This is a genomic window from Sphingopyxis sp. GW821-FHT02C12 (assembly GCF_059421785.1).
This window is the reverse complement of the sequence record NZ_JBWKVQ010000002.1, coordinates 1,272,478-1,330,148: the sequence shown is the minus strand read 5'-3', so window position 1 is coordinate 1,330,148 and position 57,671 is coordinate 1,272,478. Positions and strand designations below refer to the sequence as shown.

Annotated in this window: 52 protein-coding genes (1 of these 52 running past the window's edge); 13 read left to right on the top strand and 39 right to left on the bottom strand. The window is 65.7% G+C overall.

Annotated features, from left to right (window positions below; all coding sequences use genetic code 11):
* The 8 genes from ftsH to wecB all read right to left on the bottom strand — a co-directional run.
* On the bottom strand, window positions 1-1,087 hold the 5' portion of the coding sequence (ftsH, locus tag AC07U1_RS21675; protein WP_056351640.1) for an ATP-dependent zinc metalloprotease FtsH. 857 nt of this gene lie to the left of the window's left edge; 1,087 of the gene's 1,944 nt are visible here — the first part of the coding sequence; the start codon lies at window positions 1,085-1,087; its stop codon lies beyond the left edge, outside the window.
* Between the two features lie 86 nt (window positions 1,088-1,173).
* A complete protein-coding gene (gene tilS / locus AC07U1_RS21670) occupies window positions 1,174-2,172 on the bottom strand; it encodes a tRNA lysidine(34) synthetase TilS (RefSeq protein WP_495177550.1) in 999 nt (332 codons plus the stop codon).
* Window positions 2,126-3,088, bottom strand: a complete 963-nt coding sequence (locus AC07U1_RS21665) for a tetratricopeptide repeat protein (protein ID WP_495177551.1) — start codon at window positions 3,086-3,088, stop codon at window positions 2,126-2,128. The genes tilS and AC07U1_RS21665 overlap by 47 nt, the downstream gene beginning before the upstream one ends.
* Window positions 3,089-3,211: 123 nt before the next feature.
* Complete coding sequence (locus tag AC07U1_RS21660; RefSeq protein ID WP_056351634.1) at window positions 3,212-4,066, bottom strand: helix-turn-helix domain-containing protein; 855 nt, start codon at window positions 4,064-4,066, stop codon at window positions 3,212-3,214.
* Between the two features lie 142 nt (window positions 4,067-4,208).
* A complete protein-coding gene (hslU, locus tag AC07U1_RS21655; protein ID WP_495177552.1) occupies window positions 4,209-5,510 on the bottom strand; it encodes an ATP-dependent protease ATPase subunit HslU in 1,302 nt (433 codons plus the stop codon).
* 6 nt (window positions 5,511-5,516) lie between these two features.
* Window positions 5,517-6,083, bottom strand: coding sequence for an ATP-dependent protease subunit HslV (hslV, locus tag AC07U1_RS21650; protein ID WP_495177553.1), 567 nt, complete (start codon window positions 6,081-6,083; stop codon window positions 5,517-5,519).
* A gap of 191 nt (window positions 6,084-6,274) precedes the next feature.
* Window positions 6,275-7,570: a UDP-N-acetyl-D-mannosamine dehydrogenase gene (gene wecC, locus AC07U1_RS21645; protein WP_495177554.1), complete on the bottom strand. Its 1,296-nt coding sequence runs from the start codon at window positions 7,568-7,570 to the stop codon at window positions 6,275-6,277.
* Window positions 7,560-8,675 (bottom strand): non-hydrolyzing UDP-N-acetylglucosamine 2-epimerase, encoded by a 1,116-nt coding sequence (gene wecB / locus AC07U1_RS21640; protein WP_495177555.1) that lies wholly within the window; start codon window positions 8,673-8,675, stop codon window positions 7,560-7,562. Before wecB ends, wecC begins: the two co-directional genes overlap by 11 nt.
* A gap of 223 nt (window positions 8,676-8,898) precedes the next feature.
* Here wecB and AC07U1_RS21635 point away from each other — a divergent pair, with 223 nt between their 5' ends.
* The 3 genes from AC07U1_RS21635 to AC07U1_RS21625 all read left to right on the top strand — a co-directional run bounded on the left by AC07U1_RS21635 (window position 8,899) and on the right by AC07U1_RS21625 (window position 12,503).
* Window positions 8,899-9,681: a metallophosphoesterase gene (locus AC07U1_RS21635; protein ID WP_495177556.1), complete on the top strand. Its 783-nt coding sequence runs from the start codon at window positions 8,899-8,901 to the stop codon at window positions 9,679-9,681.
* On the top strand, window positions 9,678-11,642 hold the full coding sequence (locus tag AC07U1_RS21630) for a polysaccharide biosynthesis protein (RefSeq protein ID WP_495177557.1): 1,965 nt from the start codon (window positions 9,678-9,680) through the stop codon (window positions 11,640-11,642). Before AC07U1_RS21635 ends, AC07U1_RS21630 begins: the two co-directional genes overlap by 4 nt.
* A 75-nt stretch (window positions 11,643-11,717) precedes the next feature.
* Complete coding sequence (locus AC07U1_RS21625; RefSeq protein WP_495177558.1) at window positions 11,718-12,503, top strand: class I SAM-dependent methyltransferase; 786 nt, start codon at window positions 11,718-11,720, stop codon at window positions 12,501-12,503.
* Between the two features lie 7 nt (window positions 12,504-12,510).
* On the opposite strand, the gene AC07U1_RS21620 is transcribed toward AC07U1_RS21625, so the two are convergent.
* The 31 genes from AC07U1_RS21620 to AC07U1_RS21470 all read right to left on the bottom strand — a co-directional run bounded on the left by AC07U1_RS21620 (window position 12,511) and on the right by AC07U1_RS21470 (window position 45,612).
* Window positions 12,511-13,377, bottom strand: coding sequence for an FkbM family methyltransferase (locus AC07U1_RS21620; protein WP_495177559.1), 867 nt, complete (start codon window positions 13,375-13,377; stop codon window positions 12,511-12,513).
* A gap of 13 nt (window positions 13,378-13,390) precedes the next feature.
* Window positions 13,391-14,518 carry a glycosyltransferase family protein gene (locus tag AC07U1_RS21615; protein WP_187140116.1) on the bottom strand — a complete coding sequence of 376 codons (1,128 nt, stop codon included), beginning with the start codon at window positions 14,516-14,518 and terminating at the stop codon, window positions 13,391-13,393.
* Window positions 14,518-15,675 (bottom strand): N-acetyl sugar amidotransferase, encoded by a 1,158-nt coding sequence (locus AC07U1_RS21610; protein WP_495177560.1) that lies wholly within the window; start codon window positions 15,673-15,675, stop codon window positions 14,518-14,520. The genes AC07U1_RS21615 and AC07U1_RS21610 overlap by 1 nt, the downstream gene beginning before the upstream one ends.
* Entirely contained in the window at window positions 15,672-16,451 is a 780-nt protein-coding gene (locus AC07U1_RS21605; protein WP_495177561.1) for a HisA/HisF-related TIM barrel protein, read from the bottom strand. The genes AC07U1_RS21610 and AC07U1_RS21605 overlap by 4 nt, the downstream gene beginning before the upstream one ends.
* Before the next feature lie 10 nt (window positions 16,452-16,461).
* Window positions 16,462-17,283, bottom strand: coding sequence for a sulfotransferase family protein (locus AC07U1_RS21600; protein WP_492739654.1), 822 nt, complete (start codon window positions 17,281-17,283; stop codon window positions 16,462-16,464).
* 4 nt (window positions 17,284-17,287) lie between these two features.
* On the bottom strand, window positions 17,288-18,415 hold the full coding sequence (locus AC07U1_RS21595; RefSeq protein WP_495177562.1) for a glycosyltransferase family protein: 1,128 nt from the start codon (window positions 18,413-18,415) through the stop codon (window positions 17,288-17,290).
* Window positions 18,416-18,419: 4 nt separating this feature from the next.
* Entirely contained in the window at window positions 18,420-19,130 is a 711-nt protein-coding gene (locus AC07U1_RS21590; protein ID WP_495177563.1) for an acyltransferase, read from the bottom strand.
* Between the two features lie 82 nt (window positions 19,131-19,212).
* A complete protein-coding gene (locus AC07U1_RS21585) occupies window positions 19,213-20,523 on the bottom strand; it encodes a lipopolysaccharide biosynthesis protein (protein ID WP_495177564.1) in 1,311 nt (436 codons plus the stop codon).
* 118 nt (window positions 20,524-20,641) lie between these two features.
* Window positions 20,642-21,253: an imidazole glycerol phosphate synthase subunit HisH gene (hisH, locus tag AC07U1_RS21580; protein WP_495177565.1), complete on the bottom strand. Its 612-nt coding sequence runs from the start codon at window positions 21,251-21,253 to the stop codon at window positions 20,642-20,644.
* Window positions 21,250-23,079 (bottom strand): asparagine synthase (glutamine-hydrolyzing), encoded by a 1,830-nt coding sequence (gene asnB / locus AC07U1_RS21575; protein WP_495177566.1) that lies wholly within the window; start codon window positions 23,077-23,079, stop codon window positions 21,250-21,252. The genes hisH and asnB overlap by 4 nt, the downstream gene beginning before the upstream one ends.
* Before the next feature lie 5 nt (window positions 23,080-23,084).
* Window positions 23,085-23,669, bottom strand: coding sequence for an acyltransferase (locus AC07U1_RS21570; protein ID WP_495177567.1), 585 nt, complete (start codon window positions 23,667-23,669; stop codon window positions 23,085-23,087).
* Window positions 23,666-24,358 carry an acyltransferase gene (locus AC07U1_RS21565; protein ID WP_495177568.1) on the bottom strand — a complete coding sequence of 231 codons (693 nt, stop codon included), beginning with the start codon at window positions 24,356-24,358 and terminating at the stop codon, window positions 23,666-23,668. Before AC07U1_RS21565 ends, AC07U1_RS21570 begins: the two co-directional genes overlap by 4 nt.
* 8 nt (window positions 24,359-24,366) lie before the next feature.
* Window positions 24,367-25,482, bottom strand: coding sequence for a DegT/DnrJ/EryC1/StrS family aminotransferase (locus tag AC07U1_RS21560; protein WP_495177569.1), 1,116 nt, complete (start codon window positions 25,480-25,482; stop codon window positions 24,367-24,369).
* The gene (locus AC07U1_RS21555; protein ID WP_495177570.1) at window positions 25,479-26,042 is read right to left on the bottom strand and encodes an acyltransferase; all 564 of its coding nucleotides are present in this window, start codon (window positions 26,040-26,042) and stop codon (window positions 25,479-25,481) included. Before AC07U1_RS21555 ends, AC07U1_RS21560 begins: the two co-directional genes overlap by 4 nt.
* Window positions 26,042-27,103, bottom strand: a complete 1,062-nt coding sequence (locus AC07U1_RS21550; protein ID WP_056351570.1) for a Gfo/Idh/MocA family protein — start codon at window positions 27,101-27,103, stop codon at window positions 26,042-26,044. The genes AC07U1_RS21555 and AC07U1_RS21550 overlap by 1 nt, the downstream gene beginning before the upstream one ends.
* A gap of 81 nt (window positions 27,104-27,184) precedes the next feature.
* Window positions 27,185-28,168 carry an MraY family glycosyltransferase gene (locus AC07U1_RS21545; RefSeq protein WP_492739645.1) on the bottom strand — a complete coding sequence of 328 codons (984 nt, stop codon included), beginning with the start codon at window positions 28,166-28,168 and terminating at the stop codon, window positions 27,185-27,187.
* Complete coding sequence (locus AC07U1_RS21540; RefSeq protein WP_495177571.1) at window positions 28,165-29,109, bottom strand: NAD-dependent epimerase/dehydratase family protein; 945 nt, start codon at window positions 29,107-29,109, stop codon at window positions 28,165-28,167. Before AC07U1_RS21540 ends, AC07U1_RS21545 begins: the two co-directional genes overlap by 4 nt.
* Complete coding sequence (locus AC07U1_RS21535) at window positions 29,109-29,882, bottom strand: glycosyltransferase family 2 protein (RefSeq protein ID WP_495177572.1); 774 nt, start codon at window positions 29,880-29,882, stop codon at window positions 29,109-29,111. The genes AC07U1_RS21540 and AC07U1_RS21535 overlap by 1 nt, the downstream gene beginning before the upstream one ends.
* A 14-nt stretch (window positions 29,883-29,896) precedes the next feature.
* Complete coding sequence (locus AC07U1_RS21530) at window positions 29,897-30,991, bottom strand: glycosyltransferase (protein WP_495177573.1); 1,095 nt, start codon at window positions 30,989-30,991, stop codon at window positions 29,897-29,899.
* Entirely contained in the window at window positions 30,988-32,391 is a 1,404-nt protein-coding gene (locus AC07U1_RS21525; protein ID WP_495177574.1) for a hypothetical protein, read from the bottom strand. Before AC07U1_RS21525 ends, AC07U1_RS21530 begins: the two co-directional genes overlap by 4 nt.
* Window positions 32,392-32,458: 67 nt before the next feature.
* The gene (locus AC07U1_RS21520; RefSeq protein ID WP_495177575.1) at window positions 32,459-33,397 is read right to left on the bottom strand and encodes an acyltransferase family protein; all 939 of its coding nucleotides are present in this window, start codon (window positions 33,395-33,397) and stop codon (window positions 32,459-32,461) included.
* On the bottom strand, window positions 33,398-34,450 hold the full coding sequence (locus tag AC07U1_RS21515; RefSeq protein WP_495177576.1) for a glycosyltransferase family 4 protein: 1,053 nt from the start codon (window positions 34,448-34,450) through the stop codon (window positions 33,398-33,400).
* Entirely contained in the window at window positions 34,447-35,463 is a 1,017-nt protein-coding gene (locus AC07U1_RS21510) for a CgeB family protein (RefSeq protein WP_495177577.1), read from the bottom strand. The genes AC07U1_RS21515 and AC07U1_RS21510 overlap by 4 nt, the downstream gene beginning before the upstream one ends.
* Window positions 35,460-36,593 (bottom strand): glycosyltransferase family protein, encoded by a 1,134-nt coding sequence (locus AC07U1_RS21505; RefSeq protein WP_495177578.1) that lies wholly within the window; start codon window positions 36,591-36,593, stop codon window positions 35,460-35,462. The genes AC07U1_RS21510 and AC07U1_RS21505 overlap by 4 nt, the downstream gene beginning before the upstream one ends.
* A 20-nt stretch (window positions 36,594-36,613) precedes the next feature.
* Complete coding sequence (locus AC07U1_RS21500) at window positions 36,614-37,474, bottom strand: FkbM family methyltransferase (protein ID WP_495177579.1); 861 nt, start codon at window positions 37,472-37,474, stop codon at window positions 36,614-36,616.
* A gap of 31 nt (window positions 37,475-37,505) precedes the next feature.
* A complete protein-coding gene (locus AC07U1_RS21495) occupies window positions 37,506-38,765 on the bottom strand; it encodes a tetratricopeptide repeat protein (protein ID WP_495177580.1) in 1,260 nt (419 codons plus the stop codon).
* Complete coding sequence (locus AC07U1_RS21490) at window positions 38,758-40,980, bottom strand: GumC family protein (protein ID WP_056351533.1); 2,223 nt, start codon at window positions 40,978-40,980, stop codon at window positions 38,758-38,760. The genes AC07U1_RS21495 and AC07U1_RS21490 overlap by 8 nt, the downstream gene beginning before the upstream one ends.
* 26 nt (window positions 40,981-41,006) lie before the next feature.
* Window positions 41,007-41,717, bottom strand: coding sequence for a polysaccharide biosynthesis/export family protein (locus AC07U1_RS21485; RefSeq protein ID WP_056351531.1), 711 nt, complete (start codon window positions 41,715-41,717; stop codon window positions 41,007-41,009).
* Window positions 41,718-41,814: 97 nt separating this feature from the next.
* Entirely contained in the window at window positions 41,815-43,221 is a 1,407-nt protein-coding gene (locus AC07U1_RS21480; RefSeq protein WP_495177581.1) for an O-antigen ligase family protein, read from the bottom strand.
* 71 nt (window positions 43,222-43,292) lie between these two features.
* On the bottom strand, window positions 43,293-44,561 hold the full coding sequence (locus AC07U1_RS21475) for a nucleotide sugar dehydrogenase (protein WP_495177582.1): 1,269 nt from the start codon (window positions 44,559-44,561) through the stop codon (window positions 43,293-43,295).
* Window positions 44,562-44,616: 55 nt separating this feature from the next.
* The gene (locus AC07U1_RS21470; protein WP_187140136.1) at window positions 44,617-45,612 is read right to left on the bottom strand and encodes an SDR family NAD(P)-dependent oxidoreductase; all 996 of its coding nucleotides are present in this window, start codon (window positions 45,610-45,612) and stop codon (window positions 44,617-44,619) included.
* Between the two features lie 226 nt (window positions 45,613-45,838).
* Here AC07U1_RS21470 and gmd point away from each other — a divergent pair, with 226 nt between their 5' ends.
* The 10 genes from gmd to AC07U1_RS21420 form a co-directional block, all read left to right on the top strand.
* Complete coding sequence (gmd, locus tag AC07U1_RS21465) at window positions 45,839-46,882, top strand: GDP-mannose 4,6-dehydratase (protein ID WP_443028063.1); 1,044 nt, start codon at window positions 45,839-45,841, stop codon at window positions 46,880-46,882.
* Entirely contained in the window at window positions 46,875-47,816 is a 942-nt protein-coding gene (gene fcl / locus AC07U1_RS21460) for a GDP-L-fucose synthase (RefSeq protein ID WP_495177583.1), read from the top strand. Before gmd ends, fcl begins: the two co-directional genes overlap by 8 nt.
* Window positions 47,817-47,875: 59 nt before the next feature.
* Complete coding sequence (locus tag AC07U1_RS21455) at window positions 47,876-49,339, top strand: protein adenylyltransferase SelO (RefSeq protein WP_495177584.1); 1,464 nt, start codon at window positions 47,876-47,878, stop codon at window positions 49,337-49,339.
* 121 nt (window positions 49,340-49,460) lie between these two features.
* Window positions 49,461-50,246, top strand: coding sequence for a glucose-1-phosphate cytidylyltransferase (gene rfbF, locus AC07U1_RS21450; RefSeq protein ID WP_495177585.1), 786 nt, complete (start codon window positions 49,461-49,463; stop codon window positions 50,244-50,246).
* Complete coding sequence (rfbG, locus tag AC07U1_RS21445) at window positions 50,210-51,367, top strand: CDP-glucose 4,6-dehydratase (protein WP_495197800.1); 1,158 nt, start codon at window positions 50,210-50,212, stop codon at window positions 51,365-51,367. Before rfbF ends, rfbG begins: the two co-directional genes overlap by 37 nt.
* Window positions 51,368-51,387: 20 nt before the next feature.
* The gene (locus AC07U1_RS21440) at window positions 51,388-51,837 is read left to right on the top strand and encodes a dTDP-4-dehydrorhamnose 3,5-epimerase family protein (RefSeq protein ID WP_187140141.1); all 450 of its coding nucleotides are present in this window, start codon (window positions 51,388-51,390) and stop codon (window positions 51,835-51,837) included.
* Window positions 51,830-52,747, top strand: coding sequence for an NAD-dependent epimerase/dehydratase family protein (locus tag AC07U1_RS21435; protein ID WP_495177587.1), 918 nt, complete (start codon window positions 51,830-51,832; stop codon window positions 52,745-52,747). The genes AC07U1_RS21440 and AC07U1_RS21435 overlap by 8 nt, the downstream gene beginning before the upstream one ends.
* Window positions 52,744-53,907: a glycosyltransferase gene (locus AC07U1_RS21430; protein WP_495177588.1), complete on the top strand. Its 1,164-nt coding sequence runs from the start codon at window positions 52,744-52,746 to the stop codon at window positions 53,905-53,907. Before AC07U1_RS21435 ends, AC07U1_RS21430 begins: the two co-directional genes overlap by 4 nt.
* Window positions 53,908-54,110: 203 nt before the next feature.
* Window positions 54,111-56,486, top strand: a complete 2,376-nt coding sequence (locus AC07U1_RS21425) for an autotransporter assembly complex protein TamA (RefSeq protein ID WP_495177589.1) — start codon at window positions 54,111-54,113, stop codon at window positions 56,484-56,486.
* A partial coding sequence (locus AC07U1_RS21420) for an AsmA family protein (protein WP_495197799.1) occupies window positions 56,486-57,671 on the top strand: 1,186 nt, incomplete at its 3' end. The genes AC07U1_RS21425 and AC07U1_RS21420, both read left to right, overlap by 1 nt.

The following is a 57,671-nucleotide window of genomic DNA, read 5'->3' as shown; positions in this document are numbered from 1 at the left end:
CGCGCGCGACGCGGCGCAGATCGACGTCAGGCGCGAGCGGTTTCTTGCGCGTGTGCACCTCAAGAATCTTCTGGCGACCCTCGATGTCGGGGCGCGGCACGACGACTTGGCGGTCGAAGCGGCCCGGACGCAGCAGCGCGGGGTCGAGCACGTCGGGGCGGTTGGTCGCGGCGACGATGATGATGCCCTCATTCGCCTCGAAGCCGTCCATTTCGACGAGCAGCTGGTTGAGCGTCTGTTCGCGCTCGTCATTGCCGTTGCCGAGCCCGGCGCCGCGATGGCGGCCGACGGCGTCGATTTCGTCGATGAAGACGATGCACGGCGCGTTGCGCTTGGCCTGTTCGAACATGTCGCGGACACGGCTGGCGCCGACGCCGACAAACATTTCGACGAAGTCCGAACCCGAAATGGTGAAGAAGGGCACACCCGCTTCCCCCGCGATCGCGCGGGCGAGCAGGGTCTTGCCGGTGCCGGGCGAGCCAACGAGCAGCGCGCCCTTAGGAATCTGGCCGCCAAGCTTCGAGAATTTGGTCGGGTCTTTCAGGAACTCGACGATTTCCTCAAGCTCCTCGCGCGCCTCGTCGATGCCGGCGACGTCGTCGAAGGTCACCTTGCCCTGCTTTTCGGTAAGCATCTTGGCGCGCGACTTGCCGAATCCCATCGCGCCCGAACCGTTGTTCTTCTGCACCTGACGGAACACGAAGAAGGCGATGCCGAGAATCAGCAGGAAGGGCAGCGACTGGATCAGCAGATAGACCCAGATATTGCCGGTTTCGGTCGGCTTGCCGTCATATTTGACATTGTTGTCGTTGAGCAGCTTGAGCAGGCTGGGATCGGGTACCAGGTTGGCGCTGAACCGTTCGTTGTTCGTCAATGTGCCCGTGGCGCGCTCCTCCGTCAGCACGACGTCCTTGACCGTGCCCTCCTGAACCTTCTGGCGGAATTCGGAGTAGGTCAGCGGGGTCCCCGCGGGCTGCGACGCGCCGCCGAACATCGAGGCGACGAGGAGCATGGCGAGCAAGATGCCGCTCCAGATCATCACGCTCTTCATCCAGGGGTTGCCCTGCGGTTCCTTGTCGTCCTGCATCGGAAACTTTCCAAATATCGCGCACGTCGCGCATCAACCCTGCCAAGATAGGATAATCGCGTTAAATGACAATGAGCCAAAGGCGGTTATTTGCGGGCTTTCCGGCGCGGCGCGGCGGAAATACGCCAGATCGTGCCGGCGAGGCCCGGAACCGCATCGATCAGCAGCGCCCCCACCATTGCGCGCCGCCCATTCTTCATCGCCGTGACGACCCCGTCGAGCGAGGCGCCGCGTAGCGCAAGGCCCCCGTCATTGGCGCGCAGCCGCTGGGTGACGACCCGGCGGAAAATCTCCGGCGGATAACCTTCGTCGCGGATCACCGCGATGTCGGAGGCATCGGGCCAGGAGGCGATCAGCCGTTCGACCGCCCAGTCGATTGCGTCGTCGGCCTCGGCCAGCCAGTCGGCCGAGCGCGATGCCGCCTCGACGTCGAGCAGCTTCTGTGACGCGAGCGCATGACGCAGCCGGGCACGGTCGAAACGGCTGTCGCTGTTCGACGGGTCGTCGACGAAGGGAAGATCCTCGTCGAGCGCGATGCGGACCAGTTCGTCGTGCCGCCAATGAAGCAGCGGACGCAGAATCGCGCCGTTCCTGGCGCGGATCGACGCCAGCCCGCCGACGCCGCTGCTGCGGTTGAGCCGCATCACGATCGTTTCGAGCTGGTCGTCGGCATGATGCGCGGTGAGGATGTGGCCGAGCCCCTCGTCCTTGCGCCACTGTTCGAGCAAGCGATAGCGTTCGGTGCGCGCCGCCGCCTGCTGCGACCCCTTGATCGGGGTCGGCGGGGTCAGCGTGGCATGCGGGATGAGTTCACGCGCGCAAAAGCCCGCGACCATGCGGGCTTCCTCGTCGGAACCCTGTCGCAACCCATGATCGACGGTCGCCGCGCGCACCTGCCCGGGCAGCAGGCTGGTCATCAGCCAGAGCAGCGCCATCGAATCCGGCCCGCCCGATACTGCGACGCCATAGCTGCGCTGCTGCCAGTCCGGACCGACGAGCGACGCCAGCTGGCGCCCCAGCCGGTGGACGGCGTCGGCCTCAACAGCCGGCTTTTGTTTTTGCGGCGGCAGCATCGGTACGCACATCCTGCGGAGCCTTGTCGCCATAGACTTCCTCGAGCTCGCGGAAAGCCTTGCAGGCGTCGGCCTTGCGGCCCAGCTTGTCGAGTGCGACCCCCATGTACATCAGGCTGTGCGGGGCGCGGGCGCCGCTCGGCCGATCTTTGTAATTGTTATAGAAGGCGACCGCAGCGAGGCTCGGCTTGCCTTCGTCGAGATAGGTGCGGCCGAGCAGATTCTGCGCGAAGCTGGCGAGGCGGTGCTGCGGCCATTTGGCGACGACGTCCTTCAGCTGGGTCTGCGCCTCGGGGTAGAGCTTCGCCTCCCAGAGGCGATAGCCATAGTTATAGGCGTCGTCGGTTTCGTTTCCCGTCGCCGGAATCTCGACCTTCTTTACCAGCGCGAGGCGCGCGGCGCTCGCGGCGGGGGCTGCCGGGGTCGCCGCGGGCTTTTTCACCGGTGCGGCGGCGGTGGTCGTGGCGGGCTTCGTCGTCGAGGCGGGCGTCGTCGCGGGCGGCCTGGCCGCCGTCGTGACGGGCAGGCTCGCGGGCGTCGTTTCGACCGTCGGCGGCGGCGCGGCGAAGCGCTTGTCCACCTCGGCCTTGTAGGCGGTGAACTGTTTTTCGAGTTCACGCAGCTGGAACGCGTTCTGCTCGGTCTGCCCGGTCAGCGTCTGCAGCTGGTTTTCGAGCGCGTCGACACGCGCGGTGAGGTCGATCACCGGCGCGCTGCTCTTCACCCGGTCGCCGGCGACATTGTCGGGTGCGATCTCGCCTTCGAAAAAGGCGGGGCTGCCGCCCGGAAACACCGAGCGCTGTACCGCGCGCATTTCCTTTTCGAGCCGGTCGACGCGCTTGCCGATCGTGTCGTCCTGCGCGTGCGCGGCACCGGGAAGCGAAACCAGCAGCGCGGCGGCCGCGGTTCCCAGAAAATAGTTACGCATCGTCATCTGCCTTTTCGGCTCCCACACCCGATTAACCATTACCTGGCTCATAACGCGCCAAGGGCCGCTTGCGCAAACCCAATTCGGCGCGGCGACCTTTCAGCCCGGCGGGCCGGGCGTCGCTCAGCGCTTCGTCGCCACCGGCGGAATGGTTTGCGCCGCCCCCGCGCCGTCGGCCCGCGCGACCAGATCGGCGGGCTTGAGCGAGATATTCTTGACCAGCGTATCGGCGGGTCCCACCGCACCGATGTCGCGGCCGCCGACGGTGACCTTCAGCGCCTGCGGAATGCTGGTGCGCAGCGTGAACTGCTGAACATAGGCCGCCGGCACCTCATAGGTTTCGCCCGCGTCGAGGGTGCGCCAATTCTCGGTCTTGCCGGTCGCATCGTCGAAGCCGATCCACACTTCGGACAGGCCGGTCAGCACGACCGGCGCATCGGCGGGGACGGCCTGGCCCGGCGCGGCGGCTTTCGGCGCCGGCGCGGTGCCGGGCGCGGTCGCCGGGGCCTCGGAGTTGTCGGCGGCCTGATTCTGCGCCGCGATCAGCGCCTCGTCGGGTTCGACCGACAGGAAACGCCAGATCCCATAAGCGGACCCGAGCAGCAGCGCGACGATGACCAGGGTCCAGGCGAGCCGGGCGGTCGGCAGGCGCGCCGGGTCGGTCGGTTCATAGGCCTCGTAAAGCGGGCGCGAACCATAAGCGTCTTCTTCGAGTTCGCGGCGGATGGCCGCGCCGATCTCGGCCTCGGGCAGGTCGACGGCGCGGGCATAGGCGCGCGCGAATCCGGTCACATAGGTGCGGCCCGGCAGTCCCGAAAACTCGGACTTCTCGATCGCTTCGAGATGGCGCTGGGTGATGCGCGTCCGCGTCGCGACATCGGCGAGCGACAGGCCCACGGCTTCGCGGGCCAACCGCAGCCGGTCACCCGTCCGCGTGATCGCCAGTTCGCCCTGCTCCGGGGCTTCCTCGTCTGCCATCAAAATCTCCGTGCCGGTCGTTTGCAACCCATGTCGACCTTGCGCGCCGTTCATCGCACTGACGGCGCGGCAAAGTCAAATGAAGTTCGGCAAAGGAACGGCTGAAAAGGACGGGAATTACGCCCGTCCGCGCGGCAGGCCGTCAGAGCACATATTTGCTGAGGTCGGTGTCGCCGACGATGTCGGAAAGCTGGCTGTCGACATAGGCGGCATCGATGTCGATGACCGTTCCGCCGCGGTCCTCGGCGGTGAAGCTGATTTCCTCGACCAGCCGTTCCATGATCGTCTGCAATCGCCGCGCGCCGATATTCTCGACCTTCTCGTTGACGTCGGCGGCGAGCTTCGCGACGCGCGCGATGGCATCGGGCGTGAAGTTCAGCGTCACGCCCTCGGTCGCGATCAGGGCGCTATACTGTTCGGGCAAACCTGCCTTGGTTTCGGTGAGGATACGGACGAAATCCCCCTCGGTCAGGGCGCCGAGTTCGACGCGGATCGGCAGGCGACCCTGGAGCTCGGGGAGCAGGTCGCTCGGCTTGGCGACATGGAAGGCGCCCGAGGCGATGAACAGGATATGGTCGGTCTTCATCGGCCCATATTTGGTCGCGACGGTCGTGCCTTCGATCAGCGGCAGCAGGTCGCGTTGGACGCCCTCGCGGCTTACCGATCCGCCGCGCACATCGCTGACCGCGATCTTGTCGATCTCGTCGAGGAAGACGATACCGTTCGCCTCGGCATCGGCGAGCGCGATGCGCGCGACATCGTCCTGGTCGAGGCGCTTGTCCTGCTCCTCCTCGATCAACCGCGTCGCGGCCTCGATGACCTTCAGCTTGCGCTTTTTCTTCGGCGGGCCGCCCATCGCCTTGCCGAGCATGTCGGACAGGTTGATCATGCTCATCTGCCCCGGCTGGCCCGGCAGTTCGAACGGCATCGACGGCGCGTCGGAAACCTCGATCTCGACCTCGCTGTCGTCGAGATGGCCTTCGCGGATGCGCTGGCGAAAACTCTGGCGCGTCGCTTCGCTGGCGCCCTTGCCGGTGAGCGCGTCGAGCAGCCGTTCCATTGCGGCTTCCTCGGCGGCGGCGCGCACCGCCTCGCGGCGGCGGTCCTTCTCCAGCCGCACCGCTTCCTCGACGAGGTCACGGGCGATCTGTTCGACGTCGCGGCCGACATAGCCGACCTCGGTGAATTTCGTCGCCTCGACCTTGATGAAGGGCGCGTCGGCGAGCTTGGCCAGGCGGCGCGAAATCTCGGTCTTGCCGCAGCCGGTGGGGCCGATCATCAGGATATTCTTGGGGCTGACTTCGTCGCGGAGGTCGGGGCCGAGCTGCTGGCGGCGCCAGCGGTTGCGCATCGCGACGGCGACGGCGCGCTTGGCGGCATTCTGGCCGATGATGTGCGTGTCGAGCGCGGCGACGATCGCCTTCGGGGTAAGGGCTTCGTTCATGTGGTCTTATGCCTGGATTTCGATGGTTTCTTGGGTGAACTGGTCGTTGGTATAGACGCAGATGTCGGCCGCGACTTCCATCGCCTTGCGCACCAGCACTTCGGGGTCCTTTTCATAATCGACCAGTGCGCGAGCGGCCGACAGCGCGAAATTGCCGCCAGAGCCGATCGCGGCGACGCCGCCCTTGGGTTCGAGCACGTCGCCGTTGCCGGTGATGACGAGCGTCACCTCCTTGTCGGCGACGATCATCATCGCTTCGAGGTTGCGGAGATATTTGTCGGTACGCCAGTCCTTGGCGAGTTCGACCGCGGCGCGCAGCAATTGGCCATTGTGGCGTTCGAGCTTGCTCTCGAGCCGTTCGAACAGGGTGAAGGCGTCGGCGGTCGCGCCGGCGAAACCGCCGATGACGCTGCCGTCGTGCAGGCGGCGCACCTTGCGCGCGTTGGGCTTCATCACGGTCTGGCCCATCGACACCTGGCCGTCGCCGATGATGACGACCTTGTCGGCGCTGCGGGCGGAAAGAATGGTGGTTCCGTGCCAGGGCGCGGCACTATGCGCATGGGGATCGTTCATGCGGCGGATATGGGAGAGTGGGGCGAGGGGTGCAAGGGGAGGGCCGCGATCCTCCCTGTGGCCGGAGGCCATGGGGAGGGGGACCGCGCCCGAAGGGCGTGGTGGAGGGGCCGCGACGTCGCGCCATTGCCCCTCCGTCAGCGCTATGCGCTGCCACCTCCCCATCGCTTCGCGACAGGGAGGATTTGACGTTAAGCCACCGCCCGCGGTGCGGGCGCCGTCGTCGGCCACCCCTGATCGGGCCACAGTCCGCGCGTGTCATAAACGATCTTGCCGCTGCGTTCCTCGAGCGGGACCGATTTGAACACATCATGGTCGACGAGCACGATCATGACATCACAGTCCGCCAGCGCATCGTCGAGTTCGACGAGTTCGGCGCCGGTGCCGGCGAATTCCATCGGCAGACCCTTGGCAAAGGGTTCGACGATCTGGATGCGCTTGCCGAACTGGCGCGCGAGCGCTGCGGCGACCTCGACCGCCGGGCTTTCGCGGAAATCGTCGATATTGGGTTTGAAGGCGAGGCCGAGCACGCCGATTTTTGCCTGCGGATGGCTCGCGACGAGTGCGGCGGTCGCGGCGATAACATGCGACGTCTTGGCCAGGTTGACCTCGCGCGCGGTGCGGATGAGGCGGCTTTCGTCGGGGGCGCCATGCACCAGGAACCAGGGGTCGACCGCGATGCAATGGCCGCCGACGCCGGGCCCCGGCTGGAGGATGTTGACGCGCGGATGGCGGTTGGCGAGGCGGATCACGTCCCACACATCGACCCCCATCTTGTCAGCGATCATCGACAATTCATTGGCGAAGGCGATGTTGACGTCGCGGTAGCTGTTCTCGACCAGCTTGACCATTTCGGCGGCGCGCGCAGTGGTGGTGACGCAGGCGCCGCGCACGAACTGGCGGTAAAAGGTCATCGCGCGGCGGGCGCAGCGCGGGGTGATGCCGCCGATGCAGCGGTCGTTGTCGACCAGCTCGATCAGGATGCGGCCGGGCAACACGCGTTCGGGGCAATAAGCGACGAAGATATCGGGGGTGCCGGTACAGCGCCCCGGAACCTTGAGGTCGGGACGCTCGGCGGCGAGCAGTTCGGCGACCTTCTCGGTCGTACCGACCGGCGAGGTCGATTCGAGGATCACCAGATTGCCCGGTTGCAGCACCTTGGCGATGCCGCGTGCGGCATCGAGGACATGGGAAATGTCGGGGCGATGCTCGTCGTCGTGCGGGGTCGGTACCGCGATGACGAAGGTGTCGGCGGCGACCATCGTCGTCGACGCGACGAGCGCGCCGCGCGACACGACCCCCTGGACCAGACCGTCGAGGTCGACTTCCTCGATATGGACCTTGCCGTTGTTGACGGTCTCGACGACATGCGCGCTGACGTCGATGCCGGTGACCTTGCAGCCCGAGCGCGCGATCAGTGCGGCGGTCGGCAGGCCGATATAGCCGAGGCCGACGACGGTGACTTTCTGTTCGATATCAACGGGCACGCGCGACAATCTCCGCAATCTGGGTGCCAGCCGTGCCGTCGCCGAAAGGATTGTGGGCGCGCGCCATGGCGGCATAGGCTTCTTCATCGTCCAAAAGGCTGAAAATTTCGGAAACGATGCGGTCCTTGTTCGTACCTACGAGCCGCGCGGTGCCGGCTTCGATACCTTCGGGCCGCTCGGTCGTCTCGCGCATCACCAGTACCGGCTTGCCGAGCGAGGGCGCTTCTTCCTGCACCCCGCCGCTATCGGTCAGCACCAGTTCGCTTGACGCGAGCAGGCGGACGAAATGCGGATAATCGAGCGGATCGATCAGTGCGACATTGCCGAGGGCACCAAGGATCGGCTCCATCGCCGCACGCACATGCGGGTTGGGATGGACCGGAAAGATCACCGCGACGTCGGGGCGTGCCGCGATCGCGGCGATGGCATCGGCGATCGCCTTCATGCCGTCGCCGAAATTCTCGCGCCGGTGCGAGGTGACCGCGACGATGCGCTTGCCGGCGAACCGCGCGAGCAAGGGATCGAGCCCCGCCGCCAGCGATGGCTCCTCGTCGATCCGCGTCTTCGTCGCCAGCAAGGCGTCGATCACGGTATTGCCGGTGATATGGATACTCGCCGCCGGCACATTCTCCGCCCGCAGCGCCGCTGCGGCGGTTTCGGTGGGTGCAAAATGGAGGTCGGCGACCGCGCCGGTGACCTTGCGGTTCACCTCCTCGGGCCAGGGGTGATAGATGTTGCCGCTGCGCAGCCCCGCCTCGACATGGCCGACGGGAATCTTGCGGAAATAGGCCGACAGCGTCGCCGCCATCGTCGTCAGCGTGTCGCCATGGACGAGGATGCGGTCGGGCTTCTCGGCGTCGAACGTCTCGCCCAAACCGACGACCAGCCGCGCCAGCAGCCCGTCGAGCGTCTGGTTCGCCTGCATGACGTCAAGGTCGATGTCGGGCGTGATCCGGGCGATTTCGAGCACCTGGTCGAGCATCTCGCGATGCTGCGCGGTGACGCAGACACGGACGTCGAGCCCCGACTGGCGTCGCAAGGCGTGCACCACAGGGAACATCTTGATCGCTTCGGGACGCGTCCCGAACACCGTCATCACCTTCATTTTTCGCTCTTGCCTCGGCTGTTCATGGCGCTGTCCCTAATTGATTTTGGTTGTTATCCGCTTAACTTCGTGTCGAAACTCGTCAGGGTGTGATCCTTGTCATTGCAATGATCGCCGGTAAATGCCTGAAGCCATGCATCCCGATCAGGGTTCGTGCGTTGCTACGGCGCTGCGGCATAGACCGACGATTTGGGGTAGGGCGTCAGTTTCAATCGGTAAGACCATGTTAAAAAGACTTTTCAGCCGCAAAGCGGCCCCCGAACCCGTATCCGAAGACTGGCCGCAGGTGCCGACCGGCACGCGCGTCTATGCCATCGGCGACGTCCATGGCCGGCTCGACCTGCTCGACGCGCTGCTCGCGCGGATCGCCGACGAAAGTGCGCGCGATCCGGCGGATACCGTCCATCTCGTGATGCTGGGCGACCTCATCGATCGCGGCCCGCAATCGGCACAGGTCGTCGAACGGCTGTTGACCAGGCCTTCCGGCATCGACGAACTGCATCTGCTGATGGGCAATCACGAAGAAGCGCTGCTCGAAATCCTCGATGGCGCGCATTCGCAGCTCCCCGGCTGGATCCGCTATGGCGGCGAGCAGGCGCTGCAGAGCTACGGACTTGAAGACTCGACAATTTTCGGCGATAGAGAGGCATTGGTCGCCAAAATCCATGCCGGCATACCGGCTTCGCATGTTCGTTTGTTCCGCTCGATGGTGGATTATGTGCAGATTGGCGACTATCTCTTTGTTCATGCAGGGATTTTTCCCGGGCGCCCGCTCGACCAGCAACAGGTCCACGACCTGCGCTGGATCCGCGAGCAATTTCTCGATGACGACCGGGACCATGGCGTGATGGTCGTTCACGGCCACACGATCACCGCCGACGTCGATTGCCGCGCGAACCGCATCGGCATCGATACCGGCGCCTATCGCAGCGGCATGCTCACCGCGCTCGTCCTCGAAGGGCGGACGCAGCGCTTCCTCAAGACCGGGGAGAGCGTCGCGGCATGATATTGGGGCGAATTTGGGGGGTGGTCGAGGAGCATATCCTCGCAATGCTCGAAACGCTGGTCGCGCTCGGCCGCAGCGAGAAGCGCGCGATCCTGATCGTCGCCGACGCATTGCTTTGCGTCGCCGCGGTTCTGGTCGCTTTCTCGCTTCGTCTCGGCCGCTGGGAAATCTTTGATCGCGAGGTCGGGCTGGCGGCGGTCATCGCGCTGTCGAGCTGGCTGCCGATCTTCCTGATGCGTGGCACCTATAGTTCGATCCTGCGCTTCTCGGGCGGGCGCACTATGGTCGGGCTCGGCTACTCGGTCCTCCTCTATTCGATCCCGCTCATCGTCATTTTCGGGATCATCGGGATGACCGGCATCCCGCGGACCCTGGCGTTCATCCAGCCTTTGCTGTTCCTGCTGTTCCTCGCCACCGCGCGTATCATCGCGCGCTACGCCGTCGTCGACCTGCTCAAGCGCCGCGATATCCAGCAGCAGTCGGTCGTGCTCATCTATGGCGCGGGCGAGGCGGGGCAACAGCTTGCGATGGCGCTGCGCGGCGATCCGGGGATGCGGCTCGTCGGCTTCATCGACGACGACCGCAAGATCGAGGGCGAGATCATCGACGGCGTGCCCATCTATTCGCGCCCGAAACTGCCTTATCTGGTCGATAGCTTCGGCGTCACCGACGTGCTGCTCGCGCTGCCCCACGTCACCCGCTCGAAGCGGCGCCGGGTGATGAAATCGCTCGAAGACTGGCCGATCCGCGTCCGCATGCTGCCCAATATGCGGCAGATCATCGACGAACAGGTGTCGGTCAGCGACCTGCGCGACGTCCAGATCGAGGATTTGCTCGGCCGCGATCCGGTGCCGCCGAACCAGTTGCTGCTCGGCCGCACGATCGTCGGCAAAACCGTGATGGTGAGCGGTGCCGGCGGCTCGATCGGCAGCGAACTCTGCCGCCAGATCGTGACGATGCGCCCCGACCGGCTGATCCTCGTCGAATCGTCCGAATATGGCCTCTATGCGATCGGTCAGGAACTGCAGGCGGTGATCGCCGAATTGCCCGAAGGGCAGCAGCCCGAACTGGTCGAGGAACTGGGCAATGTCACCGACCAGCCCACCGTGCGGCGTCTGCTCGCGCGGTGGCGGCCCGACACGATATTCCACGCCGCCGCCTATAAGCATGTGCCGCTGGTCGAGGCGAACCCGATCGCCGGCATCGGCAACAATGTGTGCGGCACCCTGTTCATGGCGAGCGAGGCCGACCGCGTCGGGGTCACGAACTTCGTGCTGATCAGCACCGACAAGGCGGTGCGCCCGACCAACGTCATGGGCGCCTCGAAACGCGTGTGCGAACTGGTGCTGCAGGGCCTCGCGGGCCGCGGCAGCAAGACCATCTTCGCGATGGTCCGCTTCGGCAATGTGCTGGGGTCGAGCGGCTCGGTCGTGCCGCTGTTTCGCGAGCAGATCCGGATAGGCGGACCGGTCACCGTCACCCACCGCGACGTCACGCGTTTCTTCATGACCATCCCCGAAGCCGCGCAGCTCGTTATCCAGGCCGGCGCGATGGCTAAGGGCGGCGAGGTGTTCGTGCTCGACATGGGCAAGCCGGTGCGGATCATCGAACTGGCGCGCACGATGATCAACCTGTCGGGGCTGACGGTGCGCGACGAGGATCATCCCGACGGCGACATCGAGATCGCCGAGGTCGGACTGCGCCAGGGCGAAAAACTCTACGAGGAACTGCTGATCGGCGACGATCCCAAGCCGACGAGCCACAGCCGCATCATGCAGGCGCGCGAGGCGATGCTCGAATGGGCCGACCTGTCGGCGAAGCTCGACCTGCTGCGCGACGCGATGGACCATGGCCGGGCCGAGGCATGCCTCGACATCCTGCACGACCTCGTCCCCGAATTTCGGCCGCCCGAAGAGGTCAATCAGGCGAGCGCCGATATTCAGGCACCGCTGGCCGGCTGAAACCCCACCGAACGCGCTGTTGCCCGCACCGGCCCGGTGCGATAGCCCGTGGCGTCCCTCCATGGAGTTTCACCTTTGCCCGCAAATTTCGACGCGCTCGACCAATATATCGACCGGCAGATCGAGGCCGTCGCGGGCTATTTCGGCCATGTCGAATGGGCGGCGATCGACGCGATCGGGCGCTGGCAGGTCGAGGCGGGGATCAAGGGCAATCTCGCCGAAATCGGCGTCCATCATGGCAAGCTCTACTTCATTCTCGCGCTGCTCCGCCAGGCCGGCGAACGCGCGCTCGCGATCGACCTGTTCAAGGATGACGGCCTGAACACCGGTATTCACGCCGGCCGCGACAAGGCCTTTTTCGACAATCGCGACAAACTCGGCATCGCGCTCGACGAGCAAGAAATCTGGACCGTCGACACGCTGACGCTGACGCCCGAGGCGCTGCGCGCGCGCATCGGCGACGTCCGGCTGTTCAGCGTCGATGGCGGCCATGCCTATGCGAATGTCGTTCACGACATGCGCCTTGCCGAAACCGTTCTGGCCGACGACGGCGTGATGATCATCCATGATTTTTTCGGCATCGGCTGGCCCGACGTGTCGGTCGCCGCGATCCATATGCTCACCGAGATGAAGGATCGGCTGCAACCCTTTCTGATCACGCAATATAAACTATTCGTCGCGCGCCCGGCGGCGGTCGAGCGCTATCGCGCGATGCTTGCGGCCAACCCACGCCTCGCCACCGCGCAAATGTCCGACCGGGCGATGTTCGACAACCCGATCACCCTGCTCAACCTCGGACGGCGCGAATTGCTCGAGCGGCGGATCAAGCGCAAGCTGGGCTTCTATCCCAAAAAGCTGTGATCGCGCGTCAGCCGGCGAGAACTTCGGCGACGCGCTCGGCAGGGCAGACGACATATTCGGAGAGCGAAAGGTCGCCATGGATGCCGATCGCCTCGATCGGCGCCAGTTCGAAACCGCCGCCGCGCCCTTCGTGGAGTACCCGCAGCATGCGATAGTCGAGTTCGGCGAAGCGCGCTTCGATGCGGGCCTGCCGCGCGATGCGATCGGTGCGGCCTTCGTCGTAGCAGGGCAGGATTTCCATCGAGATCAGCGGGCGGTCGCGCGCGATGACCGGCGCGAGCGCGTCGATCACGTCGGCCTCGGCGCCCTCGACGTCGATCTTGACGAGGCCGACGGGTGCGGCGAGCAGGTCGTCGGGCAGGTCCGATGCGCCGAGGATGGCGACGGTCTTGCGAAAGCTGATCGTCTCGCCGGGGCGGAACCCTTCGACGATCGACGCCGAGGAATCGCCGCTGCGGCCGTTGTAGAGTTCGAGCGTCACGATCCCGCTTCGCGCCCCCAGCCCGGCGGGCACGACGCGGCAATCGCGCCAGCCGTTGGCGGCAAGCAATTCCTCGACATAATGGACGCACACCGGATTGGGTTCGAACCCGACATAGCGGCGGCCCGGATCGATCGCTTTCACTTTGATCAGCGTCTGGCCGAGATTCACCCCGACATCGACGAAGGCGCCGGTCGTCATGCCCATCAACCGGCACAACAGCGCAAGCATCCACGGCTCGGTCAGTTCGGCCATCAGCCCCGCCGACACCGGCACCGCCACCTGGGCCCCTCCGACATGGGCGGAAACATTGCGGTTGAGCCGCGAAAATTGCCCGATCCGGCGCAGGACACGGTTCGCGAAGCGGCTGCTGGCGTTGATCTCCATGCTCATGTCATCGGGTCCTTCAGATCATGACGGCTTTCAGATGGGCGGCGATGCGCTCGGCATGGGCGCGATAGCTGTTGGCGAGCGCCAGTTCGACGCGTTTGCGCCAGCCCGTGTCGCGACCTTCGCGCACGGCGGCGATCGCCGCATCGAGCTTGGCGCCGATTTCGCCGGGCGCCTCGCGCGGCGCCATGAAGATGCCAGGGGCACCGGCCTGCGCTGCGATCGGGCTGCTGACCACCTCACCGCCGAGCGCGAAATATTCGAGCAATTTGTGCGAATTGACCCCGCGATTGCGGTCGCGGGCATAGTCGTAGAGCAGAAGCCAGACATCGACATCCTCTGCCGCCGCGATCAGCGCGTCGCCGGTCAGCAACCCCGCCAGCTCGACATTCGGCCGCTGCGCCAGCGTGTCGGCCCAGGCATGGCTTTCGGGGGTGCCGCCCTGGACGGGGCCGATGAAGCGGAAGAGGCAGTCGGGCCGTTCGGCGACGAGGCGGGCGAAGCGCTCGCGGTCCATCGCCGGCTGCGCAAGGTTGCCGATGAAACCGACGGTGACCGGAGCATCCGCATCGCGTTTCCGCGGCGCGGCGAGGCGGCGCTGTGCCGCGCGCGCGAACAACGGTGAGAGGCCGTGGCCGACGACATGCCGCGGCGCCTTCGAAGGCGCGATTTCGGCGATCAGCAACTCGTCGACGCCGAGTATCAGATCGGCATGGCGGTGCATCGTATCGCCGGGATCGAGCATGTCGACGACGTGCAGGATCGAAAAGGGTGCGGCAAAGGCGCGATGGTCGGCGAATTGCCGCGCATTGTCGAAATCCCACAACAGGTCGACCGGGCCGACGGCGCGGGCGATCGCCTTCGCCCGCCGCCGCGCGGCCCAGATGAACAGCCATTGCGCACGATATTTTGTGCGTGAGGCGGGCATGCGCGGATGGTCGACGAGGGTGATGCCGGGAACATCGCTCGGCGACAGGCGGATGGCGTCGCCGCCGTTCGGCGGATTAACGAAATAGACGGTGTGCCCCAGCGCCGCGAGTTCACGGGCATAGTGATGCTTCGAAACCTGAAGCCCTGCCCAGGGTTGCGGCGAGATGAGCAGGATCCGCAGCGGCGGTGCCAGGAGGTCGAGCGTCGTCGCCATCAGCGCTTCAATCCGACGGTACGCAGGATCTTGCCGGCCGTGCCTATGACGCGAAAATAGAATTCGCGCTGCTTTCGGTCGGTGCCGTAAATCTCGTGCCGCTGGTTGGGCCGCACCAGCAGCTCTTCGAATTCGGCCTCGCTGAACCCCAGCTTCTTGCGAACATAGGCCTTGTCGCGCTCCTGCATCGCCGCGTCATAGGTCGGTTGTTGCAATTCGCGCAATGCTTCGTCGCGCGTCGCCTGACCCGACAGGATCAGGTTCGACAGATGCGCCTTGCGTTTGTCGACACCGAATTTCCGCGGGAGGATGTAACCCTGGTAAAAACGGGTGAAGAGCGATTCATAATGTTTGCCGCCATAATCGACCCAGTCGAGTTCGCGGATCAGCAACTCCTTGGCCTTCGCCTTGTCGAAATCGACGAGGTCGAGCACAGCTTCGCTGTGGATGCCGCGCACCAGCTGATACCAGGCGCGCTGCCAGACCCCGAGCGCGGGGAGTTTCCTGAGCGGCTTCTCGCCGAATGTCCGGTGGATGCTCTTCAGGTTGACGAGGTCGAACTTCGCATAGTTCCACGACGGCGGCATCAGCCATTCGGTGGCGTGGTTGAGGCCCGAGAGAATGTATTTGAGGTTGTACTTCGCCGCGAGCCGGTAGAGCGCACCCGAGATCATGTGATCGGTCGGCACCTCGATATCGACCACCGACGCCTTGAAATAGGCGCGCTGCAGGTCGCGGAACTCGTCCCAGTCCATCACGAAGGTGTGGAGTTCGAAATCGAGCTTTTTGCAGATATTCTCGATATTGCGGACCGCGAGTTCGTTGTTCCAGCCATTGTCGAAGTGGACGATCAGTGGCCGCAGGTCCCATTGCTTCGCGAGCCAGGTGACATAGCTGCTGTCGACCCCGCCCGACAGGCCGATGACGCAGTCATAGGCCTTGCCCTTGCCGTCGGCGCGCACCGCCGCCAGCAGCGTGTCGAGCCGCGCCTGTTTGGCGGCGGCATCGGGCAGCGTCGCGGCGAAAGCCTGATATTCGTGCCAGTAGTTGCACACCCCGTCGGCGTCGAACCGGATGTCGGGATCGCTGCCGTCCATCACCGTTCGCGTGCAGACCTGCGCCGAGGTTGCGGGCAGGGGCGAAGTGGCCAGGGTCATGCATCGAGCTTTGCGAACAGCCGGTCGCGCAGATCGGCCTCGTCGGGATAGGAAATCAGCACCCCCTGTTTGGGCGCGCGATAGACGAACAGGCTCGACGCCGCGACCGCCGAGGCGCCGCCGTCGCGGATCGCGGGCAGGAAATCGTCGAGCCCCGCCGCACCGCCGCACGCGACCACCGGGATGGCGACCGCCGCCGCGACCGCGCTAACCGTCGGCAGGTCGAAGCCGGTCCATTTGCCGTCGCGGTCGATGCTGTAGACGATGAGCTCGCCGGCGCCCGCCGTCGCCATCGCCTGCGCCGCCGCGACCGGCGCCTGGCCGGTGCGCTGCTTTCCGCTGCGGGTCAGGACCTGCTCGCCGCCGATGAGCTTGCGACCATAGGGGAGCGACACCGCGACCGCCTGGCTGCCGAAACGTTCGGCGATCGCCGTCACCAGCCCCGGTTCTGCGAAGGCTTCGGTCGACAGCACGACCTTTTCCAGCCCGAGTGCAAACAGCCGCGCCGCGTCGTCGACGCTGCGGATACCGCCGCCATAGCCCATCGGCAGGAAGGCCTCTTCGACGATGTCGCCGATCGCATCGAAATTGGGTCCGCGTCCGTCGGTGCTGGCGTCGATGTCGAGCAGCAGGATTTCGTCGACCATCTTGGTGTTGAAGATGCGCACGGCGTTGATCGGGTCACCGATATAGGTGCGCTTGCCGAAGCCGACCGTCTTCACCAGCCGCGCATCGCGGTCGATGGTCAGCACGGGGATGACGCGAATACGGCGCATGGGGCGTCGGTCAGACCTGCCAGCCGGCAAAATCCATGCCGGTCAGTGCGCGCAGCTGCGCGACGTCCTTTGCATAACGTTCCTTCAGCCGGTCGACCTCTTCCTCGCTCAGATCGGGCTTGTTGAGGCCGTAGAAGAGCCGGCGGCTGATCGCCGGACGGTTCATCAGTGCGTCGAAATCGAAGGGCGCCAGCTTGCGCGCGGCGCGATAGGGCAGGGATTTCTGCCAATGCACCGGAATACCGTTCGACGAATTTTCGTTCGTCTTGAACGAGAAGCTGTCGGGATCCTCGAGCCATTCGAGCCCGAGGAAGGAAAAGATCATGTTCATCGTCATGTGCCGGTGGTTGAGCAGGCTGTCGGCGTCGACGACCTTGATCTGCTCCATCGGGAAATGGTCGAGGAAGGATTCGAGCTGGTAGGCATACATGCCCGTCATCACCTGATTGTCGCTCGCCTCAGACCATTGGCGCGCGGCGGGCGTTTCCCCATGGTAATTTTCGACCTTGTGCGAGCGGTACCGCTCGATCGGGTCGCGCACGACATAGATCAGCTTCACGTCGGGGATCACCGCCTTGATCGCCTCGGCCGCGCCGGGGAACAGGGGGTTGTGGCGCTTCGAATAATTTTGCGAGGATTCGCCGCGGATCGGCGCGTCGACCGGGAACTGCGCCTTGTACCAGTCGAGCGACTGGTTGCTGTTCGAACCGGTGAAGAAGTTGATCTCCTTTTCTTCCGACATGAAGATGTCCGGATGGCGCGCCAGATAATTGTGCAGGCTGCTGGTCCCGCACTTCATCGCGCCGATGACCAGGAGGTTGGGAAGATACATCGGGCTATCCTGCTTTCACGTCGGCGATCAGACGCGAGATGGTGGCGATATGGTCGGAGTAGCTGTTTTCGGCGGCGAAACGCGCGCGTGTGGCCGCGAGCGGCGCCCCGACCTCGGCATAATCGGCCACGATCCGGCCCATCAACTCGGGCATGTCGCGATTGTCTTCATAGGCCGAACAGGTCACCGCCCCGGGGGGAAAGGTGAAGGACAATTGGCTGGCGAGGACCGGCTTCCCGGTGGCGAGAAACTCGTTGATCTTGTGCGGATAGATCAGGCCCTTCGCCTTTTCGTAGCGATAGGCGACGAACCAGATGTCGACATCCGCCGAGCGGGCGATGACTTCGTGCGATTCGAGCCGCCCGAGCAGGGTAACATTGGCGAAGGCCCGCAGTTTTTCGATCCTGGGGTCGTGCGGGGTGGAACTGCGATAGGGACCGATCATCCGGAATTCGAGTTCGGGGTGCGCGCCGATCACGGCGTAAAGCGCCTCCCAGTCGATATCCTTGCGGTCGAGGTTGCCGACATAGCCGACGACCTTCGGCACCGCGCGAAACGCCGGTTGCGTGCCGTCGAGGCGCGTGCGCGCGAGGTCGAGGAATGCGCCCTGCGTCCCGTGCGGGATCAAGGCGGTGCGGGCGCCGCTTGCGGGCAGCGAGGAAATGTAAAAGCCGTTGTTGGCGAGGATCAACTGCGCGAACTTGGTCGACGAGAATTGCGGCGCAATGTCATCTACGGGATGGAAGATGCTGAAATCGGCAGAAAAATCGCCGAGATCATTGAACATATATTCATTGTCGAAATCCCAAACCAGGTCGATCGGCCCCGGAACGGTCCTTGCCACCCGGCGGGTGACGCCCTTCATCAGCCATTTGAACAGCGGCCGGGCGTGAAACTTGATGCGATAGGGGAAGGGCAGGCGATAACGGACGAGCGACACGCCCGCCGCGTCGCTCGGCAGGATAGCGACATTCCGGTCGCGACGGCTGTGGTCGGGCGGTTCGACGAAAAAGACGCGATGCCCCAATTCGCCGAGCAGGCGGGCATAATGATGCTTCGACACATTGGGCGCGTTCCACGCCTGCGGCGAGATGATCAGGATCGTTCGCGGTTGCGAAAAATAGCCCTCCACGCCTTCAGCCTCCCTGCAACGCCGGATTCAGCGCCTGCTTCGCGAAGGCGGGAAAATCGTCTTCCGGGATATAGCCATGATAGCGGTGGTCGCGCGCATAATCGACACATTGCGCCGCATCGATCTGACGCACCGGCTTGGCCGGGATGCCGGCGAGGACCTGATAGCCTTCGGGGAAGGAGCGGGTGACGACCGCGCCGGCGGCGACGATGGTGAAGGGGCCGAGTTCGACGCCCGGCATGATCTTCGCCCCGCCGCCCAGCCAGCTGTGACGGCCGACGACGACCCGGTCGGGATGGTGGAGCCGGTGGTCGTGGATGTCATGGTTCGCGGAGATGATATGCACCCCCGGCGCGATCCATACATAGTCGCCGATGTCGATCAGGCCGATGCCCTGGATATAGCAGTTCGGCATGAACCCCGGCGCGACGTCGATACCGACCTTGATATTGCGCCAGTTGACCACTTTGCTCGACCGGTCGACGGGCCAATAGGCCTTGGCCGCGCGCTGGTAGACGAACTGGTCGAGCCAATGTTCGGGGGTGCCGGTCACCGCATAGCCGGAGGTGTCGCGGTGGACGCGGCGGGCGATATGCTGCCGGCCCATCAACTGGCGCGCCATGTAGCGCGGCAGGAACCGCGACAGGCGCAGCGCCGCGCTGATTTCCATCCTGTCGGCGAGGCAGGTCGCCGGATCGGCAGAAATATCGGTCATATCAATGGTATCGCGTGCAACAATCGAAAGAATATCAGGAAGTGCCCGCCCAAGGCATATGACAGGCTTTCCGATATGTCTATCACAGCGCCGCCGGTTCGGCGCGAAGATGGCGATGGCGGTGCGCGATCCAGAAGGCGACCGCGAGGAAGGCGACGTACATCACCCCCTGCGCCATCGCATAGGCGACGATCACGTTCATCGGACTGGAGATGATCTGCGTCGCGAGCAGCACGGCGCCGATGGTGAAGGCCGCGAAACTGACCGACATGATGAAATCGAGCCGCTGGTAGCCGTGCAGCCACAGGATCTTGGTCAGCGGCTGAACCACGAATTGCAGCCCGATGACGGGGGCGAGGATGCGCGCGACCTCTCCGGTCTCGTGCCAATTGGGGCCGAGCACGAAGACGAACAGCGTCGGGGCGATCAGATAGAGGATGCCGAACATCGGGACAGCGATCGCGGTGAGCCCGATCGCCAGCCGGTAAAAAAGATGGGTGGCGCTATCGAGCCGCGCGATCTCTTCGGCGCCGCGCCGGAAGAACACCTGGCCGATCGCCGTCGCGAACATCTGGACGGGCAGGGCGAGAAGGCTGCGCGCGCGGTTGAAATGGCCGACGACGTCGAGCATCCCGCCCCGCAGGCCAAGGACATAGATGGGGAAGGCCATCGCGACCTGTTCGACGACCGCCGTCGGGGTGGTCCATTGCGCAAAATCGCGGTGGCGCACCGCCGCGGCGCGCATATCGGCCCATTGCGCCCGGCGCGCCAGCCCGAAAGCCTCACGATTTCCGGCGATCACATAGAAAAAGGCGATGATCTGGCCGGCAAAATAGGCGGTCATCAGGCCGGCCGCACCCCATTTCAACAGCCCCAGTCCGATCGACAGGCCGGTCGTGACCACGACGCTGACGATCTGCAGCCGGCTCATGAAGCCATAGCGGTTCTGGCGGTTGGCGAAGGCCTGCAGCGCGGCGGTCTGGCTCGCCATCAGGATGGTGAGCGGCAACAGCCAGAACCAGGGCCAGAGTTCGCTGTTCGACCAGCTCGCCGGTTCCAGAAGCCGGACCAGCGCGACGACCGCGAGCGCCAGTACCGACATGCCAAGCGTGATGCGCATCGCCAGCGCAAGCGTCGCGATCGCGTCATGCTCTTGCTTGTCGACGATCACGCCCTTGAAATATTGGAGATTGCCGATCGTCGCGAGCACCGCGCCGAACGCCATATAGGTGCCGAGCACGCCATACTCGGCGGGCAGGTAGAGCCGCCCGAGGATCGGCGCGGTGAGGATCGGGATCAGCGTCGCGATCGCCTGTCCGCCCGAGAGCGTCGCGAAATTGCGAACGAAGTTCAGACGGGAGATATTCACCAGCCTGTCGGCGATCGTCTTCACCAAATCGTCTCCGCATCGCGTTGAAGGGCCTGGCGAACCGCCTGTGCCGACATGGGCCGGCCCCGGCGGTTACAGAAAAGGGTGCGCGGCGCCAATCGAATTCATGGCCCCGCGCCGATCAGATCGCCGCAAAACGATCGAGCACCGCCATGCCGAACGACAGGCTCTTTTCGGGGTGGAACTGGACCCCGAAGACATTGTCCTTTTCGACCCCGGCGGTGAAGCGATAGCCATGGACGGTGCTGCACAGCTCGGTCGCCGGGTCGTCGCAGGCGATGTGGAAGCTGTGGACGTAATAATAGCGGGCGGCATCGGCATCGAGCGCCATGCGGTGTCCGGCGTTCCAGGCGGTGTCGGCCCAGCCGATGTGCGGAACCTTGAGCCGGTCGCCGAGGCGCGAACGGTCGAAGGCGACGGTCTTTGCGGGCACCCAATCGAACCCCGGCAATTCACCCTCTTCGCTGCCGCGCGTCAGCAATTGGGCGCCGAGGCAGATGCCGAGCATGGGGACGGCGCGGCGTTCGACCGCCTCGCGCAGCGGCGCGACGAGTCCCTTGTCGTGCAGGCGCTGCATGCCCCAGTCGAACTTGCCGACGCCGGGCAGGATCAGCCGCTCGGCGCGTGCGATCGCGTCGGGATCGCCGGTCAATTCGGCGCGGTGGCCGAGATACTGCAGCATGTTGATGATCGATCGCGGGTTGCCCGCGTCATAATCGACGATGGTGATCATAGCGGCACCGCGAAGCGCCGCACCCAGGCGGCGAGGCTGATCAGACGGAAATTCGCCGGATCATAGGGCAGGCTATGGCGCGCCGAAGCGGCGATCCGTTCGCGAAGCGTCGTCACGTCGAGCAGCGGCCCCAGCACCCGCAGCGCATCGTCGATCATCGCCGCCATGCGGTCGGGATGGTCGCGGCCGAAACTCGCGTCGGGCGAAGAGAAACCGATCTTGTCGCGCCGCCAGCGCACGGTGTCGGGCAGCGCATCCATCGCGTCGCGCAGGATCAGTTTCTGCCACCCCTTGCCGACGAGGAAGCGCGTCGGCAGCCCCATGACGAACTCGACGAGCCGGTGATCGAGGAAGGGAACGCGCGATTCGATACCGAACTGCATCGCGTTGCGGTCCTGCGAATGGAGCTGGTAGGGGATGCTCGTCCGCGTCAGTTCGTCGAGCGACAACGGCTTGTAGCCGGTTGGCGGCGCGACGGGGGTGTAGGATTCGGTGCCGCCGCCGCGCCACATTCCGGCCATCAGCGGCGAAATCAGCCGGTCCGATTGCCGCCCGGCGGCAAGATATTTGCGCAAGGTCAGCGGCAGGCCATCGCCCGTCGTCAGGCTCCGCCCGCGAAAATTTTGCCATGCCTCGCCGAGCCGCCCCGCACCGAGAGCCTCACGCTGCGCCGCGAGCCAGAATTCGCCATAGCCGCCGAAATATTCGTCGGCACCCTGGCCGTCGAGCATCACCGTCACCCCCGCTTCATGCGCGGCGCGGAACAGCGCATGTTCGTTGAAATGGCTACCGCTCGGCAGCGGCTGGTCCTGCGACCAGGCGAAGGCCTCGAGCCATTCGGGGGTGTAATAGTCGACCAGCGAGACCGGAACCTCGACCTGGCGATAGCCGAAGCGCTGTGCGACCTGGGCGGCGTATCCGCGTTCGTCATGGTGCCGGTCGGCGTGGAAGACGGTGAAGACCGGAAACTGCGCCGGATCGCCCACGACGCCGGCGCTCGCCGCGGCGATCGACGAGCTGTCGACCCCGCCCGACAGGCTGGCGCCGAGCGGAACATTGGCGACATGGTGCGCGCGCACCGCGTCGAAAAACAGCGCCCGGAGCCGTTCGCGCGCTTCTTCATAGCCGATAGCGAGCGGCTCGACCTGTGCGGCAAGATCGTACCAGCGCGCAGTCGCGAACGCGCGGGTCGTCAGGTCATAGGTGGCGAGATGGCCGGGCGGCAGCGCCTTGATCCCGACAAAGAAGCTCCGCGCGTCGAAATTGAGATGCCCATATTCGAGGAAGCGGCGCAGCATGTCGTGGTTGGGGGCGCTGTCGACGAGCCCGGTGGCGAGCAACTGTTTCGCCTCCGACCCGGCGAGCAGCACGCGATCGGACAGATGATAGCAGAGCGGCTTGATCCCGAAACGGTCGCGCCCGAGGAGCATCGTCTGCCGCCGCGCGTCGTAGAAGACGAAGGAGAACATGCCGCGCAGCCGCGGCAGCGCGTCGGTCCACCACTGGTCCAGCGCGTGGAGCAGCACCTCGGTATCCGATTGGGTATGGAAATGGCGGCCCAAACCCTCCAGCTCGGCGCGCAATTCGGGGAAGTTATAGATGGCGCCGTTGAACAGCAGCCAGTTGTCGCCGTCGCGCATCGGCTGGTTCGACCGGTCGTCGACGTCGATCACCGCCAGCCGGCGGTGCGCGAGTCCGACCGGGCCGAGGGTGACGATGCCTTCGGAATCGGGACCGCGGTGCGCGACAGCGTCGGCCATCGCCTGCAATCGTCCGGGTTCGACCGGGCGGCCGTCGCGATTTGCCAATATTCCCCAGCCGCACATGCGGTTCAGCTAGCCTCCGCAGGCGGCGAGGTAAAGGCGGCGGCGAAACGGCCGAGATATTGGTGGCGCAGGTTGCGGCGCGCGAAATCGGCGAAATCACCCGCAGCGACATAGCCGTGCCGGGCGTCGGCGGGGATCGGCGGGGCAGGGCGGTCGTGCGTGCCGACGACCTTCGCGGGGTTGCCGGTCAGGATCGATCGCGGATCGAAGCACGAGCGGGTGACGACGCTGCCGCGCGTCACGATGCAGAAATCGGCGAGTTCGACTCCGGGCAGGATCGTACAGCCATCCTCGATCACGCAATGGTCGCCGATCACCAATGGTGGGCCTTCGAGATAGTCGGTCAGCCGCACCGGGTCGTGGTTGCCGCTGATCAGGCCGACGCCGCGCCCGACCGACACGCCATGGCCGACGACGATCCCCATGTTCGCGCTGACATAGCAAAAAGGCTCGATCCCCGGCGCGCTGCCGCGCCCGAGCAGGACGCGGTTCGGATAATCGAGCTGGCTCGCCGGGTGCATCGGCCAATAGGCGCCGCCGTTGATCCCGAGGACCTGCTGCGCGAAACGGGTCTTCCAGGGCAGATTCATGACGCACCCCAAATGCGGTCGAACAGCACGGGGTCGATCGCCGGGCCGCGCAAGCTGGCGATCCGGTCGAGCGGCGTGTAGCCGACATAGGCGTTCGGGCGCTGCCAGGTTTCGCATTGCGCCGGGCCGAGGCGCGCGACGACACGCGCGGGATTGCCGGCGACGACGCAATGGCCCTCGGGAAAGCTTTCGGTCACCACCGCGCCCGCGCCGACGATGGTGAAATCGCCGAGCTTGACGCCGGCCTGCACCGTCGCATTCATCGCGATCAGGCAATGGCGGCCGATGGCGATCGCGAAATCATGCGGCGGCGAGGGTGGTCCCGCACCATCGACCAGCGACAACAGCCGGACATTGGGAGCGAGCTGGGTGTAATCGCCGACATAAAGCCCGCCGCGCCCGTCGATTTCGCAGCCCGTGCTCCATCCCGGCGAGGTTTCGGCGCCGATGACGATGAAGCGTGCGCCGGACACGCGGGTCGAGGGGTGCACCGGCCAATAGGCGTCGGCGTTGCCGCGCAGGATCTTCTGCGCAAACCACATCCGGAAATGCACTTCGACCTGCGTCCCCGCGGTGTCGATGAAATAGCGGCGGCCGCTCAGCCGGTGCCAGTTCGACTCGAACAGGCGGCGCAACCGTTCGAGCAGGGTCGCCGGCCAACTCAGCTGCATGTTGAGGAGGCGGCTCATGCCCGTCCCTAGACCGAACCGGCCCCTGCCAGCACCGCGGCGATGACGCGATCCTGGACATCGTCGGTCAGATAGGCGTGCATCGGCAGGCTGAAGACTTGTGCCGCCCAGCGGTCGGTTTCGGCCATGCTCCCGCTGACGCGGCATTTGTCCCGATACGCCGGCTGGACGTGCATCGGTTCGGGATAATGCACCCCGCTCGGCACGCCCGCCGCCTTGAGCGCATCGAGGATCGCGGCGCGGTCGGGCGATTTCAGGGCAAAATAGCCCCAGACACTGGTGCGATCTTCGCCGATCATCGGCAATTCGAGCGCATTATGGCCGGCAAAGGCCGCAAGATAGCGTGCCCCGAGCGCATGGCGCCGCGCGATCTCCTCGTCGAAGATTTCGAGCTTCGCGAGCAGCACCGCCGCCTGGATTGTGTCGAGCCGCCCGCCGACCCCCACGCGGGTGTGGTGGAAACGCTTCGACTGACCGTGGACGCGGATTTCGCGGCACGCCTGCGCCAGCGCGTCGTCGTCGGTGAAGATCGCGCCGCCGTCGCCATAGCAACCGAGCGGCTTGGCCGGAAAAAAACTGGTACAGCCCAGCAGCGACTGGTTTCCGCTGCGCCGCCCCTTGTAGGTCGCGCCAAAGCTCTGCGCGCCATCCTCGATCACCGCTATGCCGTGCGGCGCGGCGATGGCGTTGATCGCGTCCATGTCGGCGCACTGGCCATAGAGCGAGACGGGGATGATCGCGCGCGTCTTCTCGCCGATCGCCGCCTTCACCGCCTGCGGATCGATGGTCGATGTCGCGGGGTCGATGTCGACGAACACGGGGGTCGCGCCGAGCAATGCGATCACTTCGACCGTTGCAACGAAGGTCGCCGAGGTGGTGATGACCTCGTCGCCGCGCCCGATGTCGAGTGCCATCAGCGCGATCAGCAGCGCTTCGGTCCCCGACGCGACCCCTATGCAATGCTTCGCGCCGGTATAGGCGGCGAGCTTTTCCTCGAGCTCGGCGACCTCGGGACCCATGATATATTGGCCATGGTCGAGCACCGCCTGGATGCGCGCATCGACCGACGCCTTCACCACGCGATATTGCGCCTTCAGGTCGTTGAACTCGATCGTCTCGCTCATCGCGGCGCGCAGTCTTCGCCGGTGATCCGGTAGCTGCTGGCGCAGGCGGTGCAGGTCACGTCGCCGCTGCCCTCCAGCCGGACGCCGCATTCGCACATCCAGCCGATCCGCCGCGCCGGCACCCCGACCATCAGCGCATAGGGTTTGACGTCGCGCGTGATCACACTGCCCGCGCCGACGAAGCCATATTCGCCGATCGTGACGCCGCACACGATCGTGCAGTTCGCCCCCAGCGTCGCACCCTTGCGCACCAGCGTTTCGCGATACTCGTCCTTGCGCGGCACCGCGGCGCGCGGGTTGTAGACGTTGGTGAAGACCATGGCGGGGCCGCAGAAGACATCGTCCTCCAGCGTCACCGCATCATAGACCGACACACCGTTCTGGATGCGGACATTGTTGCCGATCGAGACATGATTGCCGACATAGACATTCTGCCCGAGCGAGCTTCCCGCACCGATGCGCGCGGTGCCGCAGACATGCACCCAATGCCAGATCGCGGTGCCGTCGCCGATTTCGGCGCCCGCATCGACGATCGCGGTTTCGTGAATCTTGACACCCATCAGTAATCCAGCGGCAAAGAGACGCGCTTGCCGTCGCGCGCGGAAAGATAAGAGGCGATCAGCACCTCCATGCTGCGCAGCCCTTCGCGTCCGTCGGTCGTGGGAGCGCATTCGCCCGCCAGCGTGCCGATGACATTGTCGTAATAAAGCTGATGCCCGAAACCATAGACCGAGCCGGTGTCGTAGGAGGCGTTCGCGACGAGGTCGTCATCGGGGTGCGGGGTGTCGAATTCCCAATGGTCGATCTTGTTGAGCGCGACGCCGCCGACCTTCACGCTGCCTTTTTCGCCGAGGATGGTGATCGAGCCTTCGAGATTCCTGGGATAGGTCAGCATGGTGACGTTCATCGACCCGAGCGCGCCCGAACGCCAGCGGATGTTCATCACGGCGCTGTCCTCGACCTCGATATTGCGCGCGAGTGTCGCGGTATAGGCGTGCAGGCTCTCGATCGGGCCGCCGAGCCAGTCGAGCAGGTCGACATAATGGCTCGCCTGGTTCATCAGCGCGCCGCCGTCATACTCCCACGTCCCGCGCCAGGCCGCGCTGTCATAATAATCCTGCGGCCGTGTCCAGAACACATTCAGCGCGATCATGTAGATGCGCCCGAAGCGCGCTTCGGTGACCGCGCGGCGGAGCAGTTGCAGCGTCGCGTTGAGCCGGTTCTGCTTGACGATGAACAGCCGGACCCCGGCTTCCTCGCACACCTCGACCATCCGCAGCGCGTCGCGCCAGCGGGTCGCCATCGGCTTTTCGGACACGACATGGCGTCCGGATTGGGCGACCTCGATCACCTGATCGGGGTGGAGGCCGCTCGGCGAGGAGACGATCACCGCGTCGGCATCGGTGGCCGCGAGCATATCGGTCAGCGACGCATGGCCGCGAGCGCCAGTGCATTCGACCGCCCGGGCGAGCGCGACCGGGTCGACGTCGCATACATCGACGATCTCCGCCCGGTCGGCGTGCGCCTTGATCGCCGCAAAATGATGTCCTGAAATACGTCCGCATCCAACCAGCGCATAGCGCTGACGGCGGCCGGTAATCGGCGCGTTTGCAACACTCATATGGTCTTGTTCATCCTGTTGCATCCCCCCGTCGCGGTGCGGGCCGGTTGTCGGCATCTATGGACAAGCTGCGCAAAAAGATCAATCGGCGCGCGGTGCCCCGGCGCGGAAGAGCGCGGCGAGCAGCGCGAGCAGAACGAGGTCGATTCCGGCGATCCAGAAGGGCAGTTTCCACGCCACCGCATAAGCGACGGGCAGTTGGATCAGCAGCGTCAGCGCGAACAGGCCATAGCTGACCCGCGCGTGCCCCCAGCGGCGCTTGGCGTGCTGATAGGCATGCTCACTGTGGGCGTGCGTCACATTCTGACGGCGCAGGAAACGGCGGAGCAGCGTGACCGCGCTGTCGCACAGGAACACCCCCTGCAACACGAGCAGCGCGAGTCCGAAGCGCCAGTTCGATGCGGCGACCGCCAGCGTGACCGCGGCGACGATCAGCCCCAGCGGCGCGCTGCCGCTGTCGCCCATGAACAGCTTGGCCGGCGGCCGGTTGAACAGGAAGAAACCGAGCACCGCCGCGCCGAGCAACAGCATCGGCAGGGTCAGCACGGTGGGTGGCAGGATCAGCAGCGTGCCGGCGACGAAGCCAAGCATCTGCAGCGCGACGATGCCGTCGATGCCGTCCATGAAATTGGTGATATTCGCCGAATAGACGAGATAGAGCAGCGCGACGATCGCCAGCGGCCAGAACCAGAGGCCGATCGTGTCGGGCCATGGCCAGAGCAGCAGGAACAGCCCCGCCGAGCCGAACTGGACCGCGAAGCGCAAGGACGTCGGCAGGGGCGTGCGGTCGTCGATCCAGCCGAGCCACATCAGCGCCACGACGGCGGGGCCGAGCGCGAGGGCGGGAATGACCTGATAGGGGATGAGCAGCGCCCCGGCGGCGAGCATGACGACCCAGACCGACAGGAAAACGATCCCGCCGCCGGTCGGGGTCGCGACGACATGCGCGCTGCGCTCGTTCGGCGTGTCGACCATCCGCTGCTTCGCCCAGCCGACATAGAGGCTGAGCAGCATAAGAGTGGCGATCAGGCAGATGCCGGTGAGCGCGAGGCCGGTATCGATCATGCGCGCCGCTCCGCTGCCGCCATGCGCGCCAGTTCCTCGGCCATCGTCACCGGCGGATGCCAGCCGAGCAATGCACGCGTCGGAGCGCCATCGACCAGCAGCGGGTCGCACAGGCGGTCGATCGCGGCGCGCTGGCCGATGACACTGCCGAGCAGCCGCAGCAGCGCAACGGGGACGGGAAGCAGCCGCGCGGGGCGGCCGAAGGCGGTACCGATCTGTGCCAGCAGCTCTCGCACGCTGACGCTTTCGGCGTCGCTCGCCATCAGCGTCGCGCCCGCCGCGGCCGGATGCCGGCTCGCCGCGATCGCGAGCGAGGCGAGATTGGCCACCGCGACCAGACTGCGCCGGTTGTTGCAAAGGCCGAAGGGCAGGGGGCGCCCGCGCGCCACCCACGACACCATGCGCGCGAAATTGGCGCGCACCCCGGGGCCATAGACGAGCGGCGGGCGGACGATGGTCACTTCGAGAGTCGTTTCGGCGGCGATGGCGTGGAGCGCCTGTTCGGCCTCCCATTTGGACTGGCCATAAGGGTCTTGCGGCGACGCCGCATCCGCGGCGGTGAAAGGCGCGCGGCCGCGTGTCGTCTCGCCATTGACCTTGATCGAGCTCAGAAAGACGAGCCGCGTCGCCCCGGCGACCGCGGCCTGCCGCGCCAAGGCGGCGGTGCCGTCGCGGTTGACGGCGCGGAAGGCGGCGAGCGGATCGGCGGCGCGGTCGTCCATCTGATGGACACGCGCCGCGCAATGGATCACCCGATCGACCCCAACGAGCGCGGCGCTCCAGTCGGTATCGGGCCCGATATCGCCGACCGCGACCTCATCGGCGCCGGTCGCGGTTCGCACCGCGCCGCGCACGGCCAGGCTCTGCGCGCGCAATTGGCGCACGATCTCGGCCCCGACGAAGCCGTTGGCGCCGGTGACGAGGGTCGTTCCTTCGGGCATCAGACCGCCTTGCGCGGCCAATATTGGAAAATCTTGGTCAGATATTTCGACCAGATCATCAGCGAATTGGTCTTCACCCCGTTGCGCTTGCACGCGACGCCGATTTCGCGGTTGATGATCTTGCGGCTCTGCAAGCCCTGGTTCGATACGCCGCCGGTCGCCATGGTGACGATCGGGGCGGGCACATGCACCGCCTTGCGCCCGGCGGTGCAGAAGAAGCGGAGCATCAGGTCGTAATCGGCGGCGATCCGGTAATCGGTGGCAAAGCCGCCCATTTCGCGGAACAGGTCGCTGCGCATGTAGAAACCGGGATGCGGCGGCATCTGGCCCCAGCGCAGGCGCTGCTGCCAATTGCCGGCGCCCGAATAATAGCGTTGGCGCCCCGGCTTGTCGGGATCGACGATAACGACATCGCCCTGCACCGCATCGGCACCCGGATGTGCGGCGGCAGCGGCAGCGAGCCTGGCGATCGCATCGGGGTCACCGAGCCAGTCGTCAGCGTTCAGGAAGCCCAGATAATCGCCGGTCGCAAGCGCGGCGCCCTTGTTCATCGCGTCGTAAATGCCCTTGTCGGGTTCGGACACCAGCCGGCCCTTGAACCAGTCGAGCGCAGCGATGCGCTCGGCGGTGCCGTCGGGCGAGGCGCCGTCGATGACGATATGTTCGATATGCGGATAGCCCTGCTCGGCGACCGAACGCAGGCAGGCCAGGATCGTCTCGCCGGGATTATAGCAGACGGTGACGATCGAAAAGCGCACGCCGGGAACAACCAACGAAAATCCCCCGATTAAACCAACGAAGGGTTGGCTATCGCGTCCGCATAGGCATCGGCAAACTGCTTGGCAATGGCGGGCCAGTGCAGGTTATCGGCAACCCATGAACGGCCCGTCGCACCCATGGCGACGAGGTCGCGGTCGGGCCGCGAGGTCGCGTCGGTGAGGGCGGCGGCGATCGCCGCGGTCTCGGGCGCGACCCACCAGCCGCAGCCCTCGGTTTCCAGAACCTGCCAGGGCGTTCCGGTCGTCGTGATGACGGGAATGGCGTGGGCCAGCGCCTCTGCCGCCGAAATCCCGAAATTCTCGGTATAGCTCGGCAGCAGGAACAGCGACGCCTCGTCATAGAATGCGGTTTTCGCGGCACCACTCGCGGGGCCTGCAAGCGAAATTGTGTCCGAAAGGCCTGCGGCGGCGATTTGCGCTTCCAGTTGCGCGCGGAACCCGTCCTCGTCGGGACCGACCAGTTGCATCCGCCAGCCCGCCGGCCTGACCGCGGCCCAGGCATCGACGAGCATCGTCAACCCCTTCACCGGATGGATCCGGCCCAGGAACAGCGCGGTGCGGACCGCGCCATCGGCCTTCGGCGCGCGCGGCGGCTGGTCGGGAATGTCGATACCGTTGGCGATCAGCAGCGGCCGCCGCGCGGGATAACGTTCGCGGATGCGCGCGACCTCGTCGTCCGCCGTGGCGTGCAGCCGCGTTGCCTGTTCGACCCCGCGCTTCTGGTACAGCGCCCAGGCAAAGCGCTTCTTCCAGCGCCGGTGGTTCCACGCCCAGGGCTGCATCATGCCCCTGACACTCAGCAGGCGCGGGATCGCGTGCGTACGGCAGTGGCCGGCGATCCGCGCGCCATGGGGCAGCCAAAGGCCATTGTCGTGCACCACGTCCCAGCGCTGCGCGGTCAGGACCATGTCCAGTTCGGCGGCGGCGATCGTCACGCTGCCGCTGGGGTCCATCGTCGCGACACGGTCGGCGCTGCCGTCGGCGGCCCACACCGTGACGTCATGACCCAGCGCTGCGAGCGCCCCCGCCAGCCGTCCGACCGAATAGGCCGGACCGCCATGTTCGAGCCGGAAACTGGGATTGGTCAGCAGGATCCGCGTCATACCCGCTGGGTTCGGCCCTGTTTCTCGGCGAACTGCCGGATATCGAGATAGCGCTCGAGGATCTTCGCCACGATGAAACCGATCACCAGCGAGGCGTAGAAGGTCGAGAACAGGCTCGACATGTTCGCCAGCGGCTGGACCATCGCGACAAGACCCGACATCAGCGGGATCGCCTCGGTCATCCGCCCGTCGGCGAGCGCGCGATAGGCCCGCAGGTCGAGATAGCGGACGAACAGGCCCATCAGGAACGAGAAGAAGATCACGCCGAACATCGCGAAATTGGCATAAAACTCAAAAAAGGGCCCGATGCCGAACGTCGTTTCGTTGCTTGCCTGATAGCCGGTATGCGCGGTGAGGAATTCCGAGCCGCCGCGGACCGGCTTGGTCGTCCAGATCGCGCGCGGGACAAAAGCGAAGAGACCGGCGAGGAGCGTCGAGCCATTTTCATAGGTGTCGGGCTGCGCCTGGAGTTTTTCGACCGCCATGCCGGTGAACAGGCTCTGATTCAGGCGCGAGTCGAGAACGTATAGCTGCTTCTGGTCGCTGCTCGACAGCGAGCCGAACTGGCCGATCGCGTCGACGAGGCCGTCGACGCGCTCCGACAGCGTCGATGTCGGTTCCCACACCACTTCGCGAAACTGACCGCGGGTCAGCAGATAGTTGGTCGACAGGAACAGGAAGATATAGCTGGCGGCGACGACCGCGAGTATCACCCGGCCGATGCCGAAACGACGGCCCGCAATGGTCAGCCAGAAACAGCCGATGATGATGATCGCCGCGACCGCGTCGGCCAGAATCGCGTTGCCGAGCAGGTTGGCGATGGGAATGGCGACGGTGATCGCGCCGATCTGCCACATCGTCAGACCTTCGTTCAGCCAGACGCGGCGCAGGATCGACAAGCAGATACCGATGATCAGCAGGTTCTTGCCGCTGACGATGACGGCGCCGATCGTCGGAATCTGCGCGATGGCGGGAACGACGGTGATGGCGAAAAAGAAGAACACACCAATCGCCAGCACGCTTTTCTGCGCCACGCGGAGGAAGCGGGCCGGCATGCGGCGCGCGTCGAAATCGACATGATAATTGTCGCCCAGATACGACATCAACCAGATGCCCAGCGCCATCATCACGAAGCCGATGGTCGAAACCTGCAACCCCTTGGCCACCGTGTCGCGGGTATAGCCGATGCCGTTCAGATAGGGGTCGTACTGGTGGTAATATCCGGGAATCAGGTGAACGCCGGCGGCCACATGCATGATCGCCAGCGCGAACAGCATGGCCATCGGAAAGCCGAGCGTACCCTTGTTCGAGCGGATCGTGTGCGCCATCACGCCGAACATCGTGACGGCGCCGATCGACAGCCAGAACAGGATCGTGGATTCTGCGGTTTCGAAAAGCATGCGCGGTCCTAATGCCCTGCTACGCGCGCGCTGTCGAGCGCCGCGGACCATGTCGACGCGGTACGCATCAGGCGCGCATGCCGAGCAACAGCCGCCGCGTCGGCGAAGACAGCGCGAACAGCCGATGCAGCGCGACCCCGACAGCAACCGCCACGACCGCGATAATCGGCCATTCCACGGCGGGTTTGAGCAGCGTCAGCACCAGAAGATGGGTGTACATGATCGTCAACGACGCGCGCCCGATCGCGACCACACCGGGGACGGGAATGGCGGAAACGAAGCAGATCGTGGCGATCGCGGCGGCGGCGGCGAGGGGCGCAACCGGAAAGACGCCATAATCCAGATATTTGAAATCGACCTTTCCGCCATAGGGGGCGAGGAGGAAGAAGGCGGTGGCGCACAGCGCCAGCCCGGCGAGCGTTTTCCAATCGGGTTTTGCGACCCGATCGAGTCCGACATGATGCCCGGCGGCGGCAAAGGGCAGCGCCATGCCGACGGTCAGCAGGCCATAGGGATTGTACGGGGTGAGACCGCCGAGCAGGAAGGAAGCGGTCGCTGTCGCGGCGAGGACGGCGCCCTGCGCCCACAAGGGCAGGCGAAGCAGCAGGTTCAGCAGAAGCAAGGTGACGAGCAGCGCGGTCGGGAACCAGAAGGTCCCGAACGCACCGGTCAGGAAGGTGCCGCCGAGCAGGAAGTGAAGCGGGCCGGGTACGGGAAGCCCGCTTCCCAGCGCCGCATTGGCGACGATCAGGCAAAACAGGATGAGCAGGGCGAAGGCGACATAGGGAAGCAGCAGCGCCCGCGCTTTGCCGAGCGTCGCGGCGACGCCGCTGAAGGACCGGAAGGTGAGACCCGACAGGAAGAAGAACAGCGGCATGTGAAACAGGAAGATGTCGTGGACCAGCCGGTCGACGGTCGCGATATGGCCGACGACTACCAGGATGATGCCATAGCCCTTGGCGCGGTCGACCCATAAGGCGCGCGGTGGCGGAGTTGCCGTCTCCATCTAGGGGCGTCCAAGGCCCGTGCCGGCGATCAGCGCGCGCATCGCTTGCTCGATGCTCTTCGCAAAGGCGTCGAAGCTGTAGACGTCGAGCGCTGCACGCGGCGGTGCCTTGGCGGCCAGCACCGCCTCGACCCCCGCCGCGACCGCGGCGCGATCGCCCGGATCGACCAGCAGCCCCAATTCGCCGTCGAGCAGCGCGTCGCGCCCGCCATCGAGCGTGCTGCCCATCACCGGCACCCCGCACGCCAGCGATTCGAGAAAGACGATGCCGAAACCCTCGCCGCGGCTGGGCATCGCGAAGGCGTCGGCGAGCCGGTAGTGATCGAGCTTTTCGGCGCGGTCGATGAAACCGGCGAAGATCACCGTGTCGGCGACCCCCAGCCCAGCGGCGAGATCGATCAGCCGCTGTTTGTCGGGGCCCTCGCCGGCGACGAGATAGCGCAGGTCGGGCTGGCGCTCCTTGAGGTCGGCCATCGCCTGGATCATCTCGTCGACGCCCTTGTGCCGGTCCCATCCGGGCAGGCGCGCCAGCGTCATCACCACAGTCTTGCCCGCCAGCCCGTAACGATCGACCAGATAGTCGGGCGTGGGGCCGGGGGTGAAGTCCGACAGTTCGACGCAATTATGGACGATGTGCATCGGCACATCCGGCATCCAACTCCGCATGCGATCCTGGGTCGTCCGGCTGACCGGCCAGATTTCGGTGACCTGTTCGGTGGCGCGCAGCCGTGACGGACCCGGCTTGTCCCACACTTCGATGCCATGCGCAGGGAGGACGACCGGGATGCCGAAACGCCGGGCGATCCCGATGACGAGTGGGACGAGGTTGATATGGCCGACGAAGATCAGGTCGGGGCGCCAGACGAGGCAGTGGAACAGCGCCTGCACGCCGAACACCGCCTTGTCGGCGGCGGCGCTCGCCATCCGCCCGCGGCAGACGATGCGCATTTCGGCGTCGTCGATCCCGCGCAGCGCGTCGGCGACGTTGCGATTATATTGCGCGATGCCGCTCGCCGCCTGATAGTCTTCGTTGAGGAGCAGCAGCACCTTCATGCCGTGATCACCCGGCGAATCTCGGCGAGCATCGCGCGCGCGCGGTCGTCGAAATGGGATTCGATTTCGACCGTCCGCCGTCGCGCCGAAGCCCGGACCTCATCGGCCTCGGCGGCGGGCATCGCCAGCAGCCGCTGGGCCTTCGCCAGCATTTCGGCGGGGGTGGCGAAATAAAACGCGTCGCGGTCGGCCACAAAGAAGTCGCGATGCTCGGGGCTGTCGGGCGCCAGCAATATGCCGCCGACCGCCGGCACTTCGAAGCTGCGCAGATTATGCGAGCCCTCGTTGTGCGGGCGGAACATGTTGAGCTGGAACCGGTAGCGCCGCAGGATGCGCAGCATGTCGGTGCCGCGCTCGACCGGATAGATGCCGAGCATCGGCCCCGGGGTCAGGAACTTCTCCCACCCCCAGCCGAACAGGTCCATCGCGACGCCATTTTCGACGAGCAGCCGGACCGCTGCCGCGCGATCCTCGTCGGGATTGGCGTTGAAACAGCCGCGGAGCACCTCCGGCTCGCTCGCGAGTTCGTCGTGCAGCGCATCGTCGACCGCATGGCCGAAGGGCAGCACGGCGACCGGCAGGTCCGGATAGGCCTCGCGCATTTCGCGCCCGATCGGGCCGCTATAGGTGAAATAGAGCCGATAGGCCGGAATGCTGTCGCGGACATTCGCGTTGCCCGCGCCCGACAGGAAGAAACGAAAGGGGTGGTCGGGGTTGTAGTTGACCAGCTGGATACCGCGCGCCGCGATTTTGCGGAGCAGGGCGGGGGGATAGTCGAAACCCTTGAAGACGATCAGCACATCGGGTTTTTCGGCGGCGACCGCACGCTCGAGCGTCTTCGCCGCGACCGACCCTGCCAGCCGCCGCAGGCGCAGCAGAATGCGCCCCGCCAGCGAGGCGGGCGCTTCGCCGATGTCATATGCGGCGACATCGGCCCCGGCATTGATTAGCCCGCGATAATAGCAATCGGGCACCGCCCAGGGATTGCCGCTGACCGGCGTCAATATCTTCACGCCCCGCCTCCGCTGCTCTGCGTCATGATCCGCAGCACCGGCGCGAATTGCTCCTCATAGGCCCATTCGGCGATCATCCGCTGGCGTGCGGCTTCGCCCATCGCGCGCACCGCGTCGCGGTCGGCGCCAAGCTGCCGGAACGCCTCGGCGATCGATGTCGCGTCGGCGGGGTCGCAGGCAACCGCATAACCCGGCTCGACGAACATCGCGTGCCAGTCGGCGCCCGGCCCGACGACGAGCGCCTGCCCCTGGCCGATCGCGTCGAAGGTCTTGTTCGAGGCCCCGGCCATGTGGCGCAAATTGACTTCGAAGGCATCGAGCGGCAGCGCCGCAAAGGTGACGTCATAACTCCTCAATGCGCCGAGCAACTCGTGATAGGGCATCGCGCCGCGGAACAGCAGCCGATCTGCACAGCCCCGCGTTTCGGCGTGAGCGCGGAGGCGGTCGTTGTGGCCGCGCGACGACACGGTCTCATATCCGATCACCGTCAGTTCGATGTTCGGCACCGCGGCCAGCGCGTCGACCAGCGCGAACGGGACGCGGTGGATGTTGATCGAGCCCGCATAAACGATACGCACCGGGCCTTCGCCGGCGATGGCGCGCGGCGGCCCGACCTCGTCGCGGCAGGGGGTGTTCCACGCGACAATCGGCGCGCGTCCGGGGGCCAGCCCGGCATCGCGCGCCAGCAGCACCGCGCGGTCGGCATTGGGCAGCACGACGGCGTCGGCGCGCCGCGCCATCGCCTTGCGCCCGGCCCACTCGGCACGCAGCCGTGCCGACGCGCCTTCGACCGGCGAGTCATGCTCGTGATAGACGATGCCGCCGCGATGAAACGCACGGACCGGTGCGCAGAGCAGCGCCGCGGTCGCGTCGGCGATATAGAGCCAGTCGGGCTTCCAGCGCCGCACCAGAGCGGCTGCCTTTGCGGCGAAACGCAGCGGGGTCAGGCGCCCGAAATACACCCAGTCACAGGCATCCGAAAGATCGTCGGCGACAGCAAGCGGGTCGTCCTCGCCGAACCCTACGCCGAGATAGCGGACCTCGTGCCCGTCGCGGCGCCACAGCCGCCCGGCGCGCATCGCTGCAGGAAAACCGCCGGGGTTCGCATATTGGATATAGAGGATTTTCATCGCGTGTGATCGCCGGATGCCTAGACGGCGATTCCGTAGACATCGACCGGCGGCGCGCTTTGCAGCCGCTGCGCCACCAGCGCCTCGTCGCGGACATAGAGGCTGTTGTTCGCGGCGTGGACCGGGGTCGACGAAAGTCGCCGGGTGAACGGGTCATAGTGGCGCTGCACGAAACCATGGCCCGCCAGCAGGTCGGCGATGTCCTGCGTCACCGTTTCGACCTCGACCGCCTGCAACTGCGGTGAAGCCAGGGTCTTCGGCGCGCCCGCGATGACAGCGGGTTCATGGCCCTCGACGTCGATCTTGATGAGCAGGGGCACGCGCCCCGCCAGCACCGTGTCGAGCGTCGTGCCATGGACGCGCACCGCGCCCGGCGTATCCGCGTCGGCGACATGGTTGATCGTGTCCATGCCGCTGGTGAACCACAGTTCCTGTTCGCGGTCGCCGAGCGCGCTCGTGTGCACTTCGACCTGGTCGCCGACTCCATTGGCGTCGATGTTGCGCGCCAGCGTCGCGACCGTGTTGGTGTCGGGTTCGAACGCGATGACGCGGGCGCCCGCAACCTTGGCGGCGAGGATCGTGAAGCTGCCGATATTGGCGCCGATATCGACGAACAGGTCATCCGGACGCAACATATGGAGCACGAAGCCCATGTCGGCGAACTCGTGCAGCCCGAAATAGACGTTGCCGGTCGCACCGGTCATCCCGCGTTCGACGACGAGCCGGCTACCGCCGACCCACGGATGGACGCGCGGCCCGCCGAGCAGCCGGGCACTGAGCTGCCATCGCGCGATCCGCGCAAGGGTGCGCAGCCGCTGCCGCTCGCCGATCGGGTGTGCCATCGCATAGCGGACAAGCCGCGCCGGCGAAAAACCGCTCATCGTGCATCGTTTCCCGATGTTGAGGCCGCCATCAGCGGACCGGCTGAAGGTCGACTTGCTGAAACTCCGCCTGCAGCGCCGAGGTACCGAAACCGCCCGCGACGATCAGGCCGACCCAATAGTTGCGGCAACCGCCGCTCGGGACGCTGAAGTCGACGGGATCCGCTGCAACGCCGCGCGCATATTTGATGCTCGCGAACACGCCCGACTTGTCCTGTTCGGCGCAGGCGACCTGCCAGACCGCCGACGCATCGTCGTTGCTGGTCACCAGCCTGCCGCGCGTGGCGAAACGATAGCTGCCGGGGGTCAGCTGGACGAGCTGGCGCGCGACCAGATTGGGCCGTTCCTCGTCGGACACGACGACGAGCCGGTTGCCCTTCGCGTCCTTGGCGATGTCCGAGCCATAGGCCGATTCGCGGATCAGGTGCCAGTCGATCGGCGGGTAGGGGCCTTCCTCCTGAAAGCGGCCGTGATGGACGATCGACGTGTCGGCTTTCGGCCCCGCGCCCGCGATCTGGCGCTCATAGGCGCGCGCGGCGTCGAAATCATGCTGGACGACCATCATGCTGATCAGCGTCCGGTCGAGTTCGCCAAAACTGGGCGGCAGATCCTTGCGCACCGACAGGATGACCTGCGCGAGCGGCACCGCCTTCTGCTTGGTCCCGATATAATAGCTCAGGAAGCTGGGCAGCCAGTCGGGCGCCGGACGAAACAGCCGCACGAACTGCGGCTTCATTTCGGGTTCGGCGATCGCCTTCGACAGGATCGGGAACAGCAGCGCCTGGCCGCGGCGCGAGGTGCGCAGCGAGGCGTCGACGTCGGTCATCGCCTGATCCATGCGGCCGCGTTTCACGGCATCCTCGATCAGCCACAGATTGGCGACATAGTCGCGCCGCGTAAGATAGGTCGCGGCCATGATCGCGGGTTTCACCGGCTTTCCATGGCGCGCGTTGTCGAGGCCGATCATGCGATAGGCCGCGGGCAGCATCGGGTTACCGTCGAGCGCCTCGCGGCTCAGCTTTGCCGCCGCGCCGGTCTGGCTCGCGTCGCCGGTGGCATAGACGAGGTCGCTCGCCATCTGCGCCTTGACGGTGGCATTGAACGGATTGAGCGTCAGCGCGCGCACCGGGCTGTAGACCGCCATGACCGACGACGCGGTGAACGTCGTGACCAGCAGCCAGACCACGAGCACCGCGGCGCCATAGAGGAGGACACCCCGGCCCGGCAGGCGCGAGACATGCCGCGCGCCCGATCCACCGATTTTCCTGCCCCCGACTGCGACCCTATTCACCCGGCTGCGTGTCGGCATAGCCGTACCCATATTCATAACCATAGCCGTAATAGGCACGCTTTTCGTCGAACTTGGTCAGCACGACACCGAGCAAGGTCGCTCCGGCGGCGCGCAGGCGTGCGAGCGAATAACGGATCGCATTGGTTCGGGCGCCTTCGGCCTCGACGCAATAGACGACGCCTTCGACCTTGCTCGCCAGCAACGGCGAGTCGGCAAGGCCGAGGACCGGCGGCGCGTCGAGCACGACATGCTGGAAATGCTGGCCCAGCGCCGCGACCAGGTCGGCGATGCGATCGCTCGACAGCAGTTCGGCGGCGTTCGGCGGCATCGGGCCGGCGGTGATGAAGGGCAGGCCATCCTGTTCGTCGTGATGGATCATCGCCATGATGTCGTTGTTGCCCGACAGGAAGTTGCTCGTCCCCGCGCCATTGGCGACACCAGCGAGGCGGTGGACCGACGGCGAGCGCAGATCGCAATCGACGATGATCGCGCTGCGTCCGATGCGATGGAGCGATAGCGCCAGCGCATAGGAAGAGGTCGACTTGCCTTCGCCCTTGCGCGTCGAGGTGCACATGAGCGAGCGCGGGACGCCGGTGGTAGTCGAGAAGCGCAGCGCGGTCTGGACCGACAGATAGGCTTCGGACTGCGACGACTTGCGGTCGCGCACTTCTTCGATGGCCAGTTCGTTGTCGGTATCCGGAATGACGCCGAGCAGCGGGAGGTCGGTGACTTCCTGCGCTTCGGCGGGGTCGCGGACCGTGGTGTCGATCTGGGCGAGGATGATCGTCAGCAGCGCGGCAAGCGCAAGGCCGATCAGCAGCGCGGTGAACATGTTGCTCGTCAGTCGCGGGCTCGATGGGACGCCGGGGACCAGCGCGCGATCGACGATCGCGACATTGTTTGTGCCGACGCCGCCGGCGATGCCGACTTCCTTGTAGCGCTGGAGCAGGCCGTCATAAAGTTCGCGGTTGGTGTCGACCTCGCGCTGCAGGATGCCGTACTGGACACTGCGGCGACGTTCATCGACCAGATTGACCTTGGTCCCCGACACGCGCGAGCGCAGTTCCTCTTCGCGGGCGGCCGCGGCCGTATAGGCGGCGCGCGCGGTCGCGACGTTCGATCCGCCGACCTGGTTCTGCTCGGCGTTGATCGCCCGGTCGACTTCCTTGATCTGGCGGTCGAGCGCCTGCGCCGGCGGGTAGTCGGGCTGGAATATCACCATCAGCTTGGCATATTCGGATTGCAGGTCCGCCTTGCGCTGGCGCAGGCCGGCGACGCTGGCGCTCCCGCTGGCGAGGGCGGAGGCCTGTCCGGTTGCGGCCTTCAACGCGCTCTCGGCGGCGATCCGTTCGATCGTCGCCTTGTTCAGCGCATCGTTAAGCGCGACCAGGTCGGTGGCCATGATCGAGCGCTCGACGGTCGGTGCCTTCGGGTCGCTGCTGTCCGACTGCGCGATGGTCAGGATGCCCTGCCGTTCGGCATAGCTCATCATCTCGCGCTCGGCCTCTTCCATCTTGGCCTTGGTCTGCTGCAGCTGATCCTCGAGGAACCGGCGTGCGTAGGACGCGGAATCATAGCGGCGCTCGAGATTGCCGGCGATGAAATTCTCGGCCCAGCTGTTGGCGATCTTCGCCGACAATTCGGGGTTGGGGGTCGATACCGAGATGTCGACCAGCGCCGATCCGATGACCGGCTTGATCTGGACCATGCTGCCGAGCACCGAGGCGACGCCGCGGGTCGCGGCATCGAGTTCGGCTTTCGACATCACGCGCAGCGACGACGGCGGCGCCTTGCCGCCAAAGGCCGCCAGGAAGGTCGGGTCTCGCGCCAGGTTCAGGCTTTTGGCGACGCGCGCGGCCTGCGAACGGGCGCGCAGCAAGTTATACTGCGTCTGATAGAATTCCTGCTCGACGCGGCCGCCCCGTTCGGGCTCGACGCCGCTCATGTTGAGCACCTTGGATTCGGTACGCGAAACCTCGATCCGTGCGTTCGCGGTATAGATGCGCTGGGCGAGCATCGTGTAGACCGCGCCGCCGATCAGGCAGGCGATGATCGTGCCGATGATCACCCATTTCCAGCGCAGCGCGACGCGCCAATATTGCAGGATCCACGGCATCGCCGTCGCGAAGCCGCCGGCCTGCCGCCCCTGATCGCCTTCGGCGGTCTGGCTTGCTGGCACGGGCAACGGCTGGGATTTGGGGGTTGCGTCGGTCATGGAACGAGTCGAACTTCCTGCAAATCTTACTTGATGAGGGCTACGATCGGAGAGACCAGCAGCGGTGTGGTCGCCAAGATATCCTTGAACAGGCGGCGCCCCGGCGAATCGCCGACCACGACGACGTCGTTGGCAAAGACTTCGGGATCGTCATACACGCCGGTCCGGATGGCTTTCAGATTGTAGAGCGCGGCCATGCGTTGCCCGCCGACGGTGCGAAAGATCACGACATCGTCGAGCTTGGCGAATTCGGTCGTCCCCTTGGCGAGCGCGACGGCGCGGATCAGCGACATCTTGCCGACCACGGGATACAGGCCCGGCTGCGCCACCTGTCCCTCGACGGTCAGCACCTGGCTGACCGATTCGGTGACGTTGACGCTGACATCGGGACGGCGGACGAAGCGCGTGAGCTTTTGCTCGATCGCCTCGGCGAGTTCGGCGCTCGTCTGGTTCGATGCCTTGATCTGTCCGACCAGCGGCAACTGGATCATCCCCGCAGCGTCGGTCTGCACCTGCTTGCTGAGGTCGGGGACGCCATAGACGTCGACGCTGAGTCGGTCGAACGGGCCGATCAGATAGGGACGCGTCTCACCGACGAGGTCGTTCCCGGTTGGCGCCGGCAGAGCATTGCCGTCCATGACCTGGAGCGTCTGGGTGCTCGTGAGCTGCGGGCGACCGCCACAGCCGGCCAACAGGCAGGCGGCGGTCAGGCTAGCGATAGCCAAACGAAAGTTCACCGAAACATAATCCCTTTTTTATGTCCTGAGGGGACTAGCCCGCCCACCCCGCAAAGGAAACCGCAAAATCAAACCTATGTCGCAACGCAGCATCGGTTCAGCGGAAACCGGCGGAGGTCTTTTGCCCCTTGCGGCGCGCGCTGGGGATGTCGGGACGACGATAGACGAGCAGCGTGGCAAGCGTCGCCATCGCGGCGAGCGCGGGCGTCCGCAGCGGATAATCGACCAGGCTGGCGGCCGCGAAAATCGCCAGCATCATCAGCGATACGAGGATTCCGATGCGGTCGGTCGGCGCCGACTGCTCGTGCTGCCAACCGCGCTTCGCCGCGCGCCAGACGATCACGCCCCAGCCGACCAGCAGCAGAAGCGCGGGAAATCCGCCGTCGATCAACAGCTCGAGATAGTCGTTATGGGCGTGGTTCAGATATTGCAGCGACAGGAGGTTGACCGGTTCGACGATCTTGTACGCCGCCTCGAAACTGCCAAAACCGCCGCCGAACGGCGCATAGTGCCAGATCATAGCGTTGAGCGTCGGAAGGACCGCGAAACGCAGATCGGCGACCACGTCGCTCTGGTCGAGCCGATCCATGAAACCGGCCCCGAACAACAGCATCGCCGCCGCACCGGCGAGCGTCCCGGCGATCGACGCGATCAGCGTGAGCCGCACGATCTTTGCCGCCGATTCGGTGCCGACCGCGGCGCTGCGCATCCGGTAGAGCAAGATGCTGGTCACGAGGAAGCTGACGCCGCCGATGGCCAGGCCGGCGCGCGAGCCGGTCGCCATGATCGCGAGCATCATCGCCACCCCGCCGAGCACGCCGAGCAGGGTTGCGGCGTGGCTGCCGGCGCGATCGGCGCGGCCATGGACGTACCACAGCAGCAGCGGCCAATAGAGCGCGAGCAGCACCGCATGATGGTTGCGGTTGGCGAAAAAGCCCACCGCGGCGCCGGTGTTGGTGATGCGGTGGAAATAGGGGGCGCCCTCGCCGCCGAGCAATTGCAGCACGCCGAACACCGCCGCGACGCCGAGGAAGGCGAGCAGACGCAGCGGCAATTGCCGCAAATCCTGGTCGGACGTGCGCCCGACGAGCAGCACGACCGCCAGCGGGACCAGCAGGTCGAGCAGCGAATGGATCGCGCGGCCCGGCGACAGCGCCAGCGGGCGCCAGCCGATCTCGACCCCGGCGGCGGTCATCCGCGACGCGAGTTCGCCATGGCCGGGCAGCGCCGACCACAGGCCGGCGGGCAGCGGGATGAGCTGGATCAGCATCCATCCCGCGGCGGCGGCGAGGAGCAGCAGCAGCGGGCGGCAGCGTTGCAGCCGGTCACGCCCGCGCTCCTCAACCCAATAGGGAAGGGCAATCGCGATCGCGACGATCGCCAGCGTTCGCACGATCACCAGCCCGACGCTGTCGACGCGGGCCGACCCGCCGAACAGCAGGATGGCGATCAGGAAAATCGCCAGAAACCAACGATCGAAGAGGGACTCCCGGGAACGCGACATTCATTCTTCCATGTTTTCAGTCGTTGACCGCGCCTTAGGCAGATATTGCCGCATGCGCCACCCCCGGATGGTTAAATCGACCAGTAGTGGTGGGTCGACGCCGCGTCGGCGGCAGGCGCCGGCCACATGCGCTTGATGTCGGCGACAAGCCCGCCGGGACGCAATATCGCCGCGAGATCGGCCGCCGAAAGCGTGCGAAACGCCTCGTGGCGCACCGCGCCGATCACGCAGTCATAGGCGGGTTCGCCGGGCATCGATGCCAGATCGAGCCCATATTCGTGCCGCGCTTCGGCGGGGTCGGCGTGCGGGTCGTGGACCGCGACGCTGTGGCCGTGTCCGCGCAGCGCGCGGACCAGATCGATGACCTTGCTGTTGCGCAGGTCGGGGACGTTTTCCTTGAAGGTCAGCCCGAGGATCAGGATATCGGCGCCCGGTTTGCCGAGCGCGGCGTGGATACCGTCGGCCATCCACTGCGCCATACCGTCGTTGATCGCGCGGCCCGACAGCACGACCTGCGGGTCGATGCCCAGCTCCTGCGCGCGGTGGCTGAGATAATAGGGGTCGACCCCGATACAGTGGCCACCGACGAGGCCGGGTTCGAAGGGCAGGAAATTCCACTTCGTCCGCGCCGCGTCGAGCACGTCCCACACCGAAATGTCGAGCGCCGAGAAGATCTTGGTCACTTCGTTGATGAAGGCGATGTTGATGTCGCGCTGGGCGTTCTCGATCACCTTCGCGGCCTCGGCGGCGCGGATCGACCTGGCGCGGAACACCCCGCCGCTCGTCACCTTGCCATAGACGGTGGCGAGCAATTCGGTGACCTGGTCGTTCTCGCCCGCCAGCACCTTCATGATCTTGTCGACCGTATGTTCGCGGTCGCCCGGATTGATGCGCTCGGGCGAATAGCCGAGAAAGAAATCGCGACCGCGGGTCAGCCCCGACAGTTCCTCGATCATCGGCCCGCAAATATCCTCGGTCACGCCGGGATAGACGGTGCTTTCATAGACGATCGTCGGCGTTTTCGCGGGATCGAGGAGCGCCGCGACGGTGCGTGTCGCGCTGCGCACCGGCGACAGGTCGGGACGGTTGTCGGCGTCGATCGGTGTCGGCACGGTGACGATATAGAGGTCGGCGCCGCTGCAATCCGCCGCATCGCTGGTCAGCGCCAGCCCGCACGCGGCCAATGCCGCGGCATCGACCTCGCCCGTCCGATCGTGACCATCGCGCAGCTCGGCGATCCGCGCAGCATTGCTGTCCAGCCCGACGGTGTCGAAATGCTTCGCGAGCTGGACCGCGAGCGGCAATCCGACATAGCCCAGCCCGACGACGACGATTTTCATTTCGCTCTGATCCTTTGCCGCTTTTGCAGCGGTCCTTGGGGGAGTGGGGGAGGCGTCAAAGCCCGTGATAGTCGCGGTACCAGGCGACGAAATTGGGGATGCCGACGTCGATCGGGGTCGTCGGCTCGTAACCGAGGTCGCCCGAAATCGCGCTGATGTCGGCATAGGTTTCGGGGACGTCGCCGGGTTGCAGCGGCGCCATCTGCTTGATCGCCTCGCGCCCGCAGGCCTCCTCGATCAGCGAAATCATCCGCGTCAGCTCTTCGGACCGGTTGTTGCCGATATTGTAGAGCCGGTGCGGCGCGACGCTGCCGCCGGCCTTGAGTTCGCCGTCGTCGGGCGGCGGATTGGCGATGCACGCGGCGACCCCCGACACGATATCGTCGATATAGGTGAAGTCGCGGCGCATCGCGCCGGCGTTGAACACCTGGATCGGCGTGCCCTCGAAAATCGCCTTGGTGAAGATCCACATCGCCATGTCGGGGCGGCCCCAGGGGCCATAGACGGTGAAGAAGCGCAGGCCGGTCAGCGGGATGCGATAGAGATGGGCGTAGGTCTCGCTCATCAGTTCGTCGGCCTTCTTGGTCGCGGCATAGAGCGACATCGGATGGTCGACGCGGTCCTCGACGCGGAAGGGCAGGGTCTTGTTGCCGCCATAGACCGACGAGGAGGAGGCATAGACCATCGGCACACCGCGGGTCCGCGCGACTTCGAGCAGGTTGAGGTGCCCGACGAGGTTCGACTGGACATAGGCGCGCGGATTGTCGATCGAATAACGAACCCCCGCCTGCGCGCCCAGATGCGCGATATCGGCGAATTTCAGGTCGGCGAGCGCTTCGTCGAGCGCGGTCGCGTCGGCGAAATCGACCTGGCGGAAGGTGAAGAGATCGCCATATTCCGCCGACAATTTCGCCAGCCGCGCGCGCTTCAGCTCCGGGTCGTAATAGTCGTTGACGATATCGATGCCGATCACCGGCCGGCCTTCGCCCATCAACCGCCGCGCGAGATGGAAACCGATAAATCCGGCGGCCCCGGTAATCAACACGGTCAACAATCATCTCCTGTCGGATGCGGTTTGTGGCACCGCAGCATGGCCGCGATAGACATGTGAGCCTTTGGCAACAAGGGCGAAGTTCCCCTGCGGGCAACAGCCCGGTTGACTTCGCGGGCAAGGCGCGGAAAGGGATGCACCGCCGAATAGCGCGGATCACACGCGCTCGAACACTCTCCCCGGAACGAGGAATAAAGTCTTGGCGGAACAGGAAAAAATTGCCCTTGTGACCGGAATTACCGGACAGGATGGCGCCTATCTCGCGCGGCTGCTGCTCGACAAGGGCTATGTCGTCCACGGCCTCAAGCGCCGCTCATCTTCGTTCAACACCAGCCGGATCGAGGATATCTATCAGGACCCGCACGTCGAAAACTCGCGTTTCCACCTTCATTATGGCGACCTGACCGACAGCACCAACCTGATCCGCATCGTCCAGGAAACGAAACCGACCGAAATCTACAACCTCGCGGCGCAGAGCCATGTGCAGGTAAGTTTCGAGACCCCCGAATATACCGCGAACAGCGACGCGATCGGCACGCTGCGGCTGCTCGAGGCGATGCGCATCCTCGGCATGGAAAAGAGCTGCCGTTTCTATCAGGCTTCGACCTCGGAGCTTTATGGCCTCGTCCAGGAAGTGCCGCAGCGCGAAACCACGCCCTTCTATCCGCGCAGCCCCTACGCGGCGGCGAAGCTCTACGCTTATTGGATCGTCGTGAACTACCGCGAAGCCTATGGCATGCATGCGTCGAACGGCATCCTGTTCAACCATGAAAGCCCGCTGCGCGGAGAGACCTTCGTCACGCGCAAGATCACCCGCGCCGCTGCGGCGATCAGCCTCGGCCAGCAGGACAAGCTGTACCTCGGCAACCTCGACGCCAAGCGCGACTGGGGGCATGCCCGCGAATATGTCCGCGGCATGTGGATGATGATGCAGCAGGACGAGCCCGACGATTATGTCCTCGCGACGGGCGAAACCACGCCGGTGCGCGACTTCGTCGAATGGGCGTTCGAGGATGTCGGCATCGCGCTCGAGTGGAAGGGCGAGGGCGTCGACGAAAAGGGCTATTGCAAGGCCAGCGGCAAATGCCTCGTCGAGGTCGACCCGCGCTATTTCCGCCCGACCGAGGTCGACCTGCTGATCGGCGACCCGTCGAAGGCGCATCAAAAGCTTGGCTGGCGCCACGAAACCTCGGTGCGCGAGCTGTGCCGCGAAATGGTCGCCGCCGACGTCGCGGCATACAAGGCCGGCACGACTCCGTCGCATGACTGAGGCCTTTTCGCTCGCGGGCAAGCGCGTCTGGGTCGCGGGACACCGCGGCATGGTCGGCAGCGCGCTGGTACGCCGGCTTGCCGATGAGAATTGCGAGGTCCTGACGGCAGGGCGCGATACGCTCGACCTGCTCGATCAGACGGCGGTGCGGGCGTGGGCCGCGCGCGAACGGCCCGACGCGGTCTTCCTCGCGGCGGCGAAGGTTGGCGGCATCCTTGCCAACGATAATTTTCCAGCCGATTTCCTTTACCAGAATCTCGTCATCGAAACGAATATCGTCGATGCGGCGCACCGCGCCGACGTCGCGAAACTCTGCTTTCTCGGTTCGTCGTGCATCTATCCGAAGTTCGCCGAGCAGCCGATCGTCGAGGAGGCGTTGCTCACCGGCCCGCTCGAGCCGACCAACGAATGGTATGCGATCGCCAAGATCGCCGGCATCAAGCTCGCGCAAAGCTATCGCCGACAATATGGCGCCGATTATATCTCGGCGATGCCGACCAACCTCTATGGCCCCGGCGACAATTTCGACCTCAACTCCAGCCATGTGCTGCCCGCGCTGATCCGCAAGGCGCATGAGGCGAAGACCAGCGGCGCCAAGACGATGACGTTGTGGGGCAGCGGCACGCCGATGCGCGAATTCCTCCACGTCGACGATTGCGCCGACGCCTGCGTCTTCCTGATGAAGCGCTATTCGGACGCCGGGCATATCAATGTCGGATCGGGAACCGACATCGCGATCATCGACCTCGCGCGCCTCGTCTGTCAGGTCGTCGGCGCCGATGTCGAGATCGAACTGGATACCGGCAAGCCCGACGGTACCCCGCGCAAGCTGATGTCGAACGCCAAGCTCGCCGGCATGGGCTGGTCGCCGCGCATCGCGCTGCGCGACGGGATCGCCTCGACCTACGACTGGTTCCTCGCGCACCGGCGCTGACGCCCGGCGCTTGCATTCGCGCCCGACAGGCTCGACATAGAAAGGCGAGGAGCAGGGCCATGGATTTCGCCTTCGACAATAGTTTTCACCGCGACATGGAGGGCTTTTACGCCCCCGCCGAAGCCGCGCCGCCCTCGGCGCCGAAGCTGCTGGTCTTCAACCATGCACTGGCGAAAAAGCTCGGCCTCGACGTTGCCGGCACCGGCGACGACACGCTCGCGCGGCTTTTTTCGGGCGAGGCGATGCCTGGCGGCGCCAATCCGCTCGCCTTTGCCTATGCGGGGCATCAGTTCGGCCACTTCTCGTCGCAGCTCGGCGATGGCCGCGCGTTGCTGCTCGGCGAAATCGTCGCCCCCGATGGCGCGCGTTTCGACGTCCAGCTCAAGGGATCTGGCCCGACGCCTTTCTCACGCAACGGCGACGGCAAGGCCGCGATCGGCCCGGTGCTACGTGAATTTCTCGTCTCCGAGGCGATGGCGGCGATGCATGTGCCGACCACGCGCGCCTTGGCGGCGGTGGCGACCGGCGACCGCGTCCAGCGCGAACGCGCCCACCCCGGCGCGGTGCTCACCCGCATCGCGAGCAGCCATATCCGCGTCGGCACCTTCCAGTTCTTCGCCGCGCATTTCGGCGCCGAGCATGTCGTGCAATTGTCAGACTATACCATTCGGCGCCATTTTCCCGACCTCGCGAAAAGCCCCAACCCGCATCTCGCGCTGCTCGACCGCGTGATCGGCCTGCAATGCGAACTGGTCGCGCACTGGCTCGGGGTCGGCTTTATCCATGGCGTGATGAACACCGACAATGTCGCGATCAGCGGCGAAACGATCGATTATGGCCCCTGTGCATTCATGGACCGCTTTTCCGCCAACACGGTGTTCAGCTCGATCGATGCCAATGGCCGCTATGCCTATGGCCGTCAGCCGCAGATCCTCCACTGGAACATGGCGCGTTTCACCGAAGCCCTGCTGCCCGCCATCCACGCCGTCGATCCGGCGGACGTCGAGAAGGCCAAGGGACTCGTCGATGCGATCCCCGACCGCTTTCGCACCCATTGGTTCGCCCGCATGCGAACCAAGCTTGGCCTTGCCAGCGCGCATGAGGGCGATGCGGAGCTGATCGACAATCTCTTCGGCGAACTCGAAACCCATGCGATCGATTTTACCGGCTTCTTCCGCGCCCTCGCTACGCTGCTGCGCGGCGATGCGAGCGAACTCGAAGCCCTGCTCCCGCAGCCCGAGGTGATGGCGCCCTGGATCGCCAGCTGGTGGGCCGAACTCGAACGCGAGGATATCCATCCGCTCGAACGCGCCGCGGCGATGGATGCGGTGAACCCGCGCTATGTCCCGCGCAACCACCGGGTCGAAGAAGCGCTGGCGGCGGCGGAGCAGGGCGATTTGGCGCCGTTCCATGCGCTGCTCGAAGTCGTGCGCGCGCCCCATGTCGAACGCGCCGACTGGGTCGGCTATGCCCAGCCCGGCTCGGCCGAAAATGACCCTTATGTGACGTTCTGCGGCACATGAATTGGCGATCAAGGTTCGAAGCGCGTTGCAGCGTCTTGGCTTTGCGGCTACCGAGCGGGCGCTTGATAGCCCAATTGATTCCGCCACACCCTGACAATCAGAACGGAACGAGCTCACCCCTATGAAAGCATTGATTCTCTGTGGCGGCCGGGGAACCCGGCTGCGCGAAGTGTCCGAAACGCTGCCCAAGCCGATGGTGCCGATCGGCGACAAGCCGATCGTGTGGCACATCATGAAAATCTATGCGGCGCACGGCATCACCGACTTCGTCCTGCTGCTCGGCTACAAGGGCGACATCATCCGCGATTTCTTCCTGAACTATGCGAACCAGTCGTCCGACGTCACCGTCGACCTGTCGAAGCGCGGCGAGGACCGGCTGCAGTTCCACAAGCATCAGACCGAGGATTGGAAGGTCACCCTCGCCGAGACCGGCGAGAATGCGATGACCGGCGCGCGCATCCGCCGCGGCGCTCGCTACCTCGACGGGGTCGATCAGTTCTGCGCCACCTATGGCGACGGTGTCGGCGACGTCGACATTTCGGGCCTCGTCGATTTCCACAAGGGCCATGGCAAGACCGCGACGCTGACCGGCGTCTATCCCCCGGGCCGCTTCGGCGAACTCGGGACCGAGGGCGGCGTCGTCGCCAGCTTCAACGAGAAGCCGCAGGTGTCGGGCGGCCACATCAACGGCGGCTTCTTCGTCTTCAACCGCAATTTCGTCGACGACTATCTCGACGATCGCGAAGAGCTGATCCTCGAACGCGAGCCGATGGAACGCCTTGCCGCCGACCGCGAGTTGATGATGTACGAACATAATGGTTTCTGGCAGCCGATGGACACGCCGCGCGAATATTCGCTGCTCAACGAGCTGTGGGCCGACGGGCAGGCGCCCTGGAAGAAGTGGTAGGCACCGCGATGTTCGGCGACGCCTATCGCGGCAAGACCGTGCTGCTCACCGGTCACACGGGCTTCAAGGGTTCGTGGATGGCCGAATGGCTACTGATGCTCGGCGCCAATGTCGTTGGCTTCTCGCACAAGGTCGATGACGGCCCGTCGCATTTCGACAGCCTCGGTCTCGCCGACCGGATGACGCATATCCTTGGCGACGTGCGCGATGCCGATGCACTGTACGACGTCGTCACGGCGCACCGGCCCGACTATGTCTTCCACCTCGCGGCGCAGTCGCTCGTTCGTTATTCCTACGACCATCCGGTCGAGACGATGGCGACCAACGTCATGGGCACCGTCAACCTGCTCGACGCGCTGCGCCGCGCCGGAAATCCGGCGGCGGTCGTCTGCGTCACCTCGGACAAATGCTACGAGAATCGCGAAGTCCTGTCGGGCTATCGCGAAGACGATCCGATGGGCGGCCACGACACCTATAGCGCGTCGAAGGGCGCCGCCGAGATTGTAGCGCACAGCTATCGCCGCAGCTTCTTCTCGGCGCCCGACAGCCCGGTGAAGATGGCGACGGTGCGCGCCGGCAACGTCATCGGCGGCGGCGACTGGTCGCTCGACCGCATCGTGCCCGATTGCGTGCGCAGCCTGGCGAAGGGCGAGGCGATCCGCCTGCGCAACCCGTCGGCAACGCGGCCCTGGCAGCATGTCCTCGAATCGCTGAGCGGCTATCTCTGGCTCGGCGCGCTGCTCGGCGGCGCCGCGACCACGCCGCGGGTAAAATCGCCGACCGACGTCACCGAAGCGTTCAACTTCGGCCCCTGGGTCGAAGCCAATGGCTCGGTCGAGCGGCTGGTCACAGAATTCCTCAAGCATTGGCCCGGCGAATGGGTCAACGCGGCGGAAGCCGGCGCGGTGCACGAGGCGGGCCTGCTCGGCCTGTCGATCGACAAGGCGTATCACAAGCTCGGCTGGGCGCCGACGCTCGACTTCGCGGGCGGCGTCGCGCTGACTGCGGGCTGGTACAAGGCGGTGGTCGCCGACCAGGCGCCGGCGCTGGGCCAGACGCGTCACGATATCGAAACCTTCGTCGCCGAGGCGCGAGCGAAATCGCTCGCCTGGGCGGCCTGAACCAACCCAAGGGGAATAGAATGATCGACGGCGTCCTGATTACACCGCTGCGGCAAATAGCGGACGAGCGCGGCAAGATCATGCACATGCTGCGCAGCGATGCGCCGCATTTCGACCAGTTCGGCGAGATTTATTTCTCGTGCGTCCAGCCCGGCGCGATCAAGGCCTGGCACATCCACAGCGAAATGACGCTGAACTATGCCGTCGTCCACGGCCGCATCAAGTTCGTGCTTTACGACGACCGCGAAGGCTCGCCGACGCGCGGCGAACTCCAGGAAATCTTCATGGGCGAGGATAATTATTGCCTCGTCACCGTGCCGCCCTTTGTCTGGAACGGCTTCAAGGGCTATGGCCAATATCCGGCGATCGTCGCGAACTGCACCACCCACGTCCACTCGGCGGACGAGATCGACCGCATGGACCCGTTCACCGACAAGATCCCGTACAACTGGGACGTCCGCCATGGCTGATGGCCGGCTGCTGCTCGTCGGCGGCAGCGGATATTTCGGGGCGCGGCTGGCCGAGGCGCTGGCCGGCGCCTGGGACGTCGCGGTCACGGTGCGCTCGGACACCCCCGCACGCGCCGCCTGGCTCGCCGAGCGCGGCATCGCATCGCATCGCTACGACAGCAGCCGCGACGCCGACCTGCCCGGCGGCGATTTCGACGCGATCGTCAATCTCGCGATGCCCGGCGCGCAGGCGGCGGGCAAGGACGCCGACGCCGCGATGGCACAGGGCCGCAGCACCGGCGCGGCGTGCCTCGCCGCGCTCCGCGCGGACCGGGCGGCGCGGCTGGTCCATTTCTCGACCTTCCATGTCTATGGCGGCAACGCCGCGGCGCTTTACACCGAGGACATGCCCAAGGCGCCGGGCCATCCCTATGGCAAGACGCACCTCGCGATCGAGGGCGACCTCACCGCCAGCGACGTCGCCGGCCGTATCGCGATCCTCCGCCCGACCAACATGGTCGGCGCGCCCGCGCACAAGGACCTTGGCGAACAGGCGGGGCTGATCTTCCTCGATCTCTGCCGTCAGGTCGCCGAAAGCAGCGCGATGAGCCTGCGCAACGACGGCCAGAGCTATCGCGACATATTGCCGTTCGGCGATGCGATCGCGGCGGTCGAACTGTTGCTGCGCGCGACGAGCGGCTGGAGCAATATCTTCAACCTCGGCGCCGGACAGGCGATCACGATGCAGGCGCTCGCCGAGAGCATCGCGGCAGCCGCACCGCAGCCGGCAACCATAGCTTATGGCGACGGCACCGACGCTTTCCGCAGCCCGTTCACCGTCGACATCGCGCGGCTCGGCGCGCTCGGCTGGGCGCCCTCGGCGTCGATCGCCGACGAGGCCCGCCGCACCATCGCCGCCTTTGCCGCGTGACCACCCCGCGTCTCCTCGCCATCTCGCTCTCGTGCCACGAGCCGGTGAACCGCGCGCTGTTCCGTGAGATCGGCGCGCTCGACATCCCCGTCCATCTCGTCGTCCCGCGCCGCCATTTCGTCGGCGGCCAGTGGCGCGATACGCCCGACTTTCCGCCCGAAAATTACGAGCTCACGCTGCTCGACCTCACCGGCACCAACCAGCGAACCCATAGGCTGCAGGGGCTGCAGGCGGTCGTCGATGCCTTCCAGCCGACGCATATCTATTGCGACAGCGACCCCGCCAGCATGATGGTGCGGCAGGCCAAGAAAGTGGCGCCGAACGCGCGGCTGTGGTCGCTCACCGCCGAGAATATGCCGCAGAGCCTCGGCATCGACCTCAGAAAGGCGGCCGAAACCCGCAACCCTGCCGGCATCGCCTCGGCGCTGGTCAAGGCGTGGCTCCGCCGCTCGGCGCGCCGCAAAGTCGACCGCGTGCTGACGCTCAGCAAGGACGGCACCGCGCTAATCGAGGCGATGGGGCTGACCGCGACGCAGGTCCCGATCGGCTTCGACCCCCGCCTTTTCCAGCCCTTGCCCGAGGCCGAACGTGCCGCGGTGCGCGCCGAACTCGGCCTCACCCGGCCAGTGATCGCCTATTTCGGGCGCCAGACCCCCGAAAAGGGCATCCATGTCCTGATCGACGCGCTCGACCGCATCCGTGACTGCCCCTGGCAGTTCCTGATCGACGATTTCATCGGCGCCTCGGGCTACACCGCGCAGCTCCAGGCGCAGATCGAGCGGCTCGGACTATCCGATCGCGTGACTTTTTTCGAATCCCGGCACGAAGACATGGCGCGTTACATGAACGCGGCCGACATCGTCGTGCTGCCGTCGCTCAGCACCCCCAAATGGAAGGAGCAGTACGGCCGCGTCATCCAGGAAGTGATGGCGTGCGGTCGCACCATCGTCGGCAGCCGATCGGGGGCGATCCCCGAAGTGATGGGCGGGCAGGGGCATTTGTTCGACGAAGGCGACGTTGCCGGCCTCGCGAAACTGCTCGGCGATCTGCTCGACAAGGGGCAATATGCCGATGAAGCGGCGCGAAGCTACGCGCTGGCGAACCTGTCGGTGAACCGTCAGGCCGAGATCATGGCCGGCCATCTGCGCGCGGAAACCTGACCCGCACTTTTCCGGGTGCGGAACCCTATGCCTTTCGCCACGTTGCGAAAAGCGACGACGGCAGCGATCGATACAGGGCCGATCAATCGCGCAGGCAGGGGGCATGGGTTCTGCATCGCACCGCAAGTCATCGCAAAACCGCCAGAATCTGGTTGCACCGCTGCGCGTCAGCGGACAGAAGCGCATCTGGTAGCGGGCAGCAGATGCAAGATTCTGAAAAATTTCGCGAATTGATCCGCCGGACCGCGACGACGACGTCGCTGCGTCCAACGCTCGCGCTGTCGGCATCCTTGCTCTGCCTCGCCGCAACGACCGCGCATGGGCAAGTGGCGCCGCAGCCGCCACCGGTCACCGAAACGATCGCTCCCGACGCCGCGCCCGAAACCGAGCTGGCTAAGCCCACCCCGCCGCCGCCCGATGCGGTTTTCCCGGCGGTCGAACCGATCATCGAGGATGACGAGTTCGAGCGCGCCATCCCTCCAATTTCGGCCGAGGACGATCCCGAACTCGGCGTCCCGCTCGAATCGATCGCCGAATTCGAACGCCGGCAGGCGGCAAAGGCCGCGACGCAAGGTGAAGCGCCGCCCGGCTCCGAACCCGCGCCAACCCCGGCGCTGGCCGACGGCGATGCGGTCGAGGCGATCGGCGACGCGCCGATCAGCGACACCGAACTCGCCGCGCCGCTGCCCCCGCTCGAAAGCTTCAACGTCGAACCGGTCGAATTCGCCGAGCCCGAATCCGCCGACGAAACGGTCAAGATCGCCTACACGGTTCAGGTCAACGGCCTTGCGCCCGCTGATGACGGCACCGACGCCGACCTCGCCGACCTGTTCGGCGACCTGTCGGCGCTCTACGATGGCGATGGCGAAGCCGCCAATGCGTCGATGGTCCGCGCCCGCCTGACCGCCGATGCCGACCTGATGCGGCGTATCCTCGCCTCGGAGGGCTATTATGACGCCCAGGTCGAAACGCGGATCGACCGCAGCGGCGGCGGCGACAATGACGGCACTGATCGCGGGAACCGAACCGCGGATGGCCCCGCCGCCACAACCACGCAGGGTCAGTCCGGGCGTCCGCGGTCGCTGGTCGCGATCATCGATGTCGTGCCGGGACAGCGCTACACCCTCTCCGACATCGTCATCAACGCCGCGCCGACGGTGCCGCCAACGCTGATCAAGGATAATTTCCCGCTGGCGATCGGCGAACCGATCGTCGCGCAACGCGTCCAAGGGGCCGAGGCGGCGATCGCGCTCAAACTGCCCGAGGAGGGCTATCCGTTCGCGGTCGTCGGCCAGCGCGACATATTGCTCGACGGGGCGACCGGCGACGGGGTCTATACCTTGCCCGTCGATATCGGCCCGCGCGCGCGCTTCGGCGGCTTCGAAACGGCCGGCAAGCTGGCGTTCGATGTCGAACATGTCGAACTGCTGGCGCGGTTCAAGCGCGGCGACCTTTATGACAGCCGTAGGGCTGACGATCTGCGTCAGGCGCTCGTCGCGACCGGGCTATTCTCGACCGTGTCGGTCGAACCACAAAAGACCGGTGAAAGCGCAGGCGACGACACCGAGTTCGTCACGATGCTGGTGACGCAGGAGGCGGGGCCGCCGCGCACCCTCGCCGCCAGTGCGGGCTATGGCACCGGTCAGGGTATCCGGGTCGAGGGAAGCTGGACTCACCGCAACCTGTTCCCGCCCGAAGGCGCGCTGATCGTCCGCGGCATCGCGGGAACGCAGGAACAGGCGCTGGGCGTCACCTTCCGCCGCTCGAACGCCGGGCGCCGCGACCGCACCTTCGAACTGGTCGGCGAAGCATCGCGCAGCAACTACAACGCGTTCGAGGCGCTGACCGGGCGTGTCGGTTTCCGCGTCAGCCGCGAATCGACGCCGATCTGGCAGAAAAAGATCACCTATGCCTATGGCCTCGATCTGATCGCCACGAGTGAAGACGACTACAGCTTCCTCCTCGGCGCGCGCGACCGCAGCCTCTATTATATCGCGGGCTTGTCGGGCCAAGTCGGCATCGACCGCAGCGACAATCTTCTTAACCCGAGCAAGGGGTTCCGCGTCACCACGCTGATCCAGCCCGAGGGCTCGCTCAGCGGCAGCTTCTCGCCCTATGCCCGCGTCCGGATCGATGCGAGCGGCTATTATCCGGTGACCGACAGCGTCGTGCTCGCGGGGCGCGTCCGCGTCGGCTCGATCCTCGGTGCATCGCGCGAAAATCTCGCGCCGTCGCGGCGCTTCTATGCCGGCGGCGGCGGCTCGGTGCGCGGTTTCGGTTATCAGGAACTGGGGCCGAAAGACCCGAACAACGATCCGATCGGGGGCCGCAGCGTCAACGAGGCGGCGGTCGAGGCCCGCTATCGTTTCGGCAACTACGGCATCGTGGGCTTCGTCGACGCGGGGCAGGTCTATCGCGGCTCGACCCCGGATTTTTCGAACCTGCGCTACGGTGTCGGCATCGGCGGGCGGTTCTACACCAATTTCGGTCCGATGCGCCTCGACATCGCGACCCCGATCGATCGCCAGCCGGGTGAAGGCCGGGTCAGCGTCTATGTCTCGATCGGGCAGGCTTTCTGATGGCCGACGACGCCGCCTTCGACGACAGCCCGCCGCCGCCAAAGGCAAAGCCGTCCTGGCCGCGCCGCATCGCGCGCGGCGTCGGCCTCACGATCGTCGGCCTGATCGCGCTGATCGGGCTCTTCCTCATCGGACTCAACAGCGATGCCGGGCGGCGTTTCGTCGTCACCCAGATCGAAAAATATGAATTCGAAAACGGGATGAAGATCGGCATCGGCCGGCTCGACGGCTCGCTCTATGGCGCGATGTCGATCCGTGAACTCACCTTGTCCGATACCAAAGGGGTCTTCCTGCGCTCGCCCGAGGTCAAGGTCGACTGGCGACCCTTTGCGTACCTGTCGAACCATGTCGACATCCGCTCGGCGACCGCGCTGACGATGACGCTGGCACGGATACCCGCGTTCAAGCCGGTTCCCGATACCGGCGAACCCTTGCTGCCCGACCTCGATATCGATGTCGCGAAAGTACAGGTCGACCGCTTCATCTTCGAACCCGCCGTCGCGGGCGAACGGCAGGAAGCGCGCATCACCGGCAAGGTCGCGATCGCCGACCGCCGCGCACAGGTCACCGCCAACGCCGAAACGGTCGGGGGCAAGGCGAAGGGCGACAAGCTCGCGCTGATCCTCGACGCCGTGCCCGAGACGAACCGGCTGTCGATCGACATGGACATCAACGCGCCGCAGGGCGGTGTGCTCGCGGCGATGGGTGGATTCAAGGAGCCGCTGACCGCGAAACTCTCGGGTAAGGGTGACTGGAAGGTCTGGAACGGCACGCTCACCGGCAACCTCGGAAGCCAGCCGCTCGCGCGCCTCGGCCTTGCCGCGCGCGACGGGGTGTTCGCGGTCAAGGGCACGGCCCGGCCGTCGCGCCTGCTCGCCGCCGGCCCCGTCGCCGACATGCTCGGCACCGAAACCGCGATCGACCTCACCGCCCGGCTGGCCGAGCGCAAGGTCGGTCTCGACGGCCGCATTTCGTCCGACGCCGCGCGCGTCGGACTCAGCGGCGGTATCGACCTCGGCACCAGCCGTTATGACGGGTTGCAGGTCGCCTTCGTGCTGCTCAAGCCCGGCGCGATCGCCCCTTATGTGCGCGGCAGCGGGCTGCGCGCGCAAGCCCGGCTCGACGGCGAATTCCGCCTGCCGACGGTCGAATATCAGGCGAATGCGACCAGCCTCGCGGTCAACG

Bases quoted from the DNA above. Each gene is read 5' to 3' on its own strand.
- AC07U1_RS21540 (WP_495177571.1), bottom strand. From the start codon at position 29,109: ATGCCCGAAGGAACGACCCTCGTCACCGGCGCCAACGGCTTCGTCGGG.
- AC07U1_RS21590 (WP_495177563.1), bottom strand. From the start codon at position 19,130: ATGACCGATATTTCTGCCGATCCGGCGACCTGCCTCGCCGACAGGATG.
- AC07U1_RS21500 (WP_495177579.1), bottom strand. From the start codon at position 37,474: ATGAGCGGTTTTTCGCCGGCGCGGCTTGTCCGCTATGCGATGGCACAC.
- AC07U1_RS21505 (WP_495177578.1), bottom strand. From the start codon at position 36,593: ATGAAAATCCTCTATATCCAATATGCGAACCCCGGCGGTTTTCCTGCA.
- AC07U1_RS21635 (WP_495177556.1), top strand. From the start codon at position 8,899: ATGTTAAAAAGACTTTTCAGCCGCAAAGCGGCCCCCGAACCCGTATCC.
- AC07U1_RS21660 (WP_056351634.1), bottom strand. From the start codon at position 4,066: ATGGCAGACGAGGAAGCCCCGGAGCAGGGCGAACTGGCGATCACGCGG.
- hslU (WP_495177552.1), bottom strand. From the start codon at position 5,510: ATGAACGAAGCCCTTACCCCGAAGGCGATCGTCGCCGCGCTCGACACG.
- AC07U1_RS21560 (WP_495177569.1), bottom strand. From the start codon at position 25,482: ATGAGCGAGACGATCGAGTTCAACGACCTGAAGGCGCAATATCGCGTG.
- AC07U1_RS21555 (WP_495177570.1), bottom strand. From the start codon at position 26,042: ATGGGTGTCAAGATTCACGAAACCGCGATCGTCGATGCGGGCGCCGAA.
- AC07U1_RS21530 (WP_495177573.1), bottom strand. From the start codon at position 30,991: ATGACGCGGATCCTGCTGACCAATCCCAGTTTCCGGCTCGAACATGGC.
- AC07U1_RS21515 (WP_495177576.1), bottom strand. From the start codon at position 34,450: ATGAAGGTGCTGCTGCTCCTCAACGAAGACTATCAGGCGGCGAGCGGC.
- AC07U1_RS21525 (WP_495177574.1), bottom strand. From the start codon at position 32,391: ATGCTTTTCGAAACCGCAGAATCCACGATCCTGTTCTGGCTGTCGATC.
- AC07U1_RS21440 (WP_187140141.1), top strand. From the start codon at position 51,388: ATGATCGACGGCGTCCTGATTACACCGCTGCGGCAAATAGCGGACGAG.
- AC07U1_RS21665 (WP_495177551.1), bottom strand. From the start codon at position 3,088: ATGCGTAACTATTTTCTGGGAACCGCGGCCGCCGCGCTGCTGGTTTCG.
- AC07U1_RS21550 (WP_056351570.1), bottom strand. From the start codon at position 27,103: ATGAGTGTTGCAAACGCGCCGATTACCGGCCGCCGTCAGCGCTATGCG.
- AC07U1_RS21620 (WP_495177559.1), bottom strand. From the start codon at position 13,377: ATGAGCATGGAGATCAACGCCAGCAGCCGCTTCGCGAACCGTGTCCTG.
- AC07U1_RS21610 (WP_495177560.1), bottom strand. From the start codon at position 15,675: ATGACCCTGGCCACTTCGCCCCTGCCCGCAACCTCGGCGCAGGTCTGC.
- AC07U1_RS21570 (WP_495177567.1), bottom strand. From the start codon at position 23,669: ATGAATCTGCCCTGGAAGACCCGTTTCGCGCAGCAGGTCCTCGGGATC.
- AC07U1_RS21425 (WP_495177589.1), top strand. From the start codon at position 54,111: ATGCAAGATTCTGAAAAATTTCGCGAATTGATCCGCCGGACCGCGACG.
- hisH (WP_495177565.1), bottom strand. From the start codon at position 21,253: ATGATCACCATCGTCGATTATGACGCGGGCAACCCGCGATCGATCATC.
- AC07U1_RS21615 (WP_187140116.1), bottom strand. From the start codon at position 14,518: ATGGCGACGACGCTCGACCTCCTGGCACCGCCGCTGCGGATCCTGCTC.
- AC07U1_RS21600 (WP_492739654.1), bottom strand. From the start codon at position 17,283: ATGTATCTTCCCAACCTCCTGGTCATCGGCGCGATGAAGTGCGGGACC.
- tilS (WP_495177550.1), bottom strand. From the start codon at position 2,172: ATGTGCGTACCGATGCTGCCGCCGCAAAAACAAAAGCCGGCTGTTGAG.
- AC07U1_RS21565 (WP_495177568.1), bottom strand. From the start codon at position 24,358: ATGAGCCGCCTCCTCAACATGCAGCTGAGTTGGCCGGCGACCCTGCTC.
- AC07U1_RS21605 (WP_495177561.1), bottom strand. From the start codon at position 16,451: ATGCGCCGTATTCGCGTCATCCCCGTGCTGACCATCGACCGCGATGCG.
- AC07U1_RS21435 (WP_495177587.1), top strand. From the start codon at position 51,830: ATGGCTGATGGCCGGCTGCTGCTCGTCGGCGGCAGCGGATATTTCGGG.
- AC07U1_RS21630 (WP_495177557.1), top strand. From the start codon at position 9,678: ATGATATTGGGGCGAATTTGGGGGGTGGTCGAGGAGCATATCCTCGCA.
- AC07U1_RS21520 (WP_495177575.1), bottom strand. From the start codon at position 33,397: ATGGAGACGGCAACTCCGCCACCGCGCGCCTTATGGGTCGACCGCGCC.
- AC07U1_RS21475 (WP_495177582.1), bottom strand. From the start codon at position 44,561: ATGAAAATCGTCGTCGTCGGGCTGGGCTATGTCGGATTGCCGCTCGCG.
- wecB (WP_495177555.1), bottom strand. From the start codon at position 8,675: ATGAAGGTGATGACGGTGTTCGGGACGCGTCCCGAAGCGATCAAGATG.
- rfbF (WP_495177585.1), top strand. From the start codon at position 49,461: ATGAAAGCATTGATTCTCTGTGGCGGCCGGGGAACCCGGCTGCGCGAA.
- asnB (WP_495177566.1), bottom strand. From the start codon at position 23,079: ATGTGCGGCTGGGGAATATTGGCAAATCGCGACGGCCGCCCGGTCGAA.
- AC07U1_RS21545 (WP_492739645.1), bottom strand. From the start codon at position 28,168: ATGATCGATACCGGCCTCGCGCTCACCGGCATCTGCCTGATCGCCACT.
- hslV (WP_495177553.1), bottom strand. From the start codon at position 6,083: ATGAACGATCCCCATGCGCATAGTGCCGCGCCCTGGCACGGAACCACC.
- AC07U1_RS21480 (WP_495177581.1), bottom strand. From the start codon at position 43,221: ATGTCGCGTTCCCGGGAGTCCCTCTTCGATCGTTGGTTTCTGGCGATT.
- AC07U1_RS21490 (WP_056351533.1), bottom strand. From the start codon at position 40,980: ATGACCGACGCAACCCCCAAATCCCAGCCGTTGCCCGTGCCAGCAAGC.
- AC07U1_RS21455 (WP_495177584.1), top strand. From the start codon at position 47,876: ATGGATTTCGCCTTCGACAATAGTTTTCACCGCGACATGGAGGGCTTT.
- fcl (WP_495177583.1), top strand. From the start codon at position 46,875: ATGACTGAGGCCTTTTCGCTCGCGGGCAAGCGCGTCTGGGTCGCGGGA.